Here is a 57,671-nt window from a genome sequence, read left to right on the forward strand (position 1 = left end):
CAATAGAACTATCTAAGGACATGTGGGAAGAAGTATACCATTTAGCAAGTGTAAAATATGCCAGTGAATCATGGAATAATAATACATCGAAGGAGCGAGTAATCAATGGCAAAACAAGCAGAGTACATACGTAAACCTGAATGGCTTAAGACAAAAATCAACACCAATGAATCATACAGAAAGCTTAAACACTTAATGCGCGATAAAAAATTAAATACAGTTTGTGAAGAAGCACGCTGCCCAAATATCCATGAATGCTGGAGCGAACGAAAAACTGCTACATTTATGATTTTGGGAGATACGTGTACTCGGGGTTGCCGGTTTTGTGCGGTGAAAACCGGTCTGCCTAATGAACTGGACTGGGGAGAGCCAAAACGGGTTGCTGAGTCTGTTGCAGTAATGGGATTAAAGCATACTGTCGTTACAGCCGTCGCTCGTGATGATTTAAAAGATGGCGGCGCAGCAGTATTTGCGGAAACAGTTCGTGAAATCCGCAAACAAAACCCTGGTGGTACGATTGAAATTCTTCCTTCCGATATGAAGGGGGATTATGAAAGCCTTCACACACTAATGGATAGTGAACCGGACATATTCAATCATAATATTGAGACCGTACGCAGATTGACGAAAAAAGTAAGAGCTATTGCAATGTATGACAGGTCACTGCAACTCTTGCAGCGGGTAAAAGAAATTGCTCCTAACACGCCAACAAAATCCAGCATTATGGTTGGTCTAGGAGAAGAAAAAGAAGAAATCATTCAGGCTATGGATGACCTATTAGCGCATGATGTAGACATCCTTACAATTGGACAATACCTGCAACCGACGAAAAAGCATTTGATGGTCGAGCGTTACTATCACCCGGATGAATTTGAGGAGTTAAAAGAAATCGCTCTAAAAAAAGGCTTCCGCCATTGTGAAGCAGGACCGCTCGTAAGATCCTCCTACCATGCAGATGAGCAGGTCAGTCAAACTTCTGCACAACGCAGAATTGATTATATGAAAGGCGTGGAAAAACAGACGGACAAAGAGGTTGACTTTAATTTTTAATATAAAACAATTTTTATCAATAACAGACATTTAAAAAGCTCCAGTCACTTTAGACTAGTGACTGGAGCTTTACTCTCTCAGCTATAAATAAAAAGATTATTGTACAACAGAGCGAATGAATTCATAATTCTTCGCTGTTTTTTCTCTTTGTAATTGTTCTTCATTCTTTTGAAAATAATGATCTCTAATCCATTATAATCTTTAGAAACATCTTCCCAATATTAATCATCGCCCGCTCGTCAACCTTAAACTTTGGATGATGATGTGGATAGATTGCATTAATCTCCGAGTTGCCTCCACCTACATTAAAGTACACTCCAGGTATTTCCTTTTGATAGAAGGAAAAGTCCTCACTTCCGTTCATTGGACTTTTTCTATCCAGGTTATCTTCTCCAAAGATTGCGGCTGCTTTATCCTGAACGATTTTTGTTTCCTCAGGATCATTCCAAATGGAGGGACAGTCTTTAATATAATCAAAATCAACGTCTGCTCCGGCGGCTTCACAGGTAGACCTTACAATCTGTTCCATCGATTTCTCAATGACTGCCCTGGACTGTTCATCAAAGGTGCGAACCGTTCCCTTAATCGTGGCAGTATCGGGGATAACATTTGTCGCGTCCCCACTGACAAAAGAACCAACTGTCACTGCTGCCGAACTTTGTGGATCCACTCTACGGCTGACAATCTGCTGGAGGTTTACCACTAACTGACTGCCTGTCACTAATGGATCAACCGTAAGATGCGGCTCAGATCCATGGCCACCTTTTCCATGTATTTTAATAAAAAAATCATCCTGTGCAGAAGAAGCATATCCCGCTTTTGCTGTAACTGTCCCGAATTCCTCTGTTGACATTACATGTGCTCCATAGATGACATCGACACCATCCAGGCATCCTTCATCAATCATTGGTTTTGCCCCGCCTGGAGTTGCTTCTTCACCAAATTGATGCACAAACACAACAGTACCCGGGATTTCCTCTCTTACTTCACTCAAAACTTTCGCAACACCCAGAAGTGTTGCGGTATGTACATCATGTCCACATGCATGCATGACATCAGGTACACGAGATTTATAGTCTACATCATTCTCTTCCTGAATTGGAAGGGCGTCAAAGTCAGCTCGCAAAGCTACCGTTCTGCCCGGTTTTCCACCTTTAAGTGTTCCTACTACACCCCTACCGCCTACACCTGTTTTTACTTCGATCCCCAGATCTGTTAAAAATGCAGCTATTTTCTCAGGGGTTTTCACTTCCTGGTGGGAAAGTTCCGGATACATATGAAGATCTCTGCGTAATTCTACTAATTCCGGATAAATTCCCTCAAGTTTATTAAAAAGATTTTCCATCATTCTTGCCTCCCAGTTGTTACCAAATAAACATATGTGCAATCGTTACAAAGATTGCTCCAAGTGCATACCAGATTAAAATCAATGGCCAAACCCATTTAATCCACTTAAGCCATGATATTTTAGCAAGAGCCAAACATGCCATTAGTACACTGCCAGTCGGGGTTAGAATATTTGATATACCATCACCGAATTGGAAGGCTAAAACAGCCGTCTGTCTCTCGACCCCTACCAAATCACCAAGCGGAGCCATAATTGGCATGCTTAAAGCAGCCTGTCCACTTCCGGATGGCACTACAAAATTTAATAGGCCTTGGGTTCCATACATGCCCATAGCTGTCAAACTTGCTGGTAACCCGGAAACCACAGTAGTAATTCCATATAAAATAGTATCAATGGTATTTGTTTCTTCCAGCACGAAAACAATTCCGTAGGCAAAACCAACGACAAGCGCTCCAAGTACAAGCTCCTCACATCCCTTAAGGAAAGACGAGGCTATTTCATTCACGCTCATTTTAGCAATAAAACCGACCACAATCCCCATCAATAAGAAGAGACCAGCGATTTCTCTCATATACCAACCTTCAATGGTTACACCTAAAGCAAGACCAATTACCGTTAAAATTAATACACCGATAATAATGACCTGCCTTTTTGTCATAGCTGGCTGGTCAGATAAGTTATGCTTAGCATCCCTCTTTTGATCATCGAAATAAACTATACTTTTTTCAGGATCTTTTTTTATTCGTCTTGCATAAAGCATCACATACACAATACTTACAGCCAGAAAAATAGCAAAAAACACAACCCTCGCTCCCATTCCTGAGAACGTTGGCACTCCAGCAATTCCCTGCGCTACCCCTACAGTAAATGGATTCATAAAAGCAGCTGTGAAACCTGCATAAACTCCGACAAGCACCATTGCCGTCCCTACGATGGAGTCAAAACCAAGCATCATCGCGATAGGTATTAATATTAATACGAATGGAATGGTTTCCTCTGCCATACCGAAAGTTGCCCCACCTAAAGCAAAAGCGGTCATCGTTATCGGAATTAAAAGCAATTCTTTACCAGCCAATTTCTTTGATAAGGTTCCAAACGCACTTGTCAGAGCACCCGTTGCATTTAAAATTCCGAAAGCACCACCAACAATAAAGATGAAGAATATGATACCCGCACCTTCAACCATTCCAGCATGAACGGACTGAAATATATCAAAAAATCCAAGTGGCGTTTTCTCTACAGCAGTATACGTTCCTTCGACTACCGTTTCTGTACCACCTTCATTTACTTCTCTATCATACTCCCCTGCAGGAATAAAATATGTAGCAATTGCTGCGACTATAATAATGCCAAACAATATAACAAATACATGCGGAAATTCGAATTTCTTCTTTTTACCTAAATTTTCAGTATTCATAATTGCAGTTAATCCTCCTAAATATACATAAAGATTATTATATCTAAAATATAGGAAGAGCGCAATTTACTAATTATTAGTCATTTTTATGAAATTAACATGCTTATTTTGTATGATTTACTATATACAGTCAAAAATTAACGCGAACAAATGCTCGGGGCGCCTTGATCACCCTAAGGCAAGAGGAAGCTCGACTAAAAGCGCCACATCCGTGGCAGCGTCGAACTGACCCACGTCCTGTGGGCCGAAAGCAAGAACTCGGGCATGCGCGTTCTAGCTCATGCGGGAGTTCGCAGCTTTTGACCTCAGGCGGGGTAGGAGTTGGAGCTGGCCGAGGCGATTACTGACAAGGAATTGATATGCTACCAAAATTTATATTTTTGTATGAAAACAACTGTTATTAGAACGGGAAAAGCTATTCAATATAACCACTATGAAACAAGATTATGCCTTTTTCCGCTTGGCTCTTTTCGTAAATTTTGTTGCCCTTTAACGTCGCATTTGATATATAAGACGACGTAACTGCTATGTCGATTTCCGCTGCGGACCGTTGCGCACCTTAGGGCAACGCTTCAGCTTCCTCGGAAGCAAAAACCACTTCCTGCGGGATCTTCAGCTGTTGCTTTTCCCGTAGGAGTCAACGGTCCTCCGCTCCAATCAACTATTTTAAAAGTGCATTACTATGTTTATTATATAATTAAGCAATTTTAAGTGTTTAGATGAAGTTGCCATGCACATATCAGCGAAGGAAATACACGGAGCCTCCTGCGGGAACAGTGGCCAGAGTGAGACCCCGCAGAACGGAGTTCGAGGAGGCTCACGGGTCACCCGCGGAAAGCGTAGTGTATTTCCGTAGCGAGTAATCGCACCAACCATAATTTCAAGTTACTTCGTCTTTTATATCTTTTGTGTCAAAGTAACGAGTCTTTTGATGGGACGAGTAATCGGTCCCAAGCTTTTAGAGGACAGCCTTCTGGTTAAATTAGCTGTTTTCATAAGATGATGGTGGCATGTTCTTAGCCGCCATGTTGATTTCTTATCTTTTAAAAAATCCTATGCAGCCATTTGCTTGCATAGGATTTTCTTTATTTGAGTGGATTCTTATTCCTCGTTATTTGTTTTATGCTTCCGTTCACTTTCTGAGGAATTCTTTGATTTAAATTTTTTCTTTTCATCTTTCATCTCTATTTTCAAGTCCTCCATCGGAATATCATCAACCATTTTCTGTTCCTCAAACTTATCCAGACTACTTCTTTTTTCAAGATTTTCATTGTTTTTATTCGGTGACTTCTTTTCATCTTTACTCATATCATTCACCTCAATTTCCCTGTTTTACGTACTTTTACCTCTTTTGTCTTTCTGTAAACATATATCAAATCCTGTGTAACTGTTATAATAGAAACAAAGCCATTCGGATGGGAGGATAAACATGAGAGATTTTGAAGAACTGACCAATATCGAATTGACAGATCAATTTATACAAGAGCATCCTTTATCATTTCTATATATTTCCCGTCCAAATTGCAGTGTCTGTCATGGACTGAAGCCGCAAATTCAGGAATTAATGGAAAATTACCCTAAAATAAAACTCGGTTCTGTAGATGCATCCGAAGTAGAAGAAATTGCCGGTCGTTTTTCTATTTTTACCGTGCCTGTTTTATTGCTTTTTGTGGATGGAAAAGAATATGTCCGTGAAGCGCGAATCGTCCATATGGAGCTTTTGGATGAAAAAATTAATAAAATATATGAAAATGTGGTCGGATCATAATTGATTCAACCACATTTTCATAAATAAACTACAAGAAATTCTTTATAAGCGACTAATATATCCTTACTGAATTCACCTGCTCTCGGCAACCGGCTCATTCCCAAGGTCATACAAAAGATATAAGGGAGAAGTCGCTGTCTTTTCATCTTTTCACCAGATTTTACAAAATCCCCCCATTTCCCCTGCTTTCTCTGAATTTGATTCAAACGGCCATGCGGTGCAGGTTTTACCCAGTCTTAGCTTTCATTTAATGTAGCTAAGTAATTTCACTACATTGTTGCTGCTGAATTTTCCTTCATACGAATCCTCCGCTTTAAACTTCACGCCTCATTGCTTTTAATACATCGATTTGCGTTGCGCGCTTGGCTGGGCGAATACCGGATAGAATGGTAACAGCTAAACAAATCCCAACAGCAATCAATATTAATGTTCCTGGAATAGCTGAGAATTGTAATCCTTCAGGCAATTCTTCTCCAAAGGCGGTTTCAATAATGAAAGGAAGTCCTAAATTCACGAAAAAACTGACGATATAAGCAACTGCTGTTCCGATAACTGCACCAATGATTCCAATAAAACTGCTTTCCAATAGAAAAATCTTTTGGATTGTTTTTGGATTTGCTCCAATGGCTTTCATGATCCCTATATCTGGGGCGCGCTCCGTCACAGCCATCGTCATTGTATTATATATGCCGATTGATGCGATGATGATAGCGATTGTTCCAACCAAAATCAAGCCCGCCTTTGCAATGGTGAACAGCATGTTAATCTGATTCATCTCACTGACAACCGAGTAAGTGGAATAGTTCGCTTGATCTAACTGCTCGGAAATTCCTTCTACAGCCTCTAAATTGGTTGCAAAAACAGTTACTTCGTCAATCATTTTGGAAGTTTCAGCTGTTTCCGCTTCTTCCATGGTCTCCGGCATTCCTTTTGGAGTGTCTGTAAATGCCTCAATTTCAGTAAGCAATGTCTCTGAAATATAAACATTAGAATCCTGCATCCACTCTCTTTTTGGTTCTTTCAGAATACCGACTACTTTTACCGGAATGGTCTCTGTCATTTCCTCTCCTTCTTCATGTTTACGGACCGTCATATCCAGTGTTTTTCCAATTAGGTCTTCCTCGTAAAGATATTCTTCCTTTATCCTGCCTTCCTTATCGTATGCATCTTCCCCGGCTGCATCTGAAATGAGAACTTTTGAAAAATGGTAGCCTAGTACGATTTCTTTCGGCTCTTGTGGAAATCTTCCATCTTCCAATTCAAGACCAGATTGTATTTCGGCTGGAAAATAGGTAGCCGTCGTTCCTGCATCAGCCTGATAATTATCGATGGAGTATGTTGGAGTTTGCCGGAGTTGATTTCTTCTAGTTACAGCTTGTACCTCCTCTATTTCCTCTATATACGTAATATCCTCCATCGTTAATGGACTATAATTGCCGTTCTCTTCTTCGATGCCGTGAACATCAATTTCGGTAACAATCTGTTGTTCCAAGGTATCCTCAACAACAGTCTGTTGAAGGCCGAAACCTATAGATGCCAAAACAATAAGAAACGCACATCCCATTGCTGTTGCCAAAATGGTCATAAATGTTCTAACCTTATTTTTTTAATGTTCTGCCTTACAAATCGGAATTGATCTCTGCGTTTCATACGATAGCACCATCTTCTATTAAACTGCCATCACTTATTGTAATGACCCGGTTGCCGATCCCAGCAACTTCCTCATCATGTGTAATCATTAAGAATGTAACACCCATCTCCCTATTCAGCTGCTGAATAAGTTTAAGCAGGTCCGCTTCTGTTTCGCTGTCCAAACTTCCGGTGGGTTCATCAGCCATAATTAGCGGTGAATTTAGTACCAGTGCCCTTGCAATACTCACCCGCTGCTGCTGACCACCAGATAATTCACTAGGGTAATGATCCTTGTAATCTTTCAAGCCTACTTTTTCAAGCATTTCCCATGTTAATTGTTTTCTATCTGAAATATCCTCCCCACTCAAGGTTAATGGGAGTTCTATATTCTGAAAAGCCGTCATACTGGGGATCAATTGAAAGTTTTGAAAGATAAATCCCATTTGTTTTAACCGGAAGTCCGCAAATTCCGCTTCGGTAAATTCTGTCACTTTCTGATCGTCTATCCAAATCTCTCCATCAGTCGGATGAATAAAACCGCTAATCAGATTTAATAACGTAGACTTCCCGGAGCCACTCTTTCCAACAACTGCAACTATCTCCCCTTTCTTCACTTCAAAGGAAATATCTTTTAAGACAGATAAGCGTGATTGCTGTTTTTTCTTCCCTAAGATAAAATCATGGCTAACCTCTTTAACAGTTATCAACTTTTCTCACCCTCTATAATTAACTCATTAATGGATAAATGATAATTATCCTGATTTTCCTCTGGATGCTTCATTTCAAACGAGCCTTCATAGAGGGTCTCTCCAGTTTCTACATCAACTACTAGAATGTTCGCTTGTTTATCGTGATCTTTGTATCGATCGGCCAGATACATTTTGCCATCTTTAATTCCCAAATGTAATCCTCCCATACTGTTACTTAGAGAATCTGTATCGATGGCTTTCTCTACCTTTTCCGGCAGTTCAAGTTTTTCTTGTTCATTCGTTTTTAGATTATATGCAATCAGTTCCGTCCCCGTTTTTTCTTGATAATACTCCCCATTTTTTTGCTGAAGTTCCTCTCTATCCACTTTGAATACAGCATATTCCGTTGACCCTAAATTCGCATCACTTATATATTCACTGTAAAACCTGACTGACTCGGATGACTCATTGTCTAACCGGATAGTCTCATCATAGACTACTTCCTGGACGCCTACATCGATTTGGTATACATGTAGTTCCTCTGATGTACCAAAACCTGTTTGACGCATTTGGAGAAAGTTACGGGTAATAACATTTATTTCCCCATTGACCATCTGAACATCCTCTACATTCAGGAAATTATCGTCGGTTGTATCTGGAACCTTAATTGTCATCGTTTTGGTATCGTTCGAACTTTTATCTAAAATTTCCAAACGCAGGGAGATGCCATCGCTTGAATAGAGGGAGTCAGTATTTTCTTCGACATACAGGAGCATGCGCTCATCCTCATAAAATTTTGAAGGATCAGCTGGTTTACCACGCATGAAATTTCTGTATTCTTCCTGAAGATGTACAATCTGTGGATCTGTATGCCTTCCCCCTAGACGGTCGATATAGGATAACTCCTGGGAGTACATTGTACCTTCCGCGGAAATCCATAGGCTATCCCTCTTCCTATTTTCATGGTAGGACGCATTAAAAATAAGGTCTTTTACTTCAGCTTCATTTCCAGCTGTTGTGCTCATCACAAACTCCGGATTTTTATTTTCAGCAATAGCTGATTGAATATAATATGTCCCAATGGTAAGTACGACGATTGCGGTAATAAAAATTCCTTTCCAATAACGTTTCACTTATCTTCCCTCCTACACAGTTATTTTCTTATTCAATAGAAAACGACTCATCCAAATAGATGCTAACGCAACTAGAATCCCCAGGATACCTTGAATCACAAGCATTTCAAAAGGGTACAAGTAATCAAACCCGAAGAACACCTCCAGCAGAATAGGCAATAGAAAAATACTTAATGCTATGACGCTATATACTGCCCCTAGCAAAATACCTTTCCAGCGAAAACTCCTTTCAAAAAGAATAGCCGTAAATAAGATAAATACCGCCATAAAACCAATTCCATAATTAATCATAAATTGGATGAAGCTTTGCGGAAGAAGGACTTGCAAAATACCATTAACAGAGTTATTAACCATCTCCCCTACCACCATATCTGTTCTGAAATCCAATGGCACCATCCATTTAAGAATGGTACTCTCCACAGGGAGAAGTAAAAGCTGCAATGCAACCAAACCTAGCACCAGTAGAAAGATTGCCGTCGCCTTTGCCAGAAAAACATTCAGGCGCGCTGTCGGAAGCATCAGCAAACGGTAGATAAATGTGTTTTTTCCAAACCAGTCACGGTACCAGATAAAAAAGCAATAAAAAATCAATGCGGCAATACATAGAGCAATCGGTCCCATAAACCACATACTTTGTATGACCTGTAACATGCTCATGGTTCCTGTCCTTTCCAAAAATTGCTCTATTGGTATTAAATTTTCGTAAACCGCTTTATTGGCCTCACTTACATAATTATTTGACGTGACAATAACACCTGCAATTTGCGAAACGATAGTGATCCCAATCAGTACGAGATAGATCTTCATAAAACGGCCCAATTCGAAATTAACCAGTTTCAAATAACGATTCATCCCTGATACACCTCTCTCATCACATCCACAACGGATTTCCCTTCTGTTTCACGAACTTCCTCTGAATTAAATTCCTTTAAGACTTTCCCGTTATCAAGCAACACCACTTTATCAATTAAATGTTCTATATCACTGATTTCATGAGTTGTGATAATCACACCACGATCTTCCACCAAGTGGCTGGTAAATACATCAGCAATTTGTTCCCTGCTGAAAATATCAATTCCGGAAAATGGCTCATCCATTAATAAGTAGTCCACATCTAACCCCAATCCAAGAAGCAAATTTACTTTTGCGGTATTCCCTTTGGATAGTTCGGAAATTCGTTCATCCTCTTTCAGTCTGAAAAATCCAAGCAGCTCTGCAGCTCGTTTCTGATTCCAATTATCATAGAAATCCTGCATGAATTGCATCACATCAGCAATTTTCATCTGTGGCAGCATGGTGATGGCATCCGGAATAAACGTGATTTTTTCATAGCTTTCTTTCTTAATTTTTTCACCATCCATTAAAATTTGACCACTGTTCATTGGTGTCAGATTCATAATCGCATTCAGAACAGTCGTTTTACCGACGCCATTTATTCCAATCAGACATGTAATTTCACCTTTTTCTGCATTGAAGGTAACTCCATCCAACACTTTCTTACGTCCATATTTTTTCTTTATATCGTTAACCTCAATCATGCTTCTCCCTCCCTATTTCATTTGCTTCACCTTCGTATTTTTTCCTTAGCAAATCTATTACTTCGTCAAGTGGAACATTAATCGGATGAATAGAGGCTATGAAAGAATTCACCGCTTCTAAAATAAGCTCTTCCCTGACAGACCCGAGAACTTTTTCATCTGTAGTGATTTTACTTGGCAAATTTCGTTCTGTATAAATCAAGCCTGCTTCCTCCATTTCCTTATATGCCCGTTGTGCTGTGTTTGGGTTGATTTTTAAACGATTGGCCAATTCCCGTCGTGAAGGAATCTCCTCTCCCGGTTCCAGCATGCCTGTTGCAATTTGTTCTTTAAAATGCCGAACAACCTGTACATACACAGGATCACGATTATTAAATTTCACATTCATAGCAACAGCTCCTAAATTTTTCTCAGATGTATATGGTTTAATGTACTAACCCATTAATACACTACACTCAAAAAAACGTGTATTAATCACTTAATACGTCTTCTTGGTGTATTATACGGTTAATACAGACTGCATGTCAATACCATTTCTTAAAAAATGACGCGACATAAAACGGGGTTCCCTGTTACTAAGTATGCTAAAATGGAAAAACAATTGATCACAAATAGAAGGAGTACGTTTGTAGTTATGAAACTGGTATCTTGGAATGTAAATGGAATACGGGCTTGTGTTCGTAAAGGATTTCTGGATTATTTTAAAGAAGTGGATGCAGATATCTTCTGCTTGCAGGAAACAAAACTCCAGGAGGGACAAATTGAGCTGGATCTCGAAGGTTATTATCAATACTGGAATTACGCAATAAGAAAAGGGTATTCCGGTACAGCAGTCTTTACAAAGAAAAAACCACTAAGTGTTAGCTATGGTGTTGGAAAAGAGGATACAGAAGAAGAGGGCCGTATCTTAACGTTGGAATTTGAAGATTTCTATTTAGTTAATGTCTATACACCAAATTCCAAAAGAGATCTGACAAGACTTGAATATCGGCTGGAGTGGGAAGATGAATTATACAACTATTTGAAAATACTCGATGCAAAGAAACCGGTCATCTATTGCGGTGATTTAAATGTGGCCCACAATGAGATTGATTTACGTAATGATAAGACCAATCATGGTAATTCAGGTTTTACCAAAGAAGAACGTGGCAAAATGACCCGCATATTGAGTTCCGGATTCGTCGACAGCTTACGTTATTTCTATCCTGACACAGACGGACTCTACACATGGTGGTCTTACATGAAAACAATTCGGGAAAGGAATGTCGGATGGAGAATTGATTATTTCATCGTTTCAGAAAGATTGACAGATTCCCTTATTGACTCACAGATCCATTCACAGGTCATGGGAAGTGACCATTGCCCGGTGATGCTGGAGTTGAAGCCGCTTCGTTAAATTGTAATCCGTTATTCATATTCTGTTCATATTGCTAATCTATACTACTGATGATGGAAGGAGAGATTCGAGTTGAATAAATATAGTAAAACATTGCTTCGATTTTCAGCAATTTTCGCTGCAATAGGAGCATTCATCGGCTCACATATGGCAGGTGCAGGCGGACTGGAATTCAAAACGGTTCATGCACATATTCTTGTTGTCGGCTGGTTGTCATTATTTGCCTGGGCTGTCTTCTACAAGGTTTTCACCCCTGCAAATAAAATCCTTGCAGCTTTACATGTATGGTCCGCAATCATTGGAACCATTGGATTAACGAGTGGCATGTGGTTGTACTACGTTCGCCCGTTTGATCTTAATGATACATTTACTACAGTATTCTTTATTGTTGGAGGAACCATATTATTATTAAGCTTCGTGTTTTTCCTAATCTTAACGTTTATGAAGACAGAAGAGGATCAATAATAAATTAGAATTATTTTATATGATATCTAAAGTCAGGCAGTGTGCCTGGCTTTTTGATTATCAATTGACAAGGCATGTAGCAAATTTCAAGATTGTGGATATAATAATGATATTAGGAAGTTCAACTCGCCAGGCAATTGCCCTTGCCTAAGCTGACTTATACTGCCGAAATGGTTTTATATTTGCCTATCTGCTAAAATGAAGATAAATAAATCCCGAGGGTGGTGTGATTTATGCGTTTCATTAAAATGACGCAAATTGATGAGAACATCAATTCAAGACGCCAAGAAGTGAATGCAAATCTACAATGTAACCGTAAAGGGAGTCCCCGTGTCAGACGAAAACGGTCAAGGTCATTGGATGAACGAATTGCATTAACACAGATCACCAAGGAAAGTGTAGAGCGTGCAAAAAGGGAAGGTAAAATGAAAATGATAGGAAAGCGAAAGATGTATTATGATCCAGCTGAATGAATTGAAGAACGAGTTTAAAAACCTATTACAATTTTCCAAACATGAAAGAATGCTGCAGGCTTCTGCATTACTTACGGCTTATTTTGAATTAGAAAATATAAAACCTATTATTGTTGGCGGGCTCTCGGTAGAAATATACACCCGAAATAATTACACGACTTATGATATTGATCTAATTACAGATGGACGGGATAAATTCGATGTATTGTTAACGAAGGAACTGGATTTTGTAAAAGAGGGCCGAAGCTGGTATCACAAGGAACTGGAAATATCCATTGAAATACCAGATAACTTTTTAGAAGGAAGCTTAGAGAAGGTTTTTAAAATGGAATTAGAGAATGGCCGGTATATCTTTGTAGTGGGAGTAGAAGATATCATCATCCATCGTTTAGAATCTGCTGTTGTTTCACACCCGGACAACCCCGAATGGACAGATGATTATGAATGGGCGGAGCGAATGTTTCAGATTCATAGATCTGATGAGGAGATTATGGACCTGGATTATTTAAGACAGACAGCTAAAGAAGCTGAAGTTGGCAGCATTGTTGAGCAATGGCTGAAAAAATAAGCATCCGAAAAAAGACGGATGCTTTTTTTCATTTATTGCTTCAATGTTTGAAAATAATCAATGATTCCCAGTGCACAGACTTGCATGTCCAGATTTATGATGATATAGATTTCATGATCATCCTGCACACCTGATTGCCGGAGATGGGATTGAATCCTCCCTAGTAATCGCTTTGCAAGTTCATCATAGCCCTGCCCTTCAGCAATAACCTGTTCGCCCTCTTCCATGTACACATCAAGCCAGTCAGATACTCCCTGTAATGCTGAATCTGTATTTTCTGTCATTCCAAAATGTCCATAATAGATCCGGTCAACATTCATTCCAGCAATTCGGTCGATTGAGGATTGCATGGTATTTGGATCAAAATGGTTTGGAGATGTAGAAGGTAAAAATAAATCAACACCCTCATGAATCAGCTGATCATAGCGGACACCAACTGTATCTCCAGTAAATATGCCATTGCTTACTGGATCATAAATACTAAAATGATGCTTGGCATGCCCAGGAGTGTCCAGAAATTCCAAGGTACATTCAGGCCCTATTTTAAGTGTGTCCCCTTCTCCTTTAACAATCAATCGATCTTCAGGTACAGGCACGATTGGTTCAAACAATTCCTGAAAACTTTCACCGTATACTGCTCTCGCACCAGCTGCCAGTTTTTTTGGGTTTATCAAATGCCTTTCTCCTCTTGGATGAACAACTACGGAAGCATTCGGGCAATCCCTCAGTAAAAGCCCCGCACCCCCGGCATGGTCAAGATGGACATGTGTTACGATAATATACTTGACCTGGTCCAGGGAAAATCCTAAAAAATCAAGACCTTTTTTGACATGTTTAACCGATGGACTTGGCCCGGTTTCCACGATGGTTAATTCATCTTCATTAATAACATAAGCTCCCGTTCTTTGTGAGACACTCAAATCAAACCCGTCAATAAGATGAATTCGATGATCTAATTGAATTGGCTCTTTATCCTGCATGATTCAACCTCCTACATTAGCACTTGGCTTTTCGTCAAATCCGCCCATTAAGGACAATTGCATTTCTTTCATTTATAATAGCATATTTTCTTCTTCACAACTCATAATTTAAGCGTATTTTTACAATAATCATAACTCTTTATTATTATCCTCATCTCAAACATTTAATTAGCTATTTAAAAATTCGACCAGTGCATCTATCAGACCGTCCGCCAACGGAAGGTCCGGATCATTATAGGTTTGTAAATTACCTTCTTCATCTCCCGGCGCTTCCTTTAAAACATGGTTCATCTTATCGATAAGCACCAATACTGCATCCTCTTTTGCCTCCTGAAGCATTTCTGCTTCGTCTGGTGAAACCTGCAGGTCGTTTTTCCCATTTATAACAAGGGTTGGAATATCCAATTTTGCTATTTCTTCTGTGGGCTCATATTGCATCCACGAAGAGATAAAGGGTTGAACCGATGGCCGAAAAGCACTTTGTAGTTCCTCGCTGACATTCTCGACCACTTTTCCTTCTTTAAGCTGCTGCAGGATCTCTTCAGATTCCTTCATGAGATCTCCCGGCAGCTGTTCACGTAATTGATCATGTAAAACTTCATCAATAGAACGCCCGGCACCAGCCAGTGATATAAATGTGTCTACCTCTGTATCACGCGCCGCCAGCATACCAACTAAAGAACCTTGACTATGACCAATTATCCCTACCTCTGTAAAATTCTCCTCTTCTTTTAACAGTTCCACCCACGTAACAGCATCATCAATGAATTGTTCAAATTGTAATTCTTCTTCGGCAATAATCGCCTTTCTATTTTCACCCGCTCCTCGCTTATCATAACGGAGACTGGCCACCCCATTTGCGGCAAGTTCTTCAGCAACAAATTTCAAACTGTCATTTCGTGCTCCAGGTGAATTACCATTACGATCTGTTGGACCAGATCCCGGGATAATAAGCATTACCGGAAAAGGCCCATTTCCATCAGGCATCTCCACTTCACCATAGAGTGTTCCAATTTCTGTTTCTACTTCAAGAAACTCACCATCTTCTTCCGGTTCAGAAGTAGCAGCTCCTTTTGTTAGTTCGAAGGGGAAGGTTTGCCCGTTCTGTTTAAAGTCTCCTGTAATCGTTTCTTCGTCCACTTTTCCATCAAATGAGATTGACTGTCCCTGTATTTCCATCGTGAAAAAAATACTTTCCTCCTCTACATTGATGATGGAAAGGGGGTAGTTCTGTAGGCCTTGAACAGGAATACTGATTGTGCCTGTTAACTCCTCATCATTTGCGAATTCCACGACAATATTAAGCGGCTGACCCGGAACTTCAATCGAACCAGACCATGAATCAGCCAATGTTTCCATAACCGGATTACCTCCTTCTCGTGCGTTAGGTTGTTCACTCCCCTTATTGCACCCAATTACAAAAATAAGTATAAATAATATTGCAATCATGCATTTTTTCATCTTTTTTCCTCCACATACTGCGATAATATTAGACCCCTTTTCGTAAGCTCTGTTGATTTTAATCCACGCAGTTGATATAAAAGACGAAGTAACTGCTATGTCGATTTCCGCTACGGACCGTTGCTTTCCGCGGGCACGGCTTCAGCCTCGGGCCAACACGATGTTGGTCACATAGGCGTTGCCCTAGGACGGGGCGTTCTTAGCCTATGTTCTTTAATTCACCGCTGCGGGGTCTTCAGACACGTGCTGTTCCCGCTGGAGTCAACGGTCCTCCGCTCCAATCAACGATCACATAAGTACTTAATGAAGTTGTAATGCACATATCAGCGAAGGAAATATACGGAGACTCCTGTGGGAACAGTGGCCAGAGTGAGACCCCGCAGAACGGAGTTCGAGGAGGCTCACGGGTCACCCGCGGAAAGCGTAGTATATTTCCGCAGCGGTTAAAAGCACCAACCATAATTTCAAGTTACTTCGTCTTTTATAAATTTTTTGTCATAATTATTGTACGATTATTATACGAATAGGTTTCAAAAAAAACAGGCATTGGCACTTACATGCCCATGCCTGATATCAAAGCTTTCCTGTAGCATATGTTTAGTTATAACACCAACTGAGTCACAATCCACGGTGCCGCGTACAACACCATAAATTGCACACCATAATTGACACCCCAGCGGTGCAGGAGTCCTGCTACCAGCCCAATTAGCAATACACCACCAATATTGATTAAGCCTGCATCCATATAAGCAAGCATCAATACAAGACCGAAAAACACTCCCAGCAATGCTTCATGCGGTATGTATCTGAATACAAATGTACAAATCTGCTGGGAATATTTGATGGTAACAAAATAGGTCAAACTAATTGCAATAATGGCTCCAATTAATGTTGCCACAATAAAGTCACCTGTAGAAAGAAGATGATGCAAATTACGGTCCTCCGTAAAAACAGGTGGTGCGTTAAATAATGCTATCCCCGGCCCAAGAGCTGTTGGTGATACCGGCACACCAATCGCGATTAAAGGAATTAACGTTCCGGCAATATATGCAGCATTTGTCACTCCATCCATACTTGAAATGGCACGGGATGCTTTTTTAATTGGGTCTTTTATTCGGCTTGATAATGTTTCCCCCAAAAATATGGTCATCCCTGCTGGACTCATAAAGAAAGTTAGCACCCCTAAAACAGAACCAAAGGTGGAAGAACCAATTTCTTTCTTATCCAAAATCTTAAAGGGATTTGGGAAACCTTTTACAGGCTTTTGCCGTTTCAATTTAATATCATTCATATGACGGCGTGGCAGGCTATTAAGGATATCCTTATTCAGCAATTCAAATAATCGTAAAATTATCGGCCCGATTGTAATTCCAAGAAAAAAGGAAGTGAATACCGTAACATCTTCCGGCACAGCACCTACTCCCCAATATAAATGTCTCAGCCCTTGAATGAGCAAGGCAAAAGGGACAATAGAAAGTAAAGCCAGCCATCTGTTTTTCGTCATTAATGCTAAAAACACGGCACCAAAAAAGAATATTTGGCTGGAATATTCAGCAATAACATCCCCTAAAGGAATGAGCAGGTTTGCCAGGAATAAACTTAATGGCACAGAATTGATTGTACCAATCACAGAACCTGAAGCCATTTTACGAATACTGACATCCGGAAGGCCATGTTGTTTCAGCACCATCGCATGATCCACCATCGGGGCTGATAATACGCCTCCAGGAATTCCCGCTATCGCAACAGGAATGGAATCCGCTAATTTTTTTGCAACTATAGCAGCGATAAAAAAGGCTAAAATAACAATCGGTTCCATACCGGTCAGAACAAGCACCATCGTTATCGGAGCTAATACTGCAGTCTCATCTGTCCCCGGGGCAATTCCAATTACTGTATATAATACCGCTCCAAATACAGAAGCAGCAATCATTTCAAAAATTATTGTAACATCCATCTCCTAGTTCTCCTCATCCTCAAATCGAAGTGTACGTTTCGGTTTAATGATCAGACTGCTGGCGATAAACCCGATGACCACTCCGACCAAACCATAGATTAGCGGCTGTGGCGGTTCATTTGGAGCAATGAGATAACCACCAAGGGCGCAAGCACTGCAAATGATCATACTTAAAAGCAAATCCTTGATATTTACTACGTCTTCCCAAACTTCTATATTTTTTCCTTCTTCGTTTATAGTTTCTCTGTTATCAGGTGATTGTTCAGACATGCACTCTCTCCTTTGTCCATTTTTAAAATTAAATTATACAACTAAATATCCAGTGTTGTAAGTATAACTTATTCATTTCTGCTTAAAATAATCAAGACTACTTGAAGGAGGTTATTTCATTGCAAAACCAACAGCAGAAAAACATGCAGGATTCCTCACAAATGGCGGATCAGCAAAGTCATGGCGGTCACGAGATGTTCGATGCACATGAAGCAATATCCGGACTTGTCGGAGGAATGGAACACGGATTATTATACGAACAACATATTCAAGATCCGGAATTAAAGACGATGCTTCAACAGCATAAAGCATTTTTGACTCAATTGTATAATACGCTGGTAGAAACATTACAAACTGGTCAGAAGCCAGCCATAGAAACGCAAACCTACAACATGGCACAAGGAAATAATGTGGTTTACGGGATGCAGCCTTCTCCGCCGAAAACACCTGCCCAGTCTGTAAATGAATTGAATGATCAATGTATTTCCAGCTTTATGATGGCACAATTAAAGGCATCAGCAACTGCATTTACAACCGCTTCATTGGAAACAACAAATCCTGTTTTACGCAGAGTATTTGCTGATAGTATACCAAATTTAATCGAAATGGCATATGAAGTATTTTTATATCAGAATAAAAATCAATATTATCAGGTTCCACAGCTGAAGCAAGCAGATATGCAGGCATATATGAATAGTTTCGCACCAGCACAAGGAAACATGCCACATTAAATGACAAAGGGTGACCGCCTAAGGTGGTGCACCCTTTGTTTTATGTTATCATTCTCATTTGGCCTTATCGTTTATCCTAAAGTTAATCCAGCAAGCGATTATTCTCATCTACTGACATGATTCTCACGCCTTTTGAAGCATCTGTTTGATTGTATAATCCATCACCATGACAAACGCTGCATTTATATTGCCAGCCTTCATCATCAGAAAGCATTCCGGTTCCTTCACAAGCTTTACAGGTTTCATCTCTGTTTACCATGTAATATCCTCCTTTTTTCATCCTTCTTCTATTTTTAGTATGTGAAAAATATAGTATATTATCAAAATGAATCTTATTTGAAAATGAAACGTATTTATAACCATTAAATTAAAGGGGATGGAAAAATGAATAACCATGAAATTGATTACGTGCTTCATGGCGATGATATGCAATTTGTTGAAGTTGAACTTGATCCGCAAGAAACCGTAATTGCCGAGGCAGGAAGTCTGATGATGATGGATGAGCATATCCGGATGGAGACAATTTTTGGAGACGGATCAGAGAACCAGCAGGGCTTTGTAGGTAAACTCCTTGGGGCAGGAAAACGTGTAATAACTGGTGAAAGTCTATTCATGACTACATTCACAAATGAAGGCAATGGGAAAAAACAGGTCGCTTTTGCCTCACCATATCCCGGGAAAATAATTCCCATGGATTTAAGTGAGATCAATGGAAAACTAATCTGTCAAAAAGATGCATTTTTGGCTGCAGCAAAAGGCGTATCTGTTGGCATTGAATTCCAGCGCAAAGTAGGAACAGGATTTTTCGGTGGAGAAGGTTTCATCATGCAAAAGCTGGAGGGCGACGGAATGGCTTTTGTACATGCAGGTGGTACGATTCAGAAAAAGGTGCTGAACGCAGGTGAAACACTAAAAGTTGATACAGGCTGTCTTGTTGCAATGACTGGTGATGTGGATTATAACATTGAATACATTGGTGGCATTAAAACAGCTTTATTCGGTGGGGAAGGTTTATTTTTTGCAACATTGCGTGGACCCGGTGTTGTCTGGATCCAATCTCTTCCATTCAGCAGACTTGCAAGCAGAATCTTTGCCGCAGCGCCTGAAAGAGGTGGTTCAAAAGGGGAAGGAAGCCTTGCGGGAGGACTATTTGATATATTAGGCGGAGACAGAAAATAATCTTCAAGTTAAATAAGATTCAACGCTTGCGCACATACTACCTGTGAATACAATACTTCAAAAGAGGTGAAAACATGGGTAGAGATGAACACAATAAATCAAAAAACAGTTTTTTGGCACAAACACCAAAGAATCAGCTGACAGACGGTAAAGACGTGGAGTTTGCTGAAGAATTCGCTGACCATGATGATAAAGAAGCCCAGTCAAGAAGCCGGGCAGCAGAAAAACGCGCGAAGAGGAAATAATTCGGCCGGGCTCAGACTGTTCCTTTATTTAGGGTCAAGTCTTTACAACTAAGGATTACTGCTAAAATCTTGTCGGAAAGTCAGGTCTTCTAAATTGCCTCTCCTCTTATAACTTTGTACAATTAATGAAAGGCAATATAAAGTGAGGCGAGGGATAACGATGAGCAATAAATCCGTTGACGATTATATAACAGAAGGAATATATGGTAAAAGATTGCCAAAGGATGCTGAACGAAAGCAGTTTTTGGGGACACTGAGGGAGCGTATTGTAATTGCGCTGACGAAAGGACAGGTCATGTCTGATTCCGGTCTTGCAAAATTAGATGAAGCAATGCAAGAACATAAAGATGCTAAATTATTAATCAATGGTGACGTATCTTATCGATTTTTAAAGGAAGAAAAGGCTTTGGCCAATAAATATAATATACCGTACACTACCATTACAAATGAGGAGAACGATACCGAAATTGGTGCTGTTCTAACCTATGATCATGCGATTGATAAAGAAGACATTTTTATTAAGGATGAAACGGAAAAAGATAAGGAAGAACCAGCTAAAGATTCTGGATCCTTTCTTTCAAAATTAAAACAATGGTTTGGATAAAAAAACCGGTCACGTTTATAGAACCTGACCGGTTTTTCCCTTTACTGTTTTCTTGGCCAGTGTTCTCACCTGGCAATTTTGAAAAGGAACCTCCTGAGGCACATAAACCACCTGTTATACAGGAATAATACTTTAAGGAGGTGTTATTGTGAGTCAACCATACAGATGTCCTAATTGTAAGACGAACCGCTCCCGATTTAATATTATTGAACAAGTAGCAAATCCGGTGAAAATGGACCCACAAACAGGGGAAGTTATTCAGGATTACACAAATGAAAGTGTGGAAGTTTTCCATACTATTTATAATGGACCTCAATACAGAATCCAATGCGGTTCATGCGGGCTTATTGAAGATGAAAAAACATTTGTGAAATATGGTGAAAGTTATCAAAACTAATCTGAAATATTTTATAAAACTTTTTGCAAACGAAGCTGTTCCGAGAGGGCTGCTTCGTATTTTATTTGCTCTGTTATAGATATACACAATTACGGTGTGTTCAAACATAAATCACTTCATGTTATTCCATTTGTTAACAACTTAAAATTCCATCCTGCCATACTTAAAGAAATAAGAAAGGATGGTGAAAGAGATGCTAACAATGAAGCAGATCAATAAGCACTATGGCAAAAATACTGCATTGAAAAATGTCAACCTTTCCGTTGCTAATGGGAGCTGCTATGGTCTTGTTGGCCCAAATGGAGCTGGAAAATCAACATTGCTCAAAATTCTCGCTTCCGTCATTGAGGATTATCAAGGTGACATTTATTTTGGCCATAATACTATCAATAAGCATTATAAAAAGCAGATTGGCTACATCCCCCAGGAAATCTGTCTGGAACAAACACTAACCGCACTCGATAATCTATATTTTTTCGGAAGACTTTACGGTCTGAAAGGAAAACAACTAACGAATCGCGCAAATGAGGTCTTGACAGAGGTCGGACTGATAGAAAAAGGAAAAGCCAGGGTAACCACTTTTTCAGGAGGTATGAAGCGGCGTCTGAATATTGGCTGTGCTATCATGCATCATCCAAATGTAATTATTATGGATGAACCTACAGTGGGGATTGATCCACAATCACGCCGCTATATCTTTCAATTGATTGAAGCGTTTAAAGATAGAGGTTGCACCATTATTTACGCGAGCCATTATATGGAAGAAGTGGAACAACTCTGTGAAGATGTGGCATTTATTGACAGGGGGAATATTGTTGAAGATGGACATATTGAAAGCCTGCTAGAGAGGTATGCTGAGCCTTCTATTTTTATCAAAGGTGAACATGGTTTGCCGAAAAACATCAAACCGTTTGGTTCACTAACAAAAAAAGGAAGCGGATATGTATTATCAACCAGCAATCCGCTTCAGGAAATGGAAGCAGTATCACGTCATTGCCGAATAAATAGTGTGAATATAGAACGCTTAGAGCTGATGCAACCACGCTTGGAGGATATCTTCTTTTCTTTAACCGGCAGCCAATTAAGAGACTGAATTATGGTAAAATAATGAAAGTGAGGTTTAATTATGAATGCAATCATTTCAATGGAAATGAAAAAGTATTTGCAGGACAGAGGTCTATTATTCTGGATGTTGATTTTGCCGATTATTTTCACAGTTTTATTTATAGCTGTGCTCACCTCCGGAACGGAATCAGCCATACGTGACCAAATAATTCTGTCCATTGTTCCAGGCTACACCGTAATGTTTGTCTTTTTCATTATGATTAATATGGTTGAAACGGTACTAAAGGACAGGGAGCTTGGTATGACAGCTAGAATTGCAAGCACACCACTTTCATCTTATTTCTATTTGCTCGGAAAATGGATACCGAATATGTTTATTGTACTTATACAGATTGTCATTCTCTTTCTGTTTGGCATGCTTGTGTACAATATCCCATTGGAACAGCCGCTCCATTTACTGGTGCTGGCTGTATTTCTAACATTTACTGTTACCGGAATTGGATTGGCGCTCGCCCTGCTAGTAAAAACAAATAATATGGGGATTGCCCTTACGCAAGTCATTGCACTTGGCGGGGCTTTGCTTGGCGGACAAATGATGCCAGTAGATATGATGCCGGATATCATGCAGACAATCAGCAAGTTTCTGCCACAATCCTGGGCACATCAGGCTTTTCAAGATGCGATGGAAGGAACATTGCTATTTGGCGACCTCATACAAACGTCCCTGATTCTTTTCGGATTTGGGTTAGCAGGATTTATTATCGCATGGATTCGCTATCCTACCTTTTTAAAACAAGCCAGAGGATAGGTAAATTGGAGGAATGATCAATGAAAGTGAACATTGATATTGACGACAGCCATGAAGAAACACAGATAACGATTCAGGCGAAGGAATGGTCTAAAGAGTTGGAGGAAATTGTCAGGACCCTGAAAAAAGGAAAACAGAGACGCTTATTTGGAGTCGATGAGGAACAAACCATACTTCTTGACCCAAAAAATATTGACTTTGTTTATGCTGAAAACAGAAAAATATTCGCAGCTGTAAAAAAACGAAAAATCGAAATAAGAATGAAATTGTATGAAGTAGAAGAAATTTTAGCTCCCTATAACTTTATGCGCTTTTCAAAATCCGTTATCGGCAACCTTAACCAGATTGAGCGGTTTGAACTAGCGTTTAATGGAAACCTGTGTGTTTATTTTCATTCTGGAAATAAAGAATATATTACCAGAAAGTATGTAAGACCAATCAAGGAGCAATTAATGCAGGGAGGCCAGACATATGATAATTGAGATACTCAGACGAATTACCACAGGCATTGCTTTTGGAGGTATATTTACATTTATTGCCCTTTCCATTATGAAATTCAATAACTTGGAGGCTTCCGTTTCAGAAGTTTGGCAGCATATGCTGGCAAGTTTAGTGGTGGGTATCTACTTTGGATTATCTTCTTTTATTTTTGAGATGAACGAATCAAGTTATTTAAAGAAAACGATCATTCATTTTAGCATTTCCATTATCTTTTACTTTATTGTTGCCTTAACAGTTGGCTGGATACCTGTCACACCATGGGCTTTCATTGGAAGTATCCTTGTATTTATGCTAATTTATTCTTTGTTTGGGACCGGATATTACCTTTATTACAAAAAAGTGGAGGCTGCATTAAATAATGAATTACAGAAAAAGAAATAGTGAAGTAGCTTTTAGCGACATGTATCTGCATTAGCATGAAAATCGAAATCACATCCACTCTCTGTTACAATTGAAGTATCAAAACTTGGAGGGATTACATGCGACTGAATGATAAAAAAGTTATCGCACTCGTAGAACATGATTTTGAAGATCTGGAACTTTGGTATCCGGTTTTACGCCTTCAGGAAGAAGGTGCCCAAGTAGATTTAATCGGAAAAGAAGCCAAGACAAAATATATTGGGAAATACGGCGTTCCTGCAGAATCTGATTATGCATTCACTGATATTAAATCAGCCGATTACGATGCTATCCTTGTGCCTGGTGGATGGGCGCCGGACAAACTGAGACGTTATCCTGAGGTGTTGCAATTTGTTAAGGAAATGAATGAGGAAAAGAAACTGATCGGGCAAATTTGCCACGCCGGCTGGGTACTTATTTCAGCAGACATCCTAAAAGACAAAAAAGTGACCAGCACACCAGGAATAAAAGATGATATGGCTAATGCGGGAGCGACATGGAGCGACGAGGAAGTAGTCGTTGACGGTCATCTTGTATCAAGTCGCCGTCCACCTGACCTGCCGCCATATGTGAAAGTATTCGCAGATAAACTGGCAGAACAATAATACCGAATCTCTCGCATCAGGAGCGAGAGATTTTTTGCTTACATACTGTTTTCCAAAAGATCGGGACTTCGGTTACGCTTACCAGGACGGGACTACGCCTATGTGACCAACATCGTGTTGGACCGAGGCTAAAGGGTTCCTCGTGGAAAGCAAGTATTTTTTAGCAGCGCTGGGCTAGCACCTAGTTTGTAAAAGATGAGAGAAAATCACTGTTAGATTACGTCGCATTTATAACAACTGTGAGAGATAAAGACAACAAAACTTCCGAAAAGAATCTAATTAAAAACACAGAAGCAGAGTATAGCTTTACATATAGAAAACGTTTTCATATAATAATAGTAATCAATGTAAGTTCCAGGAGGGGTTGGATGAGTAAAATAAAAGAAGGAACCTTATTATGGGAGCCTGATGAAAAACGGAAGCAGCACTCAAACATTTATAATTATATGAAATGGTTAAAGGAACATAAAAAATTAAACTTTGAAGATTATCACTCCCTCTGGAAATGGTCGGTTAATGAAGTGGAACAGTTTTGGGAATCACAGTGGGAATACTTTGATATACAAGCGAAGCACCCATACAAAACTATCTTATCCTCACATGAAATGCCTGGGGCCAAATGGTTTCCGGAGGCTACCATCAATTACACCGAGCATATTTTCAGAAATAGAGAAGAAGATAAAGCTGCTATTATTCATGCCTCAGAATTACGAGAGCGAGCTGAAATTAGCTGGAAGCAGCTCTATCAGGATACAGCAGCACTTCAGCAGACACTAAAAAGTCTGGGGGTTACAAAAGGGGACCGTATTGTTGCCTATGTACCGAATATCTATGAATCTATTGTAGCCTTTCTGGCTTCAGCAAGCATTGGTGCCATCTGGTCAAGTGCATCTCCGGATTTCGGGACACAAAGTGTAATTGACCGTTTCAAACAAATCGAACCAAAAGTGATGATTACCGTTGACGGCTACCGCTACAGCGGAAAGGATTTCAATCGCATGGAAGTGGTTGAAAATATTCAATCCGAGCTGTCCACGTTGGAGGCAACGATTGGAATTCCTTACCTGAAAGAATCTGCTGATTTCAGCAAGCTCCAAAATGCACAGACTTGGGAAGATGCCACTGCATCTGAAGCACAAATCGATCTTACGTACGAACATGTTCCCTTTAATGATCCATTATGGGTGTTGTATTCTTCAGGTACAACCGGAAAACCCAAACCAATTGTTCAAAGCCAGGGCGGGATTTTACTTGAACACCTGAAAGTATTGACCCTTCATGAAGACTTGGGGAAAGATGACCGTTTCTTCTGGTTCACAACAACCGGCTGGATGATGTGGAACTTCCTTGTCAGCGGACTGCTGACTGGCAGTACCGTTATCCTTTATGACGGAAACCCTGCCTATCCAGATAAGAAAATGCTTTGGAAATTTGCGGAAGAAACGAGGATGACTGTCTTCGGAACAAGCGCAAGTTATATCACTGCATGCATGAAAGAGGAACTCAATCCCGGAAAGGAATTTGACTTAACCCATTTGAAAAATATCAGTTCCACTGGATCACCATTACCACCGGAAGGATTTCAATGGTGTTATGAAAATGTGAAAAATGATTTATGGATTGCCTCAGCAAGCGGGGGGACAGATGTCTGTACAGCATTTATCTTAGGAGCTCCGGTTTTACCTGTATATGCGGGTGAATTGCAATGCCGGGGCCTTGGAGCGAAAATAGAAAGCTATAATGAACAAGGTAAGCCTGAGATAGAAGAAGTCGGGGAATTAGTACTAACAGAACCTTTCCCTTCCATGCCGATTTACTTTTGGAATGACGAAAATGGCACTCGTCTCCATGAAAGTTATTTTGATGTATTCCCGGGCATATGGTGTCATGGTGATTACTTAAAAATTACAGACCGACAAACAGCGGTGATTTATGGACGTTCTGATGCGACAATCAACCGGGGCGGCATTCGCATTGGCTCAAGTGAAATATACCGCGCAGTCGATCAGGTGAAAGAAGTTTCCGATAGTTTAATTGTGGATATTCCCGATGATAACGGGAGTTCGACCACCCCGTTGTTCGTCATCATGAAGGAAGGCTATGAATTAACAGAAGAAATTCAGCAAACAATTAAAAAACAAATTCAGACACATTGCTCGCCACGCCATGTGCCAACAGGAATATATGAAGTGAAAGATTTTCCGAAAACATTAAACGGGAAAAAATTAGAAATCCCAGTTAAAAAAATACTAATGGGCAAACCAGTTGAAAAGGTAGTTAATAAAGGTTCCTTAAGCAATGAAGACTCCCTGGACTATTTTGTGCAATTTGCACAAGCACAAAGCCAAATACATTCAAAATAAAAGAAAGAAGAACGAGCCGGCATCAAATCCAGCTCGTTCTTCTTCTAGTAATTGATTTTAACTCCACCCATAAACAAACAGCTTCCACTATACTTTATCCGCAATCATTCTATTCTGTGTCATTAAGCTAACTACAACATAGACAACGAACGAAAAAATCACCGGCAGCACAACCGAATGTAAACCAAGCGGCTGTGGGAAAAATGTATCGGATAGAACATACAGCCCCACCCCAGCGATCATCGAGGAAAGCGCGCCATATTTATTTCCCTTGCTCCAATAAAGACCAAGCACAATTGGCCAGATAAATGCAGCTTCCAATCCGCCGAATGCAAAGAGATTCAGCCATATAATCAAATTAGGGGGGTTCAACGACATTAAGAAGACAATAATTCCCAAAGCCGCTGTTACACCAATACTTAAGCGCATCACCTTTTTATGTGATGCTTTCGGCTCCACATAATTTAAGTAAACATCTTTCACTACGGTTGAACTGACCAATAATAATAAAGAATCCACCGTCGACATAATTGCTGCCATTGGCGCCGCCAGTACAAGGCCCGCAAGCCATGCAGGCAGTACCTCAAGTGCAATAAGAGGCATGACCCGATCACCAACTTCAATCCCCGGTAAGATTGGGCGGGCAAATACACCAATCAAATGCATATTAAGCATAATAAAGCCGACGACAATCGTGCCAATTATCAATGCCCGGTGCATGGACCTGGAGTTATTATAGGACATTGCCCGTACTGTCACCTGTGGCAAAGCAACCACACCAACCCCAACAAGAATCCAAAAAGAGGACACATAGGTAGGTGTCAAGGTCCCTTCTGCACCAAAGGGAGTGATCAGGTTAGGATTTTCCGCAGCAAGATCAGATATAATCGCCGAGATTCCTCCACCTGCGATGATTGTTGCAATTAATAGAATCAGTGTCCCTATAAACATGACACTACCTTGAACCGCATCTGTCAAAGCCACTGCCCTGAAACCTCCGATTGTCACATAAACCAATACAGATGCAGCGAAAATAAACAATGCCGTCGTATATGTAAGGCCAGTCAATGATTCGATTAGCCTCGCACCACCAATCCACTGTGCTGCCATCGCGGAGAACAAAAAGATAATAATACTAACAGCTGAAAACAATACCACCCATTTGGACTGATACCGTTCCTTTAAAAAATCCACCATTGTAACTGCTTTATATTTTCTTGTTACAATCGCAAATTTTTTACCTAATACCATCAAAATAAAATAACCGGTAGCAACCTGTGACATTGCCAGCAATACCCAACCGAGTCCTTCAGTATATGCAGTACCTGGCCCACCAATGAAACTGCTTGCACTGCCGTATGTAGCCGTCATTGTCATCGCTAGAACAAATCCGCCCAAACTTCTTTCACCTAAAAAATACTCCTCAAGGAACGAGCTGGTAGACCGGACTCGCCTGCTTGCCAGTATACCAATAGCAAACATAAGGACTAAGAACCCAATTAACGGAATAATCGCCTGCCAGTTCATTTATTTTCACCTTCATCAAAGGGTACTTCCACAAAGAATTTTTTTACAACAATTGTAACAAGCACAGCCATTACCACAAATCCAATCACACAACTATAAAAAAACCATGCTGGTAAACCAAAAATATATGCATATTCCCTAGGGTCCTTGCTTCCTAATCCATAGGCAAATCCATACCACCATATAAAATTGAAAATGACTAGCCCAACACCAATCAATGCTTCCCGGTTGGCTATTTTATATCGATAATCATTATTATTTTGCAGGTCATTCTTCAACTTTCTTCCCCCTTAAACGTCAAAAACTGCAATAGCTTATTTCTATTAATATAACGTAAGGAAAGGTCACTTGTAAATATTTGAATATTATAAAATATAAATCCGCGTGATTTAGATTAGAAAGTTTTGCAGAAGAAAAAGGATTCAGAGCATCTTTCCATCCCTGAATCCTTTCCTTTCCATTAAATTCCTTAATTTTTCAAGTCTACCTTCAACACTTTGTCCTTAACATCTACCATCTCAAAAGTCTTAGATGCTTCCCCATTTGTTACAACAAGCGTAACCTCTTTTTCTTTTAAAATATCAACCTGTTTTTTATTCAGCAATAATTTCCGCTGTTTCTTCTCATTGTAAATATCGATTACAACTTGAACTCCATGATCAAGTACTTCTAAATCCTTTGTATGAACCGTAGCTGTTCCGTTATTTTTCTTCGGCTCAACTTCTTTCACCGGTTGTTCTTCTCCCGGATTGCCAGGTTCTTCATTTGTTTCCGTGATTCTACCTTCTGATCCATAGTCGATTGGATTGTCCTCGGAAGTTTGAAGGTTTTCAACAAAATCTACTGTGGCATCAATATCTGCAGCTCCCATGAACGATTTTTTCCCTAAATCTTTAATCGGACCTTCGGATGTACCCATGTAATTATTTACTGTCAATGTATACACTTCTTCTTCTTCAATTGATGTACCATCCGGAAATGTAATATCTACAACTTCATTCAATTCTGGATTCCATGTGTAATGCAATCCGGCAACACTGTAGTCAGGGCCATAGATTGGTGACAGCTGATCATTGATAATCGGGTAGAGATCTGCCCCTGTTATTTCAAATGTCATCAAGGTATTTCCAAATGGCTGAATATTGTACAGGTCACCCCAGGTAACCTCACCCGCCAGCAGGTCATCTCTGATCCCGCCACCATTCATCATCGCGAAGTCACTATCCATTGACCAATTCATACCATCTGCAATCAGATTCCCCAGTCCATGATCACCTTCATTCGTATAATCGCCTGTAAGATCTGCTGCATTATAACCAATAACCTGGTTCATGATCGGGGCAATTAAATCTGAATAGTGATCCAAGATCACAGTAATATTCTCGTTTGGCGTATAATCGTTCTGGTTCACGAACACTACCTCTGCTTCTTTTTCAACAATATCGCCTGTCCGACGATCAATTTCCAGATCTATATCCGCAAATGCTTTTCCATACTCAGAAGCTTGAACAATCAGTTTATTGTCCACCACCGCATCAACCACCTGATGATTATGCGCTGCAAAAATCACATCCACTGCATCATTCACTTCGTTTGCCATATCCGCTGCAGCACCTGTTGCACGCTTACCTGACTGATCTGCTGGCATATGTGCCAACACAATAATCGCTTCAATCCCCCGTGCAGTTAATTCTTCCACCGCATCATTCACTGCTTCTGTTTCATCCGTAAATGCAATATCCTGAATTCCTTCAGGCATAACCATGTTGGCAGATTCTTGTGTATTAACACCGATAAATCCAATCTCAGCTCCATCAACTTCTTGTACATGGTATGGAGGCAAAATTGTTTCCCCACTGTCTTGATAAACACAGTTCGCACATAATAAAGGAAAGTTCATGCCGTCATAATCATCTGTACCCAAGCCTTCTGGGTGCTCACCACCATCTGTCATACGAAGCAGCTCATCTGTACCTTCATCGAATTCATGATTACCAACCGTACCAACATCAAATCCCATCTCTTCCATAATTTCTACTGTCGGCTCATCCTGTAAGAGACCGGATACTGGGGAACTGCCGCCAATCATATCCCCGGCATGAACCAGCAAGGTGTTTTGATTTTCCTGCTCACGTTCTTTCATTGCTGCAGCTGTATAATCCATACGGCCAAACATATCTTCTGTGCCATTCCCATCCGGATCAAGCATATATTCCTGATCAATTTTCCCATGCAGATCATTCAGGCTCAATAATTGGACTTCAAGAATATTCTCACCCGGATCTTCCTCATCACTGGCAGGAGTATAACCATAAGATTCGGCTTCTTCGCTGCTCGAGAAAAATATCCTTTTTTCTACGGGAACATCTCCCCACGCATTCGGATTAACATATTCCATTGTGTCAGAATTCCCAACATATCTTAAAAATCCTTTTTGGTCATCATTTGCACGAAAAGCAAAAGGAAGTTCCAATAGCGGGTTTTCCTGATCCCATATCCCTAATTCTAAATCCTTTGCTTCTTTCACTGCATTTTGATATTCAGGGTACGCATCTTCATCTATTGGCGCGAGAAAGTATGTTGATGCATAACCTTCTTCTACCATTGCCAGATTAATATTTAACCCGTCTTCTTTGCGAATGACTTCTGCTAAAATTCTCCCATAGTCATCGGTCGGCTCTTCACCTATTTTCAGGTAGATTTCATCACCAGGCTGAATTAATTCACTGATATAACCTGTTGCCAGATCACCATAATATTTCTGATTCTCATTGATTTCAGCCCGGTCGGGGTCATCATTATGGGCTGCATATGTCTCAGCTGTATCCATATTCAGAAAACGTACACGGGTTTCACCAAATACTGGTGTTTCTACACGGATCGTGTCTCCGTCCGTAATTCTTTCCACCGTTGTTTCATATAGTCCTGCTGCAGATGGCGGTTCCGGCTGCTCTTTTGCTACTTGGAGGTCAGCTTGTTCTGTAGGGATAAGCTGATAGCTGTCGTATTGGCTTACAATAGCTGTCACGTCATACCACATCTCTGATTCTACCTGCTCCATTTCAAGCGCATTCTCCATGACACGCAAGGTAGCTCCATTAAAATCAGCATCTACGACAGAAACATTGTACCCACCGCCTGCTGGACTTTCCGGGATATTATTAATAAAACCATTCACCTGTACCCGTTCACCTTCATAAGCTTCCGCAACTTCCGGGTCCTGAAGATCTTCTAATGTAATCTCCGGAGCTTCCGGCAAAGTTTGCCCGTTTTCTACTATTTCCACCGTTGATGGAATAACTTCTTTCAATCCGTTGTAGGTATCCAGTTCCCCAGTAACCTGAACCCTGTCACCTTTTGTGAGCTCAGGTAAATCTCCTTGTTCATATGCAAAAAGATTGATACCACCAGTTTCATCCTGTATGTATGTCGTAAACTGTGATCCGTTACTAATGGCCTCACTATCAGCGGTTACAATCCCTTCCACCGATACAGCGGTACCATCACTTAATTCACGGGCATCAACAATTGTATATGCTTCCCCCGGCTCGCCCGGTTCCTCTGGAGGATCTGTTGGATTAACACCATCCATTATATGGCTACCTAAATATGCAAAAGTATTACTGGTATACTCAACCCACTGTGTTTCATTGTAGCTTTGGGCAGGTGCAGTCACAGAAGAGTCCCTTACCAACGTTACATCTTTCGCATAATCTTGACCTTCACCAATCAACCCTAATACATCGATAAGTTCCTCATTCTTTTTTAAAGAAAATGCATCGTCTCCATTAAAATTAATAACTGCTGAATTCTCCGCGTCTACCTGATTTAAGATTTCTTCGTCAGCATTGCTGTGTGCAAGGACAAAAACGTCACCATGTGCGAGCATCCCAGACATTTCAAGAGTTTGACTGGCTTCACTCGCTCCATTGCTATATAATTCTACCTGATAATCAGATAAATCTACTGAATCTCCTGTCCCGTTATAAATCTCAATCGCTTTATTAAAGGAACTTCCTTCAATATACTCGGAAATAAATAAATCCTTTGCCACTACATCCTTGCTTTCTGCAGATACTGCCACAGAAAAAACAGTAGAAAAGTTCATAAAAACAAGTGTAAAAACCAACAACACATTAAGCATCTTCATCTTCGTTGACTTTTTCATTTGTACCCTCCCCATATTTTCATAAATTCTGTGTCCCTATCAAAACAGGACACACTATTAATATGGCACATTATAAGGAGACAAACAATTAAGTTTTTGTAAAGATTAGTAGATTCCTAAAATTAATTATAAAAACAGTTATTTGGACCTATACATCTCTTTTATATTCACGGGAAATGAATAAAAGCGAACCGAAAATGGTTCGCTTAACTTATGAATCGAATGATCAATGGAAATCTGTATCTCTCTCCCTGATATGATCTTACTGCAGCCATGATCGTAAAAATCAAACCCATGATGCCTAATACAATAAGTACAACAATACCAATTAGCAGAAGTATTAATACCGTGCCAATAATACCGTAAATCGTATAGGATAGAAAGAAATTAAAATATTCCTTACCATGATAATCAACAAATTCAGATTGATCACGTTTCAATAACCAAACAAGCAAAGGGCCTAAAATCGGCAGAGGAAAACTAAGCACATAAATCAACATGGAAAATAGACGTTCATCATCCGTCGGCACACAAATCCCTCCCTTCTATATTTACTTATATTATTTATAACCGATATATATGTGAATTGGTAGTAAAATTAAATAATATTCTGGTTTCACAGGGAAGAAGGAGACATAGAAAAGAGACAGTATGTATACAGAAATACACACAGCCTCTACATCCATACAGCACAAGCATATCACGCAAAGACAAGGATACCCTCATTTTATTCGTTTTCTGTGTTCTTCTCTATAAATCCACGTAGAAAGTTATGGATTTCGTTAAGTGTCGGCCGCTGACCAGCTTCTTGCTGAAGACAGCGGTCAATGGTCTCTGCAAAAAATTCATCCACATCCCGGTGTACCTGTACAGATTTCGCCGGTCGCTCAAGCTGTTCATACCTTCCATCTTCAAAAGATTGGAACGGGCGCTTGCCTGTAGCTGCAAAAAAGAGTACTGCACCAATTCCCCAAACATCCGTTGCTGTTGTTAGAATATCACCACATGCCTGCTCTGGAGCCATATACTGTTTTGTTCCAACTCCTTTTTGAACCTCCCCCACAGAAGTAGCAAGATTAAGGTCGATTACCTTTGCCAGTGGAGGTTGGGAAATGATATTGGATGGCTTCAAGTCAAGATGTAAAAGATTGTTCAAGTGAAGATAATGGATAACCGAGCACAACTGCATGCCAAGGTGTGCCAATTGTTGGAGCGGAAGAACTTTGCTTTGATTCGTAAGATTTCTAATTAAATAAGATAATGTTTCACCTGTCAGCGTCTCCTGAATTAATACAGGGGTTGAACTGGTGAACATCTCATATCCCCGTACCAAATTCGGGTGGGAAAGTTTAATTAAATAGTCTCCCTCTCTGATGATCCTCCTCCTTGCGACTTCATTTTCCAACAACTCGGGTTGAAGGGTTTTTGCAATACACCCACAGAGCCGCTCCTCATCCCAGACATAATAAACATCACAGTCCTTCCCACGCCGCATATGATGGATGACTGTATAACCAGGGATGAGAGATTCTCCTTTTTGAATAGGCTCTGTATTTGCTAAACCTTCAGCAATCTTTGTCCGATCAACTATCATGGCATTATCAACTCCTATTTTGTTAATAAACATTCATCGCTATTTTCATCTACACCCGGGGCGTCTCTAAAGGTGGGGACCATGGCTAGAGGTTTCTTTTCCCCTTGCTGTGCTTCATAGAGTTTTGCATATTCTCCACCCTGCGTGATTAACTCTTCATGTGTACCGCTTTCTATCACCTCTCCACCTTCAAGGTACAAGATTCGATCCGCAGCAGCAGCACTTCTTAAGTTGTGCGTAATTATAAGCGTAGCCCTATCCTTCATTAGCCGTTTCATTGGATCCATAACACGTCTCTCAGAGCTGCTATCGAGCCCTTCTGTCGGTTCATCAAGAACCAGGACTGGCGCATTTCGTATCAGGGCTCTCGCAATGGCCACCCGCTGCTGCTGACCGCCGGATAGATTTCTCCCCTTTTGACCGACTGGTGTGTTGTAGCCATCTTGCATGGCCTGAATAAATTCATGGGCGTCGGCAGATTTGGCTGCATCAACAATCTCCTCATGAGTTGCCCCCGGCTTTCCATATGCGATATTCTCCTTTACCGTCCCATCAAAAATGAGCGATTCCTGAAAAAGCACAGCCACATTCTCTCTTAGTGAATCAAGTTTTAAACCTTTTAGCACATTTCCATCCAGAAGAATTTTGCCGCTTGTCGGGTCATAGAAGCGCATGAGCAATTTTACAATGGTGGACTTTCCTACTCCGCTCGCACCCACAAGTGCGACTGATTCACCGGGATCTATAGTCAGGGAAACATTGGAAAGAATTTTTTTCGATTTGCCGGGATAAAAAAAGGAAACGTTATCGAATGTAACGCGACCTACAGTATTGTCCAGTGCATAGGGAGATTCTTTTACCACTGGTTTTTCTTCCATAAATTCGATCACTCTTTCTGCACTTGCTGAGGCGGAATAGATTGTATTTAACAATCTGCTTAATTTGCGTACAGGGCTGTATAACTTGCTTAGAAGTGTTATAAAGGCGATAAGTGCACCCAGTGTGATTTCATTATTGAGGAGAAGCCAGGCGCCAACAACCATTACAACAAGCGTTCCCACCATTTCGATGAGACTTATTACCGGCGTAAATGCTGCTTTCAAACGTACTTTCAACATTTTGGCCTTAAAGCTACGCTGATTCTGCAAATCAAACCGCTCACCCTCTGTCCCCTGTCGGTTATATGCCTGTATTAATGCCATATTAGAAAAGCTTTCCTCAGATACGGCATTAATCGCTCCCTCTCTACGTGTACGTTCACGAGATGCCAACTTAATTCGTTGCGAGAAAAACCTGGTTACCACGTAGAACAGTGGAACAACAATTAAAGAAACCAAAGCTAATTTCCACTGCATGAAAAAAAGCATTCCAACAAAAACAATGAGTTGGCATATATAAGAAAGGGCTGAGGTAGCACCACTGATAACCAGGCGTTCAATAGAAGCAATATCACCGGAAATTCTTGAGATAATATCCCCTAGTTTACGTCCCTCGAAAAAACTTAGCGATAATCCCTGTAAATGTTCAAATAGACTTTTTCTTAAAGAGAGAACAAAATTTTCTCCTACCCAGTTGGATAGATAGGTTCCACTAAAAAAGAGCATGCCGCGGAGGAATGTTATTCCCAGATATGCGCAGACAATCCAATAAAGAGGACGAAGATCTTCACTTACCAGCACATGGTCGATAAATACTTGCAACAGCCAGACTGTTGCTGACTGAGCTATTGGTTGAAGGGCAATTAACAACAGACTTAACAAAATCCAAAAACGAAAGGAGCGGGCATATGGCCAAAACCTGAGGAATATCTCTTTCACCGGAACCGGGGGAGACTCAGCAATAAGATTATCATCAGCATTTTCTATCCTCCATAGGCTTTTAAAGCCTTGAAGAAATGGATGCTGCTTTTCCTTTTTCATTCGCCGTTTTCTGTTTTCCATCCATCTCACTCCTGAATAAAGCTGCGGCTCCCATTCGAAAGGAGCCGCTCGTCATTCCTGATTTGTACTTGTAAAGATTAAGAGTTACTGTTGCTGTAGCTGTTGCTATAGCTATAACTATTGCTTTCGCTCTCTTGGCTATAGCTCATGCTTGAAACATCTGTAGAAGCAGCCGGTGTTGCCACATCGAAATAAGTCATTTTTTATACCTCCTTTCAACTTACTTACAGTATCCACCATGCAGGTTAAAAACCAATTAACAGAACATTAGAAAACTATTAGAATAGCGTTAAGATTAAATAAGATTTATGTCAATTCGATGACTACTGAAATGAGAGTGCAAGTTTTACACTGTATTTAATTATCTTTGAAAGCGAAAATGTTTAAACAAACAGTATAAATTGATTCATTTCAACAAAATAATTGAAAAAATTGTAGTAAACGTATATAATATAATTTGTGCTTAAATAATAAGCCTTCGGGGCATTAGCTCAGCTGGGAGAGCGCTTCGCTGGCAGCGAAGAGGTCATCGGTTCGAGCCCGATATGCTCCATCTACTTAAAAACGCTTGCCCCTCAAGGGGATGGGCGTTTTTTGTTTATTAGAAAACTTGACTTTTATCGCGATAAATTCTTACTCAACTATATCCATGAAGATAGTTGCTATCTTGACTGCCAAAAAGTAAAAGAACTTCGTCCAGTGACGAAGTTCTTTTACTAACACCATTATTATTGCTTAACTTTCCGGTTCTCTCTAATAACTGGCATCGTTCCTGTTTCAATACCAAGTTCATGCAACCACCTGCGGTAAGCTATTGTTAATGCATCGCTCTTCAGATGCATTTCCATCTGTAAATCTAAAGGAAGCAGTTCAGGCTTTTGGCTTTCAACAATATCCAGATCCTGACTGAAAATCAAATCCTGGAATTCAACAAAAGAGTCATCCGATTTATCGAGGTCATAGTTTCTTGTAAGCAGCATAAATGCTTTCGATTTCTCTCCCTCTTCTTGAAGTACAGCTGTAAGTATTGTGAATTCCTCATCCGATCCTTCTGTCGTTTTTGTAAAACGGGCAGTGGTCGGGTTTAAAATTTGATACACATAATCAGCATAGCCACCTTTTGACCGGCCATCCGGATTTGGCTGGTAAACGGGTATTTTGCTTGTTATGTAACGATTATCAATAAAATTCACATCATAATCGACAACTTCAGCATGATCCTCATCACCTAACATCCCTTCATGCACAAACATCAAATGGGATACATCAAGAAAGTTTTCTATAATCCTTGGGGCATTCGCTTTTACATCGTATGGACCACAGATTACCGTCCGATAGCCTTCTTTTTCATTTTCCGGGTATTGGATTAGAGGCGCAGGCGCTTCACTCAAATTAACCCAGATTAATCCCAAATACTCTTCACAATGATAAACAGTTGCTCTGGCTTTTCTCGGAATTGGTCTATCACATGGAAGTGCAGGTATGTTGACACAGATACCTTCTGAATCATATTCCCATGCATGGTAGGCACAAACTAAATTCCCGTTCTTCACCTTCCCTAAAGAAAGAGCAGCTCCACGGTGAACACACAAGTCTTTAAACGCGTGTACTCCTTTATCATTTCGGAAAATAACCACTCGTTCGCCTAATACCTGTACTTGCTCTGGATCATCCTTGAGTTCATCGGCTTTAAAAACCGGGTGCCATTCATTATATAATCGATCTTGTTGCATGATTAAATCTCCCTTTACCAATAAATTTAATGTTCAAATCTGTGCACTAATGGTTTTGTTTTATTTAATTACTCTGGCAGCAGCATATTAAGAATTACTGCAGCTAAAGCTCCAACCGCTAATCCTGAAGAAAAAATATAATTTAATATATTTGGCATTTCATTTAATACTTCAGCTGGCAAAAACACAGTAAATAGTGTCAGCATAATCGGCAAGCCAACCAGAAGCATATTCCGTTCTGTAAACTGTATATCTTTTACTACTCGAAAACCGTTCATCATAATGACGACACATACAATCGCAAATACACTGCTGATGACTGCTGCAGGAATACTGGCAATGATATTCATTAATTTTGGCATCATGCCAAGGGCAATTAAAATTATCCCGCCGGCAATCACCGGGTTACGGCTTTTCACACCAGTTATTGCTACAACTCCAGCATTTGATGAATAGCCTGTAACCGGGGTTCCACCAAAGAGGGATCCAGCAAAACATCCTAAACCTTCCCCTGCAGCCCCACCATTTAACCGGTTTGTATCAAGCTTTTCATCTGTTACATTACTAACTGTAAACCAGGTGCCTGTTGTTTCAATCATAATAATAAAATAAATTATAACCATTGTAATGATTGCCTCTAGTTCAAAGACAGGTGTCCCAAATGCAAAAATACTCGGTAAAGCAAACCACCCAGCTTCAGCTACTGCAGAAAAATCAACCATCCCGAAAAAAGATGCCATAACTGTGCCAATCACTAAAGATAGAATGACAGAAGTCAGTTTAATAAATTTGAGATTGGTAAATTTTTCACCGAAATACATACATAGCACTAGTACAGACGCGGTTACAGACGCTACAGCAATATTACTGCCAAAACTTCCCGGTGCAGTATAAATAGAACTGATTGCACTCGGCATCAGTGCAACACCTACAACGATGATGACTGTACCCGCAACAAGTTTTGGAATAAATTTACCTACAACTTTACTGAATAACTTCAATGGATAACCTAATACAGCAATCAGCAAAGCACCCGGCATCAGGCTGCCAACCATAGCTCCAAGCCCTGACGTTGTACCAATTGCCGCTAAAGCACTAAGCGGAACAAAGGATGGACCCTGCATCACTGGCAACTTCATAGCAAAGCCTGCCTGAATAACAGTTGCTACCCCACAAGCCAGAAAGGTCATTTGAATCAAGAGAGCGGTGTCGGCCACCGAAAATGACAGGAGACCTGCGAGTATTATTGGAGGGATAAAAATATCCATTGCTAATACATGCTGCAGCCCAATGACAAACGACTTGCCCACCGAAATCGTTTCTCTTTTCGTATGTACTTGTTCTTCTACTGGTTGAAATTCTAATTCCCGTGCTGTGCTATCCATTTCTGTTTCGTCCCTTCTTCTGACAATTGCTTATGTTTAATCATTGTTTCTGCTGCTAGTAAAAAAAAGCCCGAAACACATGCCTTCTTTATAAGAAAAGCAATGTATTTCGAGCTTTAAATCGTTCGAAATCACCAGAATAGACCCCGACAAAAGTGGGTGTCACCTGATGTATGCTTCTCATAGTCGGTTTATTTACGGTAAGCCGGTAGAAACTTGCAGGCCATATCCCTGCTATTATACGAAAAACAATATTCAATTTGGAATGTATTTAGCATAGCACGCGATTTTTGAAATGCAACCCCAACTAAAAATAAAATAATTTTCAAATTAATTATACTACCTGAAGGCCTCTCTTTCTCTCTTCACGTAACAATTTAGGGTGGGGAAAATTTACCCTTCCTTCCACCATCCCAGCTTTCTATTTTGAAGTTCTCCCTTTACCACCAATTAAAAAAATTTACTTAGTACAGCAACTACCATGCCAGCGAACAGGACGATATCCAGTATTTTTTTATTTTATCCGTTCTCCCACCTCATCTAATTATTCATCCAGCTCTCGTTTTCTATATACTGCAACTGTTAAAATTAATGTTCCGATAAACCAGGAAGTAATAATTAAAAGTGGTGTCCAATGATCGTTTATCCCAGATCCTTCCTGTGCTCCTGCAGCAATATATCCCAATTGAATACTCGGCAGATATTCGATAAATGATAGCACAGGGTATTTCTCTGTAACTGACAATAGAATAGATCCAAACCCAAAAATAAATAGTATGGGCATAATCACAACAGAGGCCTCTACTACTGTCTTTGTGACCAGCCCTAAAAGTGTCCCCAGCGTAAGATAAAATAATATCGAAATACCAATGGCAACAGAAATAAGTGGTATATTTCCCGATTCATACCCAGTAAGCACCATACAAAGGATAAGCGTTAGTACTGTCAAGAGGAAGGTTGCCAGGCTCTTCCCTGTCAATATTTCTATAACTGTTGCAGGTGAGAGCATTAGTCCTCTCAGCGTGTTTTTCTCCTTTTCCTCTGCGATAATCGCACATTGAATAAAGGAAGTGACCACCGCCAATGTTAAATTGATGACCAGCATATGGACTTCAATTGACGTTGTCTCGTCTCTTCCATATATAACAGCAAAGAAAATCGGCAAAAGAAGTGTGGTAGATATATACAAGTTTTTCGATAAGTCCTTTAAGTCCTTTTGAAAAATGGCATAAATTCGTTTCATTGATGATGTCATATTAACTCCCTCCCGGTTACTTTCACAAAAATATCTCCTAACGTTGGCTCATTCGAATGAATGGAGACAATTTCGTCTCTGGACATATACTGATATAATTCGTCTGCGCCTTTATCCCCGCCTGGAATAACCAGTCTCCGTCCATCTTTTAATTCTATTGTGATGTTTGAGTCAGCAAACTGTCTGCGAAGCTTTTTCGGTTCATCCATCAGCCTGATTTTTCCTTTATTAAGGAAGGCAACCCTGTCACATAGATCCTCTGCCTCACTCATGTCATGTGTCGTTAAAAATATTGTTGTTCCCTTTTCATTTAACCTCCGCAGACCTTCATGGATGTGCCTGGAATTGGCAGGATCCAATGCTGAGGTTGGTTCATCCAGAAAGAGAAGCTCCGGTTCATGCAGGAAAGCCCTTGCCAAGAGGACACGCTGCAGCATACCTTTAGATAATTTTGTCACCTGCTTTTTAGAATCAGCGGTTAGATTAACCATTTCCAGCACCTCACTGATTCTACCTGCCGACACATTGTATAAATCGCTATAAAGCTTTAAATTATCAAAGATAGTTAACCGATTATAAAGTCCACTATTATCCGTAATTACGCCAAATTTTTTTCGATATTTCGGTTTATTTAACGATGTAGTCGCCAAATGAAACACAGATGCTCTCCCGGATGACGGAGCGAGTTGACCAGTCAGAATTTTGATGGTTGTGGTTTTTCCTGAACCACTTGGACCAAGAAACCCAAAAGTTTCCCCTTTCCCCACATGAAAATTAACATCTTCCAATGCCGCTTGATTCCTAAACTTTTTTTCCAGACCTTTTACTTCAATCACATTTTCCAAACTTATTCCTCCCTACTGATCACTTTTACTTGTGACTTTAGAATAGGAGAAATAGGAGAGAATAACATCATATTTTCCGTGAAAAGAGCAAATCAGGGGTTGAATGGAGCTTATTTCAAGCCCAGCATATCCTTTAATTTCGCCATCTTTGTTTTCGATAATGGGATGGTCGATTTTTCTTTGTCCTCAAGAATCAAACTGTAGCTGTTTCGTGTCCATGTGATTACTTCCCGCACTTTTTGCAGGTTTACAATGTAGGAGCGATGGCACCTGAAGAAACCATAATGTTGTAATCGTTTTTCCAAATCATTTAGTGTGAATAAACTGGGAAAGGGTTCCCCTTTTATGTAAATATTTGATTGTCCTTCACTACTCTCAATATAATCAATTTCCGGTGGATCAAATAAGATAATCTTCTCGTTTACTTTTGTTGGGATTTTATTAAATTGAATCGGCTCAGTTTCCGGTTCTTTCTCATCATTTTCAAGTTCAGGCTCAACTTCTTCATTTGAATTGCCCTCTTCCTCCCCACCAAGTTCAATCTGACGTAACCCATCTTCATCCAACCGGTAAACCGAATCGGCAAAAGTAATTGCACTTTCCATATTTCCAGTCAACACAAGGATAGCCTTCCCTTCCTGCTGCAGTTTCTTAAGGATATTTATTAATACATGCTTTGTTTCTATATCTGTATTTAGGTCAGGTTCCTCTAGCAGAAACAAAGCTGGATCTTGAAACAACAAACGTGAAAAATGAACCCGCCGTTTTTCAGAAACAGATAGACTGTTTACTTTTGAATTTTTTATGGCCCCCAACTGTGTCAATTCCAGAATTTGATCAATCGTTTGATCAGCATCGTATAATTCCTTATAAAATTTGAAATGATCCTTTACGGTTAGCCGGCCATATAGCCCATCTTCAAAAAAGCAAAAACCGATTTGCTTAAAAAATGTCTCTTTATTTTTTGTAATGTTTTCATCCTTCACCAAAACTTCTCCTCCTAAGTTGGAGGATTTACCTGTAAACATATTCAAAAGTGTATGACGTACATTCAACGTTGAGTAAATCGCCGTTATTTCCGATTTATTAACCTTTAGATGAAAGGAAGGAAATAAAAGCGTATCCTTATCATGCTTTTCTATTATTTCCATCGATAAGACTGTCACGAAATCATCCTTTCCTTAGACCGCTTCTTTACTTATACCATTTTCTCATACGAGATTACTATACTACTATTTGTTTCATTATACTAAACGAAGGAGAAACTTCTTATAAATACTTACTTAAGGATATGAAAAAATGCAAGCAGTAACATTTCAAAGTAAAGTGGGAAGTAATTTTCAAGCCTTAATATGACAAATGGATATTTGTTTGTTATGATTAAAAAAGGATAATTAAATAAAAACAACTACTAGGGGTGCCCGAATGCATGGGCTGAGAGGAAAGCCGACGATACTTTCCGACTCTTATGGACCTGATCTGGATTATACCAGCGGAGGGAAGTAGTCAGACATTTATAGTCTAATCTATTTTCAGCTTATCAAAGCCAGGTCCATCATGGATCTGGCTTTTTTCGTTGTGCGCCTATAGAGAGAGGAGAAACAATGAATCGAACTCGTTTAATGACAACAATGGCTGTTTTTGTAGCTATCGGAACAATCACAGCACAATTAGTATGGTTTCCTGCAGGTGTGGCAAGAGCATATCCTGTTCAACATGCGGTCAATGTTATGGCTGCAGTCATGCTGGGTCCTGGGCCTGCTGTAATTATTGCATTTATGATCGGTTTGCTTCGTAACATGCTGGGACTTGGAACATTAATGGCATTTCCTGGAGGCATGGTCGGAGCGTTTTTAGCTGGATATCTCTATAAAAAGTTCGGTAAAAAAGGCTGGGCAGCTGTGGGAGAAGCTTTTGGCAGTGGAATTGTTGGGGCATTATTTGCCGTCCCCTTTGCAGCTATTCTAATGGGGAGTTCTCTTGGTGCATTTGCCTTTATCCCGCCATTTCTTGTGAGCAGCGTTACAGGCGCACTCATTGGCTGGTTTTTAATTTCAAAAATAAATAACAAAAATCTTTTACGCTATTAAAGGAGGATGTATTAAATGAAAAATGTCGCTTGTGCACTTACAATAGCCGGCACTGATCCCAGTGGCGGAGCAGGAATCCACGCAGATTTAAAAACTTTCCAGGAATTACAGAGCTATGGGATGTCCGTAATCACTTCTGTTGTTGCACAGAATACAACAGGTGTGCAGCATGTCCACCATCTGCCAATTGAGATGATTGAACAACAGATCGACTCCGTTATTTCCGATTTGCCTGTTCATGCATTAAAAACAGGAATGATTGCGAATATTGATATGATGGAAATCATCGCAGAAAAAGTTGTTCGTATCCAGGCACCTTATGTCATGGACCCTGTCATGGTTGCCACAAGTGGAGATGCGTTAATTGAACAAAAAGCCCAGCAATATTTATGTCAGCATCTTTTGCCATTAACAACACTGGTGACACCTAATATCCCGGAAGCAGAATTTATCACTGGTGAAACGATTGAAACGACAGATGATATGAAACAGGCAGCAGAACAAATTGTAGAAAAGTTCGGTGCTGATGCTGCTTTAGTTAAAGGCGGACACATGCAAGGAAAAGCTGTCGATTTTTTATATGATGGCTCAAACATCCATACCTTTTCAGCTGAACGAATCAACACTAAAAACACACATGGGACCGGTTGCACGTATTCAGCTGCCATTACTGCCTATTTAAGTCAGGGAGTATCTTTAAAAGAAGCCGTAAAACAAAGCAAGCATTTCGTAACAGAAGCTATCCGGCATGCATTCCCCCTTGGAGCCGGGAGCGGTCCTACTAATCATTGGGCTATAAGGAAAGCAGGTGTAAAAGAATGAATGCAAATATCATTAACAAAGTAAGAGAAAATAATCCGCTTATCCATCATTTGACCAACCAGGTCGTCATAAACTTCAGTGCAAACGGGCTGCTCTCATTTGGAGCTGCTCCGGTAATGGCAAAAGCCGAAGAAGAAGCTGGAGAGATGGCGTCCATTGCAGATGGCCTGCTTCTTAATATCGGTACCCTGACGGCAGGCGAACTCCAGTCCATGATTCTTGCCGGGAAAGCTGCAAATAAGAAAGGTATTCCAGTAGTTCTTGATCCAGTTGGCGTGGCAGCAACGTCATTTAGGTCGTCAGCTGTAAAACAAATCCTGGAGGAAGTGAAACCAACCGTCATTAAAGGAAATGCCGGCGAACTGGCACATCTGGTGCAGATACCCGTGGAGACAAAAGGAGTAGAATCGACAGGTGATGGAGATCATGTAGAAATTGCTGGAAAAGTAGCAGAAATCTATAAAACTACTGCAATTGTGACAGGAAAAACAGATGTTATATGTACGAACGAAAACGTATTCCAAAATGAGACGGGTCACCCGCTATTATCAAAAGTAACGGGTGCTGGCTGTTTATTGGGATCGATTGTAACAGCATGTCTGACCACAGAGAACAGCATTGAGGAGCAGGTATTAACCGCAATCGAATTTTATGGTCTAGCGGCAGAATACGCAGCTTCCCACAAAGAGGTCACAGGATCGGGGACATTTTTGCCTCAATTCATTGATGCTCTTTCATTTCAAGCTGACACATTATTAGAAAGGGGTTAATTAATTGTCTTATCCTATACAACAAATCCTACGCAAATATTTTATCATGGGCAGTCAAAATTGTGACCGTAACCCTGTAGATATATTGGAGCAGGCTGCCCAATCCGGAATAACCGCTTTCCAATTTCGCGAAAAAGGAGAGGGATCATTTACTGGTGATGCGAAACTGGAATTGGGCAAGCAGCTACGGAACATCTGTCGCCAATATAATATTCCATTCATTGTAAATGATGATATCGATTTAGTGGAAGCTTTAGATGCTGACGGGGTCCATGTGGGACAAGATGATTCATCTGTAAAGTTAGTCCGGGAATGCTTCGGCGATAAAATTATCGGCCTTTCCGTATCGACTCAGGATGAGGTTGCTGCAAGTCCTCTCTCTTTGGTTGATTATGTAGGAGCTGGCCCTATTTTTTCAACGAGTTCCAAAGCGGATGCAAAAGCTGTAGTCGGGCTAGAGTGGATTCAAACAGTACGATCACAATTTCCAAACCTTCCTATTGTGGGGATTGGAGGGATCAACACAGAGAATGCTCCTTCAGTAATAAAAGCAGGTGCGGATGGAGTATCTGTTATATCTGCAATCACACAGGCTTCTGATGTTATCGAAGCCGTTAAACAGTTATAATTCCAGGAATTCAGGTCTCCCTGATTTCCTGCAATTTTGCCTCATAATCTGACTGATTGCCTTTGCCATTTCCAGTTCCATTTTTATCAGCTTCTGCCCATTTTCCCGTAATCGTTCCCCAACTAGACCAATCTCCCATATAGTAAAAAGAAAGCTTTTATAAGGGAGGAAAAATACAATGTATCAAAACCGACCGCCATTTGATTATCAGCAGAGGCAATTTAATCTTCCAGGATTCATATGGGGGCAATTATTTGGCCCATGGGGACAGCAGTCTCCTGGGGGTGGATTCCCAGGGCAACCGGGTGGCCCATTTCCTGGTGGAGGCCAGACCGGGGGGCCACCTAACACCCCGCCACCACCTTTCACGCCAGAGCAGGCACAATTTCAAACCTTTGCAGTAGATCCAGGTGGCATTCGCGGCTGTATGTATCGTTTTACTTATGTATGGCTAAGAAGAGATTCCTTCTGGTTCTACCCAACCTTTGTAGGTAGGGACTCCATCGCAGGCTACCGCTGGCAGGCTAATAGATGGGTCTATTTCGGCATCGACCTGGGGAGAATTGAATCCTTCCAGTGTTTTTAGGGTGGAAAAACACTGGTACGCTCATTATGAAAGATTATACAGCCCTAACTTTCCCTGATATAAAGACCGCGTTTTAAGCGGTCTTTTATACTACTGGTACCCTATCTTTAACCTGCAAAGCGGCTTGAAGATCACCAATTTCTTTTTGAATAAGTGGATACCCCTTTATTTCCGGAACATATCTCGTTGTTGGTGATTGTTTTAGCTTTGCTGCTTTCGCCATCATTTCAAAGACAAGCAATAATTGCGATAAATCCTCATCATTAAGAATTGGCCGCTCTTCCCGCTTCGAGTTATTAGTGAGCAAATATCCCAGCTGTTCAACAGAAAAGATAACAGGCCAGAGATGGTCTAATTCTTTTTTATCTCGTGGAATCTCCCCTAATGCGGTAGAATAAACGATTTTTAAGTTATTTAAGTTTGTTTGCATCTTACGAAACTCACTGCTCTCTGCTGCAGGTAAACCGGATTGTTGTTCAGAAAATAATCGCACTATTAATTGCATTTGACTGCGGATCGTCTTTGATATCAAATGTGGAAGGCGACTGGATGCCGAGCGTTTTCCAATAATTAATGTCCCTATTAAACCGATCAGACAACCAATTAAAATATCGGTTATCCGAGCTGTAGCAAAATATCTTATATCGAATATTTGTGTTGCATTTTCTGCCATAAATATCGCTGTTGACGTAAAAAAGAATGCAGCAAATGCATAATTACGCGGAATAAAAAGCTCCGTTAAAAAAGTTAAAATCAGAATATAAATGGCAATGAGAAAACCATCCGGCTGTGTTGATAAAAGCACACTGGCTATAAGAATCCCTACGACTGTCCCAAATGAACGCTGGATAGCCCGATGAAATGTCGTAATAACTGTAGAACCTAACATGACAGCAGCACAGGACAATGGAATCCAATATGAACGATCAAAATTAAATGAAAAAGCAATCGCTGCAGCAATCATCAGAATAAACCCATATCTGATTGCAGAAACAAAAATAATGGAGTTTTTATGAAATGCGCCACCAAATACTGTTTTCATAGGTTGCTTTCTAACATGAATTCCTTTCCCTTCGTTTCTTTGGGGATCATTTATTATTGCCTGAACTTCTTTTATTTTGCTGACTAGACGATGAAGCACCGGATCCGTATTTTCTACTTCTTGCATAGTGACCTTATTTGTTTTTTTGCCAATTGTATTCGCAAAAGCCTTTATCGATTTCCCCAGTTCTGGAGGAAGTTTCGTATGCCTGTACGTATGAAACTCAATTACTTCGGAAAATATCATATTGGCTTGTTCATATAGCAAATATAATTGCTTATAATCCGGAGATTTATCCCACGAAATATACCCTGACAACAGCGTCTCTTCAGCTATCTTAATCTGTTGCAGTGTACGCTCTCTAGCTGCACTGAATTTCTCTGTACCTACAGTATCCAACAGTATAGCCAACTGTCCATAGACTTGTTTAATCGCATTCGTTTCAGGTCCACGACGGTTAAAAAACCAACCGGACATTGCAACAAACCATGACAACATCCCGCCAAGAAAAACAAATCCCGCACGAACTCCAGCAGCAGATGGGTCTATTTCCATAGCTGACGTTATCGTAAAAGCCAACACGAAGAAAATTGCAGCAGGGCCAGGAATTTTTAAAGTTCCAAAGATAAATGTAACCAATGCACCAAGTAACCCAACCGCTACGGCAATTGCATAAGGGTAAGGAGCCAGTAATGTTCCTAATCCTACAGCTGCAGAGAGGCCAGCTGCGGTAAAGAAAAGTTTTTTCGCGCGTAGTGCATAAGGTTCGTTAAACATATAAAGAAAGGTGAAGCTCCCAATACTGCCATATAACCCATATTGGAAATTCCCCAATAACAACCCAAGAAAAATCGGAATTGCTGCACATAACCCAGCACTGAATGCCTTAATCCAAGGTAAAGGATTCTTCTTTACTTCGAATGCCTGTTTGATCGTTATCCAAAGGAGACTTGTTTCTTTTACAGAGCTAGCTGCACCTGTGTATTTTCCCATAATTATAACAATACCTCTTTCCTAATAAATACCTCTATTTACTATGTACCAATTACATGGATTAGAAACCTTGCTTTTCACCAGATTTTTAAGACGAAAAAATCTTAGCCTGAACGTATGCAATACTTTTTAACTGCAAACAAAGAAGGACTGATCAGCAGAATCAGTCCCCTCTATATTTTACTCCTGTTCCTAAAAAGACACAAATTTTCCTGTATGGTATGAACTTCCGAAAGAAATACCAATTTAAAATTTTTGGCGTAAATGTTAATAGCTCTCACCTGTGCAGATAGATGAGAGCCATTGATTAATTATGCTTATTTACTTTTTTGCGCATTTCCCGTTGCCAGATAAGGCCTTGTTCCAATGCCATCTTTTTCGCTATTCTCGGCGCATTCCACAGCGGTGGCAGTAATAATAGCGATACGGGGACGGCAGTTATAACAATGGAATTCTGAATGGAAGAAACGCTATCTTCACCAATTGTTAAAATCACCACCGTTGTAAGCCCAAATATAATGGCCCAAAACACGCGCAGCCAGCGTTTGGGATGATCATTTCCGGTTAAGGTAGCTGCAACGGTGTAAGACATAGTATCCGTTGTAGTCGCAACAAAGATAATCGATACAAGTAAAAACCCTAATCCCATGATTACCCCAATTGGCAGCTGGTCTGTAATCGCCATCACAGCTGCAGGCATTCCACCTTCATTCAGGGCAGCCGAGACAGAACCTGGATTTTCCCTTTCATAAAACACACCCGTTCCACCTACAACAGAAAACCAGAAGTTATTTACTAATGGTGCAACAATCGAAACAGCAATAATTAATTCTCTGATCGTTCTTCCCCTGGAAATTCGGCTGATAAATACAATCAGCATTGGAGCATAGCCGATGAACCAGCCCCAGAAAAAGATTGTCCAGCCAGAAAGCCATCCTTCATCACCGCGATACATACTCATCGTGAAAAAGTTTTGCAGATGAAAACCTGTTCCGCCTACAAACGCATCAATGATAAACATCGTAGGTCCAATAATCAGTACAACAAATGCCAAGAAAATGGTGAATTTGACATTGTAATTACTAAGATGGTAAATCCCGCGGTCTACCCCGGTTGCAGCTGAAATCGCAGCAATAGCCACCAATGTCAATACAACAATGATACTAACTGTCAATGTATTCGGTACATCAAATAAATGATTTAGACCATACGATATCTGCAATCCCAGAAAACCTAAAGGTCCCAGTGTTCCAGCAACCGTTGCAATAATTGAAAAAATATCAGCCGACGAACCAATTACACTTTTATGATAAATTTTTTCGCCAAAAATCGGATAAAGCAATCCCCTCGGTTTTAAAGGAAAACCTTTACTATAATGTACATACATCATAACAATTACAGCAAGCGTCCCTAATATTGCCCAAGCGGTAAATCCCCAATGCATAAATGCCTGCGCAAATGCCGCATTCATATTATTGAACTCACCGCCGCCAAATAATGGCGGAGTACCCATGTAATGATACATCGGTTCAGCAGCAGCCCAGAATACACCACCACTCGCCAGTAATGTAACCAGAATCATCGACACCCAGCCAAAATAACTGTACTTCGGTTTGTCCTGTTTACCTAATTTAACTTTTCCATACTTTGAGATAGCCAGACCCAATCCAATGAAAAAGTTCCCGAGTAACAACAACTGCCAGTATGCTCCAAATAAATCTGAGGAATATGCAAATAGTGTATTAACTGCACTCCCCACTGCTTCATTATTAATGAACGATAGTACGATAAATGCAATTAAAAATCCACCACTTATCAGAAATACTGGCCAATCTAACCTCTTCTTCTTATTCGATTCCACGCTTTTCCTCCTAATTATTAGGAGCAAGTGTCTAAAATATAATATTCCATTTTGTCATTAAAGACCGTTGGATGGATATGATCACTTTTAATATTTAATAACCATTGACAAAAAACCATCAGCTTGCCCAAATTATCTATTCGCATAGTCTTTTATTATAGGAATAATTCACTGCCCCGTCAAATTACTAAAATAAAGAGATAGTTATTTTTGAACAACAATATGCATATGTCTGTTTAAAGCCTGCTGCAGTGAACTGTAGGTTTTTATTTTTTCAAAATCGATACCTAAGCTTACCATTGTTTGGGAGACCTCAGGACGGATTCCTGCTAACACAGTCTCTACTCCTACCAGTTCCAATGATTGTACAATTTTAAAAATGTTGTATGCCACCATTGTATCAATTAGTTTGACACCGGACAGATCGATAAACAGATGACTTAAATCTTTCTTTCCAGTTTCATATAATGCAGTTTTCATTAAAAGCTCTGCACGTTTCTCGTCGATCCCGCCAATAATCGGCAGAACTGCAACCTCGTCAAAAATTGTTATAACCGGTGCAGAAAGTTGAAGAAATTCATCCTCAGCCCTTTGTATATTTTCCTCATATGATTTAATATATGTATTACTAAAAGAGGAAATTACTAAATCAAACAATGGATCAAACTTATTTGTCACCTCTAAAAGTGCTACATTTGACACTTCTAATTCCAGCATGATTTCTTTAACCAGATTCCATGTTTCTCTTCTGGCACCAGAAAGCTCCTGGATTGATTTAACTAGTGTTTTATTATTCTGTAGCGCAATCTCCCCAGTTCGTGCCCCATAATCAACGATACGCTCATTCAGCATTTCTCCTCGTGAGTTTAATGTATCGTCAAGAATTTGTTTAAGTTCTATAATATTTTCCTTTGCAATTTCATGTTCAAAAAATCCCGTAGATAGTCTTTCGGTAAAATCAGAACCTGCTTCTTCAAACTTTTTTCCAATTGCCTTTATTTCCTCTTCTACCAACTTTTTTCCTGGGCTCATTCAAAACCCCTCCAAATTATAAATAATCATTTTTTATAGTATAGCGTATTTTTGAAGAATATAAAGCGAAATTTTTAGTCACTGACAATACTTTCCCTTCCACAGGATAAATAAACAAAAGCGCAGGAAGCCTTGAACACTCTAAGGCATAACTTTAAGTCCCAGATCTTTTGGTGGGGCGAGTAACCGCAGTCCCAGCTCTTTTGATGGGACGAGTAACCGCAGTCCAATATTTTAGGGAAAAGCCTTCTGGTTAAATTAGTTGTTTTCATTATAGATGGTGGCGGCATGCTTGTTTCTTAACTGCAAAAAATAAACACGATCAATGCTTGACCGTGTTTATTTATTCATTCAAAATGTCATCTACGGTTTGTTCTACTTCGTTTCGGGACATTTTTTCTTTACCGCTTTGCATTGCATTTAATGTTTTCTTAGCAAGAGCCAGTGGAACTTTACAAAATAAAATAATGTTGCGGTTTTTGATGTCTTCTATGTATTGGTCTGCTTGCTTCAGATTATCTGAGGCATAAGTAAACAGATCCTCCCTCTCCCAATTATCCGGAACAAATCGAACGCCGCGCTGAGCATCTTCTTCCTGGTTACGTAAAATATTAACCAGCTGTAAACCTCTTCCGTATGCGATTGCCTGGTCTCTGTCAGTTTGTGTCCCATCATGCCATTCCCAAATATCAGACAGCATGACACCGACCAGACCTGCAACATAATAGGTGTAATCATCCAAATCTGCTTTCGTCTTTATACGCCATTCCTTTTCTACCCAATCTGCCATTCCTTGCGCCATTATACTTGTTGACTCTTTCACTTTTTCAACAATTCTCACAGGGCAAAAATCAATCCAGTCTCCCAGACGCATTGTAACCTCTGGCAAGCATGCTTCATATGGTTTAATCAACTGGTAATATGCTTTGCGGTCAAATTGCGTTTTTAATGATTCACTGGTTGAGCGGAGCAAATGCTGCTTCGTTTCATTATCCAATTGTTCATGATCTTCTATTTCATCAATTGCCCGCATGCATAAATAAGCAGAAGCCACTGTTTTTCTCAATGTTGGTCTTAGTAACTTGATAGGTATGTAAAATGTTCTGCTTGTAGCTTTCAGGACATGCATCGCTTCTTTTTGTAATTGAGCTTCATTCATTCTGTGCTCCTCCTCCCAATCATCCATTATCTCTATTATACCAAATATAGCAAAATATATCTTGTCATTCAGCCAATCCGAACAGCGCCTGCTTCAACCTAGGTTTGTTAACAAAAGTGAAAGCGCCTTGATCACCCTAAGGCATAGCTTTAAGCAAGAACTCAGTGACGTTCTTGACCATTATATACTTTTGTGTGAAAACAACTGTTATTAGAATGGGAAAAATTAATCCACCATGAACCAAGAATGCTCCTTTTTCAGATTGGCCCATTTGGTAAATTTCGTTGCTCCTTAACGTCGCATTTGATATAAAAGACGAAGTAACCTAACAGTGACTTCCTCTCATCCTAATCCTTTACAAAATGAGTGCTAGTCCAACGCTGCTTAAAAAACACTCGCTTTCCACGGGGAACGCTTCAGCCTCCTCACTCGCAAAGACCTCGCCTTAGGGGTCTTCAGACTGTTCCTTTTCCCGTAGGAGTCTCGCATTTTTTAAGCAGCTTAGAACAGCTTTCTATTTGAGTGAGAAAGCCTCCATGAAACATAGATTCCATGAGCTTTATCCTTTTTATAATCAAAACGCCACTCTTAGCGTAGGCAGAATACGTAGACTCCTGCGGGAACAGCACGAGTCTGAAGACCCCGCAGCGGTGACCTTCCGCGAGGAGACTGAAGCCGTGCCCGCGGAAAGCGAAGTATTCTGCCGAAGCGATTGTGATAGCACTCGGATTCAAAAGGAATGGGAGAAAGCAAAACCATGATAAAGTTACGTCGTCTTTTATATCTTTGTGGCAACAACAAATCACTTCGGTGGAGCGAGTAATCGCAGTCCCAATCTTTTAGAAAACAGCCTTCTGGTTAAATTAGCTGTTTTCATTATAGATGGTGGCGGCATGATCTTGGCCACCATGTTTGTTCCTTAACTGTCAAAAAGTATTCCTTGTATTTCGTAGTAAATAGGATTAACATTAGATAGGTTATTTTAGAAAGAAGGGTGTCAAATCATCTTATGGATAAACGTGTTTATTTACTAACGATTGTCTCTTTTGTTGTAGGGATGGTCGAATTAATTATAGGCGGAATACTTGATTTAGTAGCGGAAGATTTAGGGGTCAGCCTTGGACAGGCAGGACTGCTGATCACTATTTTTTCTTTGATCTTTGCCATTTCAGCTCCAATTCTCTTAATGTTGACAGCTAAAATAGAAAGAAAACGATTAACATTAATTTCTCTATTTATATTCTTACTGGGTAATGTTGTGGCTGTTCTCAGTCCCTCTTACAGTATCCTTTTTATCGGGAGGATTATATCTGCAGGAAGCGGCGCATTACTCATTATTTTATGTTTAACAATGGCAGCCAATATTGTTGATTCGAAGTATCGCGCCCGTGCGATAGGCATTGTTACCATGGGGGTAAGTGGTTCCATTGTACTGGGGCTCCCAATCGGGTTAATGTTAGGTAATGCATTCAGCTGGCGTGCACCTTTTGTGTTCATCACCATTTTAACATTATTTTCTATAATTGGTGTATATTTCCTGATGGGAAAGGTTGCACCAAAGCCAGCCATCCCGCTCGGCAAACAACTGGCAACCTTAAAGGATAGGAAGATATTATTTGCACACTTAACAACATTTCTATTTCTAAGTGGGCATACAACATTATATGCCTACTTAACACCATTTTCCAAGACAACAATGGGATTGGAAGGAACCTGGGTGAGTATCATCTACCTGATTTTTGGTATCGCTGCAGTAAGTGGTGGCGGTGTCGGAGGAACTTTATCCGATCAATTCGGATCAAAACGTACCATCCTTACATCGATTGTTATTTTTGGAATAGCTATTTTTATGATTCCACATACAACGTTTGCCTTGCCAATCTTCTTAATTGTAATGGCAATCTGGGGGATGATGAGCTGGGCAATCACGCCGGCGATGCAGAGTTACCTCATCGAAACATCACCAGAAACATCTGATATCCAGCAAAGCCTTAATAATTCCGCCCTTCATTTCGGAATCGCATTTGGTTCGCTAATTGGCGGCATCGTAATCGAACAGGCCTCCGTGGAGGAAAATGCTACAGTTGGCGGTCTGTTTGTTATACTGGCACTTGGATCCATTTGGATATCACTAGCAAAATCCAGAAGAAAAGCATATATTTAATTTTTCGGTTGGCTCAGGAGTTGTTTGAATATACGTTCAGACATTACCTTTCGCCAACCGTTTTTTTAACATATTCTTCCTTTCATACTGGAAACCTTTTAACTGTTGAAATAAGTCTGCAGTACCAAATACCACAAGCTTCAATCTCATTCCTTATTCACAGCCCGATCCACAACCTCTTCCAGTTTATTTAGAGTCTTTTTTCTTTACGAAATAACGCAAGGATAACTAACCCCATACCAAGACCAATTGCACCACCTGTTTCCGCATTCCCGAATAGAAAGCCAAATCCTGTTCCAATTCCCAGGCAAAAAACAAATGAAAAACCGGCTCCAGCAGCATTCATTTTCACCACTCCCGTATTCAGTATGATTGCAATTAGTTTATTACGTTCCATTGATTTTGGTTCATTATTCCATGGAAGCGTTTCATTGCAAATAATTTAAAAATTCGCTATTGCTATACTTTGATTTTCGTGTTTAAATGTATTAAATATACAAATTTATGCCTTTTTCAGGAAGGTACTATGAGGTGATAATGTGGGAAGCAGTGTATCAGTCGGTCTTCTCGGTTTGGGAGTAGTCGGCTCCGGAGTAATCAAGCTCATCGAAGAGCATCAGGACAAGCTTGTTCATCAGCTTGGCTGTAGTGTAAATGTAAAAAGTGTATTGGTTCGTAATCCAGAAAAAGCACGTGATGTTGATATAAATAAAACATTTCTTACTACGAATCCGGACGATGTTTTAAATGATCCGGAAATCGATGTCATCGTTGAAGTGATGGGTGGCATAGATAAGGCACGAGAACATATTTTACATGCTTTTTCTGCTAAAAAACATGTCATCACAGCAAATAAAGATCTGGTTGCTTTACATGGTCAGGAACTTCAAGAAGCAGCAAACCGCAATAAATGCGATTTCTATTATGAAGCAAGTGTTGCTGGCGGAATCCCGATTTTAAGAGGGATTGCAGATGGACTCTCATCTGATCATATTAGACAAGTTATGGGGATCGTAAATGGGACAACAAATTACATATTAACGAAAATGAATAACGAAGGCATGGGCTATGAAGAGGCCCTTCAGGAAGCAAAAGACCTCGGCTTTGCGGAAGCTGATCCTACCGCCGATGTGGAAGGATTGGATGCTGCCAGAAAGATGGCTATCTTAGGTCGTCTCGCCTTTTCCACAGAGATTGATTTAAAAGATGTGGAAGTACAGGGAATTAAAAATATTGAACTGGAAGATCTGCAAAATGGGGACAGGCTTGGTTATACAATGAAGCTCATCGGTTATGCAAATTTCTATAATCATCAGCTGGAAGTAAATGTACAGCCAACACTTTTATCGAAAGAACATCCATTAGCAGATGTTAAAAATGAATACAATGCCGTTTATGTATACGGAGATGCTGTAGGAGAAACGATGTTTTATGGTCCGGGAGCGGGAAGCCTGCCTACTGCAACCGCTGTCGTATCAGATGTTGTCGCAGCAATCAGAAATTTGCGATTGGGTGTAAACGGAAATCAATTGGTCGACCCTTACTATAAAAAAGAATTAAAATCACCCGACAAGCGTTTTGGGCAATATTATGTGCGTCTTCATGTAAAAGATGAAGCCGGTGTATTTTCGACCATTTCTTCTCTTTTCCATGAGCTGGATATTAGTTTTAAACGGATTTTACAAACACCACTGGGAGAAGAGCAGGAATTAGCAGAAGTTGTTTTCATAACCTATGAGACATCTTTAGAGAATTTTCAAAAAGCATTAGATGAATTAAAATCATTAAGTAATGTAGTAGAGATAAAAAGTTATTATAAAGCAGAAGGAGATGGCGACAATGAAATGGCCAGGGCTACTGAAACATTATAAATCTAATTTACCAGTAACAACTGAGACCCCAGAGCTCACGCTTCATGAGGGAAACACTCCACTCATCCATTTCCCTGCATTATCAGAAGCATTAGGGATTGAACTATACGGCAAAGTAGAAGGAATAAATCCGACAGGCTCTTTTAAAGACAGAGGAATGGTCATGGCTGTTGCAAAAGCTGTGGAAGAAGGAAGTAAATCCGTCATTTGCGCATCAACTGGGAATACATCCGCTTCTGCTGCCGCATATGCTGCAAAGGCAGGTCTTAAAGCAATCATCATTATTCCAAAGGGAAAAATTGCGCTCGGCAAGCTGGCACAAGCCATGATGTATGGCGCGGAAATCGTCGAAATTGACGGGAACTTTGATGATGCATTAAAGATTGTAAGAAAACTTAGTGAAGAATCAGCCATTACCCTGGTTAACTCAGTAAATCCTTACCGGTTGGAAGGGCAAAAAACAGCTGCATTCGAAGTTTGTGAACAACTTGGTGAAGCCCCTGATGTACTGGCCATCCCTGTAGGCAATGCAGGCAATATCAGTGCCTATTGGAAAGGTTTCAAGGAATATAATGAAACAAAACAGACAGGACTTCCTCAAATGTTTGGCTTTGAAGCAAAAGGTGCTGCAGCGATCGTGAACAATGAAGTGGTAACTGAACCGGAAACCGTCGCTACAGCTATCCGGATTGGTAACCCTGCAAGCTGGAAACTTGCTGTTAATGCGAGAGATGAATCAGGAGGCCAGATCCATTCCGTTTCTGACGAGGAAATACTGCATGCTCAGCAGCTTCTGGCAAGAAAAGAAGGTATTTTCGCCGAGCCTGGTTCCTGTGCATCTATTGCAGGCCTTATCAAGCAATGTGGAGACGGCTCAATTAAGAAAGGGAGTAAAGTTGTTGCTGTTCTTACAGGAAATGGATTGAAAGATCCTCAAACAGCAATCGACCAGGTAGAGGTAAACCCGGTATCCTTACCAAATGATGAAAAAGCTGTGATGGATTATTTAACAGACAAGGTGAAAGCATGAAACAATTCAGCATTTCTGTTCCGGCAAGTTCTGCAAATCTTGGCCCGGCCTTTGATTCAGCAGGCATCGCATTAAATCTTTATTTAACATTGCACGTTACGGAATCTGAAAAGTGGGAGTTTGAAACCCGCTCA

59 protein-coding genes, 1 tRNA gene and 2 riboswitches (2 of these 62 cut by a window edge) are annotated in these 57,671 nt (G+C 40.2%); of the genes, 28 read left to right on the forward strand and 32 right to left on the reverse strand.

Translation table 11 applies throughout. From position 1 onward, the window contains the following. Positions 1-134 carry the final stretch of a lipoate--protein ligase family protein gene (locus ACZ427_RS15345; protein ID WP_461176957.1) on the forward strand. It extends 730 nt beyond the left edge of the window, so the window shows 134 of its 864 coding nt (coding positions 731-864); the start codon falls outside the window, past its left edge; its stop codon occupies positions 132-134. Then, the gene (lipA, locus tag ACZ427_RS15350) at positions 106-1,050 is read left to right on the forward strand and encodes a lipoyl synthase (RefSeq protein ID WP_461176958.1); all 945 of its coding nucleotides are present in this window, start codon (positions 106-108) and stop codon (positions 1,048-1,050) included. The genes ACZ427_RS15345 and lipA overlap by 29 nt, the downstream gene beginning before the upstream one ends. A 184-nt stretch (positions 1,051-1,234) precedes the next feature. Here lipA and ACZ427_RS15355 read toward each other — a convergent pair whose 3' ends face one another. From ACZ427_RS15355 to ACZ427_RS15365, 3 genes are all read right to left on the reverse strand, one after another. Continuing rightward, positions 1,235-2,398, reverse strand: coding sequence for a M20 metallopeptidase family protein (locus tag ACZ427_RS15355; RefSeq protein ID WP_461176959.1), 1,164 nt, complete (start codon positions 2,396-2,398; stop codon positions 1,235-1,237). A 16-nt stretch (positions 2,399-2,414) separates the two neighbouring features. Further along, positions 2,415-3,815 carry a YfcC family protein gene (locus ACZ427_RS15360; RefSeq protein WP_461176960.1) on the reverse strand — a complete coding sequence of 467 codons (1,401 nt, stop codon included), beginning with the start codon at positions 3,813-3,815 and terminating at the stop codon, positions 2,415-2,417. 1,101 nt (positions 3,816-4,916) lie between these two features. After that, positions 4,917-5,123, reverse strand: a complete 207-nt coding sequence (locus ACZ427_RS15365) for a hypothetical protein (protein ID WP_461176961.1) — start codon at positions 5,121-5,123, stop codon at positions 4,917-4,919. Positions 5,124-5,244: 121 nt separating this feature from the next. Here ACZ427_RS15365 and ACZ427_RS15370 point away from each other — a divergent pair, with 121 nt between their 5' ends. Next, positions 5,245-5,583, forward strand: a complete 339-nt coding sequence (locus tag ACZ427_RS15370) for a thioredoxin family protein (RefSeq protein ID WP_461176962.1) — start codon at positions 5,245-5,247, stop codon at positions 5,581-5,583. A gap of 313 nt (positions 5,584-5,896) precedes the next feature. Here the strand turns inward: ACZ427_RS15370 and ACZ427_RS15375 are convergent, their stop codons facing one another. The 6 genes from ACZ427_RS15375 to ACZ427_RS15400 form a co-directional block, all read right to left on the reverse strand. Beyond that, on the reverse strand, positions 5,897-7,168 hold the full coding sequence (locus tag ACZ427_RS15375; protein ID WP_461176963.1) for an ABC transporter permease: 1,272 nt from the start codon (positions 7,166-7,168) through the stop codon (positions 5,897-5,899). A 61-nt stretch (positions 7,169-7,229) separates the two neighbouring features. After that, on the reverse strand, positions 7,230-7,922 hold the full coding sequence (locus ACZ427_RS15380) for an ABC transporter ATP-binding protein (RefSeq protein ID WP_461176964.1): 693 nt from the start codon (positions 7,920-7,922) through the stop codon (positions 7,230-7,232). After that, complete coding sequence (locus ACZ427_RS15385) at positions 7,919-9,037, reverse strand: hypothetical protein (protein ID WP_461176965.1); 1,119 nt, start codon at positions 9,035-9,037, stop codon at positions 7,919-7,921. Before ACZ427_RS15385 ends, ACZ427_RS15380 begins: the two co-directional genes overlap by 4 nt. Before the next feature lie 12 nt (positions 9,038-9,049). Next, a complete protein-coding gene (locus tag ACZ427_RS15390; RefSeq protein ID WP_461176966.1) occupies positions 9,050-9,889 on the reverse strand; it encodes a hypothetical protein in 840 nt (279 codons plus the stop codon). Next, a complete protein-coding gene (locus tag ACZ427_RS15395; RefSeq protein ID WP_461176967.1) occupies positions 9,886-10,575 on the reverse strand; it encodes an ATP-binding cassette domain-containing protein in 690 nt (229 codons plus the stop codon). The genes ACZ427_RS15390 and ACZ427_RS15395 overlap by 4 nt, the downstream gene beginning before the upstream one ends. Beyond that, complete coding sequence (locus ACZ427_RS15400) at positions 10,568-10,963, reverse strand: GntR family transcriptional regulator (RefSeq protein ID WP_461176968.1); 396 nt, start codon at positions 10,961-10,963, stop codon at positions 10,568-10,570. Before ACZ427_RS15400 ends, ACZ427_RS15395 begins: the two co-directional genes overlap by 8 nt. Positions 10,964-11,209: 246 nt before the next feature. Between ACZ427_RS15400 and ACZ427_RS15405 the strand changes: the two genes are divergently transcribed. The 4 genes from ACZ427_RS15405 (at position 11,210) to ACZ427_RS15420 (ending at position 13,477) form a co-directional block, all read left to right on the forward strand. Then, positions 11,210-11,971, forward strand: a complete 762-nt coding sequence (locus ACZ427_RS15405; protein ID WP_461177067.1) for an exodeoxyribonuclease III — start codon at positions 11,210-11,212, stop codon at positions 11,969-11,971. Positions 11,972-12,043: 72 nt separating this feature from the next. Then, positions 12,044-12,436: a hypothetical protein gene (locus ACZ427_RS15410; RefSeq protein WP_461176969.1), complete on the forward strand. Its 393-nt coding sequence runs from the start codon at positions 12,044-12,046 to the stop codon at positions 12,434-12,436. A 233-nt stretch (positions 12,437-12,669) separates the two neighbouring features. Continuing rightward, on the forward strand, positions 12,670-12,909 hold the full coding sequence (locus tag ACZ427_RS15415; RefSeq protein ID WP_461176970.1) for a hypothetical protein: 240 nt from the start codon (positions 12,670-12,672) through the stop codon (positions 12,907-12,909). Between the two features lies 1 nt (position 12,910). Beyond that, the gene (locus tag ACZ427_RS15420) at positions 12,911-13,477 is read left to right on the forward strand and encodes a hypothetical protein (protein WP_464883455.1); all 567 of its coding nucleotides are present in this window, start codon (positions 12,911-12,913) and stop codon (positions 13,475-13,477) included. A 32-nt stretch (positions 13,478-13,509) separates the two neighbouring features. Here the strand turns inward: ACZ427_RS15420 and ACZ427_RS15425 are convergent, their stop codons facing one another. From ACZ427_RS15425 to ACZ427_RS15440, 4 genes are all read right to left on the reverse strand, one after another. After that, positions 13,510-14,457 carry an MBL fold metallo-hydrolase gene (locus ACZ427_RS15425; RefSeq protein WP_461176972.1) on the reverse strand — a complete coding sequence of 316 codons (948 nt, stop codon included), beginning with the start codon at positions 14,455-14,457 and terminating at the stop codon, positions 13,510-13,512. Between the two features lie 168 nt (positions 14,458-14,625). Then, on the reverse strand, positions 14,626-15,918 hold the full coding sequence (locus tag ACZ427_RS15430) for an alpha/beta hydrolase family protein (protein ID WP_461176973.1): 1,293 nt from the start codon (positions 15,916-15,918) through the stop codon (positions 14,626-14,628). A 601-nt stretch (positions 15,919-16,519) separates the two neighbouring features. After that, positions 16,520-17,875: a tripartite tricarboxylate transporter permease gene (locus tag ACZ427_RS15435; RefSeq protein ID WP_461176974.1), complete on the reverse strand. Its 1,356-nt coding sequence runs from the start codon at positions 17,873-17,875 to the stop codon at positions 16,520-16,522. A gap of 3 nt (positions 17,876-17,878) precedes the next feature. Then, the gene (locus tag ACZ427_RS15440) at positions 17,879-18,145 is read right to left on the reverse strand and encodes a hypothetical protein (RefSeq protein WP_461176975.1); all 267 of its coding nucleotides are present in this window, start codon (positions 18,143-18,145) and stop codon (positions 17,879-17,881) included. A gap of 119 nt (positions 18,146-18,264) precedes the next feature. On the opposite strand from ACZ427_RS15440, the gene ACZ427_RS15445 reads away from it, so the two are divergent. After that, the gene (locus tag ACZ427_RS15445) at positions 18,265-18,876 is read left to right on the forward strand and encodes a spore coat protein (protein ID WP_461176976.1); all 612 of its coding nucleotides are present in this window, start codon (positions 18,265-18,267) and stop codon (positions 18,874-18,876) included. A gap of 82 nt (positions 18,877-18,958) precedes the next feature. Here ACZ427_RS15445 and ACZ427_RS15450 read toward each other — a convergent pair whose 3' ends face one another. Next, complete coding sequence (locus tag ACZ427_RS15450; RefSeq protein WP_461176977.1) at positions 18,959-19,135, reverse strand: hypothetical protein; 177 nt, start codon at positions 19,133-19,135, stop codon at positions 18,959-18,961. A gap of 125 nt (positions 19,136-19,260) precedes the next feature. Here ACZ427_RS15450 and ACZ427_RS15455 point away from each other — a divergent pair, with 125 nt between their 5' ends. The 10 genes from ACZ427_RS15455 to ACZ427_RS15500 all read left to right on the forward strand — a co-directional run bounded on the left by ACZ427_RS15455 (position 19,261) and on the right by ACZ427_RS15500 (position 27,042). After that, positions 19,261-20,055, forward strand: a complete 795-nt coding sequence (locus ACZ427_RS15455) for a TIGR00266 family protein (RefSeq protein ID WP_461176978.1) — start codon at positions 19,261-19,263, stop codon at positions 20,053-20,055. A 74-nt stretch (positions 20,056-20,129) separates the two neighbouring features. After that, positions 20,130-20,300, forward strand: a complete 171-nt coding sequence (locus ACZ427_RS15460) for a YfhD family protein (protein ID WP_461176979.1) — start codon at positions 20,130-20,132, stop codon at positions 20,298-20,300. A 160-nt stretch (positions 20,301-20,460) separates the two neighbouring features. Beyond that, entirely contained in the window at positions 20,461-20,904 is a 444-nt protein-coding gene (locus ACZ427_RS15465; protein WP_461176980.1) for a YueI family protein, read from the forward strand. A gap of 148 nt (positions 20,905-21,052) precedes the next feature. Next, positions 21,053-21,301, forward strand: a complete 249-nt coding sequence (locus ACZ427_RS15470) for a DNA alkylation repair protein (RefSeq protein ID WP_461176981.1) — start codon at positions 21,053-21,055, stop codon at positions 21,299-21,301. Between the two features lie 202 nt (positions 21,302-21,503). Continuing rightward, positions 21,504-22,394 carry an ABC transporter ATP-binding protein gene (locus ACZ427_RS15475; RefSeq protein WP_461176982.1) on the forward strand — a complete coding sequence of 297 codons (891 nt, stop codon included), beginning with the start codon at positions 21,504-21,506 and terminating at the stop codon, positions 22,392-22,394. A gap of 33 nt (positions 22,395-22,427) precedes the next feature. Next, positions 22,428-23,174 (forward strand): ABC transporter permease, encoded by a 747-nt coding sequence (locus tag ACZ427_RS15480; protein ID WP_461176983.1) that lies wholly within the window; start codon positions 22,428-22,430, stop codon positions 23,172-23,174. A 20-nt stretch (positions 23,175-23,194) separates the two neighbouring features. Next, positions 23,195-23,656 (forward strand): LytTR family DNA-binding domain-containing protein, encoded by a 462-nt coding sequence (locus tag ACZ427_RS15485; RefSeq protein WP_461176984.1) that lies wholly within the window; start codon positions 23,195-23,197, stop codon positions 23,654-23,656. After that, positions 23,646-24,056, forward strand: a complete 411-nt coding sequence (locus ACZ427_RS15490; RefSeq protein WP_461176985.1) for a DUF3021 domain-containing protein — start codon at positions 23,646-23,648, stop codon at positions 24,054-24,056. Before ACZ427_RS15485 ends, ACZ427_RS15490 begins: the two co-directional genes overlap by 11 nt. 98 nt (positions 24,057-24,154) lie before the next feature. Next, positions 24,155-24,679, forward strand: a complete 525-nt coding sequence (locus tag ACZ427_RS15495; RefSeq protein WP_461176986.1) for a type 1 glutamine amidotransferase domain-containing protein — start codon at positions 24,155-24,157, stop codon at positions 24,677-24,679. A 368-nt stretch (positions 24,680-25,047) separates the two neighbouring features. Next, positions 25,048-27,042, forward strand: coding sequence for an acetoacetate--CoA ligase (locus ACZ427_RS15500; RefSeq protein ID WP_461176987.1), 1,995 nt, complete (start codon positions 25,048-25,050; stop codon positions 27,040-27,042). Positions 27,043-27,129: 87 nt separating this feature from the next. Here the strand turns inward: ACZ427_RS15500 and panF are convergent, their stop codons facing one another. From panF to ACZ427_RS15535, 7 genes are all read right to left on the reverse strand, one after another. After that, positions 27,130-28,569, reverse strand: coding sequence for a sodium/pantothenate symporter (gene panF / locus ACZ427_RS15505; RefSeq protein WP_461176988.1), 1,440 nt, complete (start codon positions 28,567-28,569; stop codon positions 27,130-27,132). Beyond that, positions 28,566-28,847: a YhdT family protein gene (locus tag ACZ427_RS15510; RefSeq protein WP_461176989.1), complete on the reverse strand. Its 282-nt coding sequence runs from the start codon at positions 28,845-28,847 to the stop codon at positions 28,566-28,568. The genes panF and ACZ427_RS15510 overlap by 4 nt, the downstream gene beginning before the upstream one ends. Before the next feature lie 191 nt (positions 28,848-29,038). After that, entirely contained in the window at positions 29,039-32,737 is a 3,699-nt protein-coding gene (locus tag ACZ427_RS15515; RefSeq protein WP_461176990.1) for a 5'-nucleotidase C-terminal domain-containing protein, read from the reverse strand. 206 nt (positions 32,738-32,943) lie between these two features. Then, complete coding sequence (locus tag ACZ427_RS15520; RefSeq protein WP_461176991.1) at positions 32,944-33,267, reverse strand: DUF4870 domain-containing protein; 324 nt, start codon at positions 33,265-33,267, stop codon at positions 32,944-32,946. A 197-nt stretch (positions 33,268-33,464) separates the two neighbouring features. After that, positions 33,465-34,331 (reverse strand): serine/threonine-protein kinase, encoded by an 867-nt coding sequence (locus ACZ427_RS15525; protein WP_461176992.1) that lies wholly within the window; start codon positions 34,329-34,331, stop codon positions 33,465-33,467. Positions 34,332-34,345: 14 nt separating this feature from the next. Next, positions 34,346-36,271, reverse strand: coding sequence for an ABC transporter ATP-binding protein (locus ACZ427_RS15530; RefSeq protein WP_461176993.1), 1,926 nt, complete (start codon positions 36,269-36,271; stop codon positions 34,346-34,348). A 77-nt stretch (positions 36,272-36,348) separates the two neighbouring features. Beyond that, positions 36,349-36,471, reverse strand: a complete 123-nt coding sequence (locus ACZ427_RS15535) for a hypothetical protein (RefSeq protein WP_461176994.1) — start codon at positions 36,469-36,471, stop codon at positions 36,349-36,351. A 280-nt stretch (positions 36,472-36,751) separates the two neighbouring features. Here ACZ427_RS15535 and ACZ427_RS15540 point away from each other — a divergent pair. Continuing rightward, positions 36,752-36,824: transfer RNA gene (locus tag ACZ427_RS15540), tRNA-Ala, on the forward strand. Positions 36,825-36,999: 175 nt separating this feature from the next. On the opposite strand, the gene ACZ427_RS15545 is transcribed toward ACZ427_RS15540, so the two are convergent. The 5 genes from ACZ427_RS15545 to ACZ427_RS15565 all read right to left on the reverse strand — a co-directional run bounded on the left by ACZ427_RS15545 (position 37,000) and on the right by ACZ427_RS15565 (position 42,640). Next, positions 37,000-38,004, reverse strand: a complete 1,005-nt coding sequence (locus ACZ427_RS15545; protein WP_461176995.1) for an aromatic ring-hydroxylating dioxygenase subunit alpha — start codon at positions 38,002-38,004, stop codon at positions 37,000-37,002. A gap of 68 nt (positions 38,005-38,072) precedes the next feature. Further along, the gene (locus ACZ427_RS15550) at positions 38,073-39,389 is read right to left on the reverse strand and encodes a nucleobase:cation symporter-2 family protein (RefSeq protein WP_461176996.1); all 1,317 of its coding nucleotides are present in this window, start codon (positions 39,387-39,389) and stop codon (positions 38,073-38,075) included. 163 nt (positions 39,390-39,552) lie between these two features. Further along, a riboswitch (purine riboswitch) is annotated at positions 39,553-39,654 on the reverse strand. A gap of 279 nt (positions 39,655-39,933) precedes the next feature. Continuing rightward, a complete protein-coding gene (locus ACZ427_RS15555) occupies positions 39,934-40,644 on the reverse strand; it encodes an ABC transporter permease (protein ID WP_461176997.1) in 711 nt (236 codons plus the stop codon). Beyond that, positions 40,641-41,489 carry an ABC transporter ATP-binding protein gene (locus tag ACZ427_RS15560; RefSeq protein ID WP_461176998.1) on the reverse strand — a complete coding sequence of 283 codons (849 nt, stop codon included), beginning with the start codon at positions 41,487-41,489 and terminating at the stop codon, positions 40,641-40,643. The genes ACZ427_RS15555 and ACZ427_RS15560 overlap by 4 nt, the downstream gene beginning before the upstream one ends. A 110-nt stretch (positions 41,490-41,599) precedes the next feature. Then, positions 41,600-42,640, reverse strand: coding sequence for a LytTR family transcriptional regulator DNA-binding domain-containing protein (locus tag ACZ427_RS15565; protein WP_461176999.1), 1,041 nt, complete (start codon positions 42,638-42,640; stop codon positions 41,600-41,602). A gap of 252 nt (positions 42,641-42,892) precedes the next feature. Continuing rightward, positions 42,893-43,007, forward strand: a riboswitch (TPP riboswitch). 86 nt (positions 43,008-43,093) lie between these two features. Between ACZ427_RS15565 and thiW the strand changes: the two genes are divergently transcribed. Genes thiW through thiE form a run of 4 tightly spaced genes read left to right on the forward strand, consistent with a single transcriptional unit; the run spans position 43,094 to position 45,799 of the window. Further along, on the forward strand, positions 43,094-43,579 hold the full coding sequence (thiW, locus tag ACZ427_RS15570) for an energy coupling factor transporter S component ThiW (protein WP_461177000.1): 486 nt from the start codon (positions 43,094-43,096) through the stop codon (positions 43,577-43,579). A gap of 15 nt (positions 43,580-43,594) precedes the next feature. Beyond that, positions 43,595-44,401: a bifunctional hydroxymethylpyrimidine kinase/phosphomethylpyrimidine kinase gene (gene thiD / locus ACZ427_RS15575; protein ID WP_461177001.1), complete on the forward strand. Its 807-nt coding sequence runs from the start codon at positions 43,595-43,597 to the stop codon at positions 44,399-44,401. Then, a complete protein-coding gene (gene thiM / locus ACZ427_RS15580) occupies positions 44,398-45,171 on the forward strand; it encodes a hydroxyethylthiazole kinase (RefSeq protein WP_461177002.1) in 774 nt (257 codons plus the stop codon). Before thiD ends, thiM begins: the two co-directional genes overlap by 4 nt. Positions 45,172-45,217: 46 nt before the next feature. Next, on the forward strand, positions 45,218-45,799 hold the full coding sequence (gene thiE, locus ACZ427_RS15585) for a thiamine phosphate synthase (RefSeq protein WP_461177068.1): 582 nt from the start codon (positions 45,218-45,220) through the stop codon (positions 45,797-45,799). A gap of 10 nt (positions 45,800-45,809) precedes the next feature. Here the strand turns inward: thiE and ACZ427_RS15590 are convergent, their stop codons facing one another. Continuing rightward, positions 45,810-45,938 (reverse strand): hypothetical protein, encoded by a 129-nt coding sequence (locus ACZ427_RS15590; RefSeq protein WP_461177003.1) that lies wholly within the window; start codon positions 45,936-45,938, stop codon positions 45,810-45,812. Between the two features lie 39 nt (positions 45,939-45,977). Here ACZ427_RS15590 and ACZ427_RS15595 point away from each other — a divergent pair, with 39 nt between their 5' ends. Continuing rightward, the gene (locus ACZ427_RS15595; RefSeq protein WP_461177004.1) at positions 45,978-46,385 is read left to right on the forward strand and encodes a hypothetical protein; all 408 of its coding nucleotides are present in this window, start codon (positions 45,978-45,980) and stop codon (positions 46,383-46,385) included. 85 nt (positions 46,386-46,470) lie between these two features. Here ACZ427_RS15595 and ACZ427_RS15600 read toward each other — a convergent pair whose 3' ends face one another. The 4 genes from ACZ427_RS15600 to ACZ427_RS15615 form a co-directional block, all read right to left on the reverse strand. Further along, positions 46,471-48,420 carry an FUSC family protein gene (locus ACZ427_RS15600; protein ID WP_461177005.1) on the reverse strand — a complete coding sequence of 650 codons (1,950 nt, stop codon included), beginning with the start codon at positions 48,418-48,420 and terminating at the stop codon, positions 46,471-46,473. Positions 48,421-48,727: 307 nt separating this feature from the next. Then, positions 48,728-50,281 carry a BCCT family transporter gene (locus ACZ427_RS15605; RefSeq protein ID WP_461177006.1) on the reverse strand — a complete coding sequence of 518 codons (1,554 nt, stop codon included), beginning with the start codon at positions 50,279-50,281 and terminating at the stop codon, positions 48,728-48,730. A 204-nt stretch (positions 50,282-50,485) separates the two neighbouring features. Further along, positions 50,486-51,313, reverse strand: coding sequence for an STAS domain-containing protein (locus ACZ427_RS15610; RefSeq protein ID WP_461177007.1), 828 nt, complete (start codon positions 51,311-51,313; stop codon positions 50,486-50,488). A 343-nt stretch (positions 51,314-51,656) separates the two neighbouring features. Beyond that, positions 51,657-52,472: a squalene/phytoene synthase family protein gene (locus ACZ427_RS15615; RefSeq protein ID WP_461177008.1), complete on the reverse strand. Its 816-nt coding sequence runs from the start codon at positions 52,470-52,472 to the stop codon at positions 51,657-51,659. A 1,009-nt stretch (positions 52,473-53,481) separates the two neighbouring features. Here ACZ427_RS15615 and ACZ427_RS15620 point away from each other — a divergent pair. Next, the gene (locus ACZ427_RS15620; RefSeq protein ID WP_461177009.1) at positions 53,482-54,636 is read left to right on the forward strand and encodes an MFS transporter; all 1,155 of its coding nucleotides are present in this window, start codon (positions 53,482-53,484) and stop codon (positions 54,634-54,636) included. A 190-nt stretch (positions 54,637-54,826) separates the two neighbouring features. Here the strand turns inward: ACZ427_RS15620 and ACZ427_RS15625 are convergent, their stop codons facing one another. Beyond that, on the reverse strand, positions 54,827-55,033 hold the full coding sequence (locus tag ACZ427_RS15625; protein ID WP_461177010.1) for a hypothetical protein: 207 nt from the start codon (positions 55,031-55,033) through the stop codon (positions 54,827-54,829). 142 nt (positions 55,034-55,175) lie between these two features. Here ACZ427_RS15625 and ACZ427_RS15630 point away from each other — a divergent pair, with 142 nt between their 5' ends. The 3 genes in view from ACZ427_RS15630 to thrB are tightly spaced (each overlapping or abutting the next) and all read left to right on the forward strand, a layout consistent with a single transcriptional unit that may run on beyond the window. Further along, positions 55,176-56,507: a homoserine dehydrogenase gene (locus ACZ427_RS15630; protein ID WP_461177011.1), complete on the forward strand. Its 1,332-nt coding sequence runs from the start codon at positions 55,176-55,178 to the stop codon at positions 56,505-56,507. After that, positions 56,476-57,537, forward strand: coding sequence for a threonine synthase (gene thrC, locus ACZ427_RS15635; RefSeq protein ID WP_461177012.1), 1,062 nt, complete (start codon positions 56,476-56,478; stop codon positions 57,535-57,537). Before ACZ427_RS15630 ends, thrC begins: the two co-directional genes overlap by 32 nt. Continuing rightward, positions 57,534-57,671, forward strand: the 5' portion of a protein-coding gene (gene thrB / locus ACZ427_RS15640) for a homoserine kinase (RefSeq protein ID WP_461177013.1). 780 nt of this gene lie beyond the right edge of the window; only the first 138 of its 918 coding nucleotides appear in the window; it begins with the start codon at positions 57,534-57,536; its stop codon lies beyond the right edge, outside the window. The genes thrC and thrB overlap by 4 nt, the downstream gene beginning before the upstream one ends.

The sequence above is a fragment of the Virgibacillus ainsalahensis genome, assembly GCF_055380755.1.

Coding starts and splice junctions, on each gene's coding strand:
- ACZ427_RS15415 (WP_461176970.1), top strand. CDS start 12,670: ATGCGTTTCATTAAAATGACGCAAATTGATGAGAACATCAATTCAAGA.
- ACZ427_RS15550 (WP_461176996.1), bottom strand. CDS start 39,389: ATGGATAGCACAGCACGGGAATTAGAATTTCAACCAGTAGAAGAACAA.
- thiD (WP_461177001.1), top strand. CDS start 43,595: ATGAAAAATGTCGCTTGTGCACTTACAATAGCCGGCACTGATCCCAGT.
- ACZ427_RS15610 (WP_461177007.1), bottom strand. CDS start 51,313: ATGAGCCCAGGAAAAAAGTTGGTAGAAGAGGAAATAAAGGCAATTGGA.
- ACZ427_RS15535 (WP_461176994.1), bottom strand. CDS start 36,471: ATGACTTATTTCGATGTGGCAACACCGGCTGCTTCTACAGATGTTTCA.
- ACZ427_RS15625 (WP_461177010.1), bottom strand. CDS start 55,033: ATGGAACGTAATAAACTAATTGCAATCATACTGAATACGGGAGTGGTG.
- ACZ427_RS15425 (WP_461176972.1), bottom strand. CDS start 14,457: ATGCAGGATAAAGAGCCAATTCAATTAGATCATCGAATTCATCTTATT.
- ACZ427_RS15500 (WP_461176987.1), top strand. CDS start 25,048: ATGAGTAAAATAAAAGAAGGAACCTTATTATGGGAGCCTGATGAAAAA.
- ACZ427_RS15375 (WP_461176963.1), bottom strand. CDS start 7,168: ATGACCATTTTGGCAACAGCAATGGGATGTGCGTTTCTTATTGTTTTG.
- thiE (WP_461177068.1), top strand. CDS start 45,218: ATGGGCAGTCAAAATTGTGACCGTAACCCTGTAGATATATTGGAGCAG.
- ACZ427_RS15400 (WP_461176968.1), bottom strand. CDS start 10,963: ATGAATGTGAAATTTAATAATCGTGATCCTGTGTATGTACAGGTTGTT.
- ACZ427_RS15530 (WP_461176993.1), bottom strand. CDS start 36,271: ATGGAAAACAGAAAACGGCGAATGAAAAAGGAAAAGCAGCATCCATTT.
- ACZ427_RS15395 (WP_461176967.1), bottom strand. CDS start 10,575: ATGATTGAGGTTAACGATATAAAGAAAAAATATGGACGTAAGAAAGTG.
- lipA (WP_461176958.1), top strand. CDS start 106: ATGGCAAAACAAGCAGAGTACATACGTAAACCTGAATGGCTTAAGACA.
- ACZ427_RS15545 (WP_461176995.1), bottom strand. CDS start 38,004: ATGCAACAAGATCGATTATATAATGAATGGCACCCGGTTTTTAAAGCC.
- ACZ427_RS15405 (WP_461177067.1), top strand. CDS start 11,210: ATGAAACTGGTATCTTGGAATGTAAATGGAATACGGGCTTGTGTTCGT.
- thrC (WP_461177012.1), top strand. CDS start 56,476: ATGAAATGGCCAGGGCTACTGAAACATTATAAATCTAATTTACCAGTA.
- ACZ427_RS15365 (WP_461176961.1), bottom strand. CDS start 5,123: ATGAGTAAAGATGAAAAGAAGTCACCGAATAAAAACAATGAAAATCTT.
- thiW (WP_461177000.1), top strand. CDS start 43,094: ATGAATCGAACTCGTTTAATGACAACAATGGCTGTTTTTGTAGCTATC.
- ACZ427_RS15600 (WP_461177005.1), bottom strand. CDS start 48,420: ATGGGAAAATACACAGGTGCAGCTAGCTCTGTAAAAGAAACAAGTCTC.
- ACZ427_RS15430 (WP_461176973.1), bottom strand. CDS start 15,918: ATGAAAAAATGCATGATTGCAATATTATTTATACTTATTTTTGTAATT.
- ACZ427_RS15590 (WP_461177003.1), bottom strand. CDS start 45,938: ATGGGAGATTGGTCTAGTTGGGGAACGATTACGGGAAAATGGGCAGAA.
- ACZ427_RS15460 (WP_461176979.1), top strand. CDS start 20,130: ATGGGTAGAGATGAACACAATAAATCAAAAAACAGTTTTTTGGCACAA.
- ACZ427_RS15465 (WP_461176980.1), top strand. CDS start 20,461: ATGAGCAATAAATCCGTTGACGATTATATAACAGAAGGAATATATGGT.
- ACZ427_RS15595 (WP_461177004.1), top strand. CDS start 45,978: ATGTATCAAAACCGACCGCCATTTGATTATCAGCAGAGGCAATTTAAT.
- ACZ427_RS15450 (WP_461176977.1), bottom strand. CDS start 19,135: ATGGTAAACAGAGATGAAACCTGTAAAGCTTGTGAAGGAACCGGAATG.
- ACZ427_RS15555 (WP_461176997.1), bottom strand. CDS start 40,644: ATGACATCATCAATGAAACGAATTTATGCCATTTTTCAAAAGGACTTA.
- ACZ427_RS15480 (WP_461176983.1), top strand. CDS start 22,428: ATGAATGCAATCATTTCAATGGAAATGAAAAAGTATTTGCAGGACAGA.
- ACZ427_RS15455 (WP_461176978.1), top strand. CDS start 19,261: ATGAATAACCATGAAATTGATTACGTGCTTCATGGCGATGATATGCAA.
- ACZ427_RS15615 (WP_461177008.1), bottom strand. CDS start 52,472: ATGAATGAAGCTCAATTACAAAAAGAAGCGATGCATGTCCTGAAAGCT.
- ACZ427_RS15370 (WP_461176962.1), top strand. CDS start 5,245: ATGAGAGATTTTGAAGAACTGACCAATATCGAATTGACAGATCAATTT.
- ACZ427_RS15485 (WP_461176984.1), top strand. CDS start 23,195: ATGAAAGTGAACATTGATATTGACGACAGCCATGAAGAAACACAGATA.
- ACZ427_RS15525 (WP_461176992.1), bottom strand. CDS start 34,331: ATGATAGTTGATCGGACAAAGATTGCTGAAGGTTTAGCAAATACAGAG.
- panF (WP_461176988.1), bottom strand. CDS start 28,569: ATGAACTGGCAGGCGATTATTCCGTTAATTGGGTTCTTAGTCCTTATG.
- ACZ427_RS15440 (WP_461176975.1), bottom strand. CDS start 18,145: ATGTCTGAACAATCACCTGATAACAGAGAAACTATAAACGAAGAAGGA.
- ACZ427_RS15565 (WP_461176999.1), bottom strand. CDS start 42,640: ATGGAAATAATAGAAAAGCATGATAAGGATACGCTTTTATTTCCTTCC.
- ACZ427_RS15390 (WP_461176966.1), bottom strand. CDS start 9,889: ATGAATCGTTATTTGAAACTGGTTAATTTCGAATTGGGCCGTTTTATG.
- ACZ427_RS15495 (WP_461176986.1), top strand. CDS start 24,155: ATGCGACTGAATGATAAAAAAGTTATCGCACTCGTAGAACATGATTTT.
- ACZ427_RS15435 (WP_461176974.1), bottom strand. CDS start 17,875: ATGGATGTTACAATAATTTTTGAAATGATTGCTGCTTCTGTATTTGGA.
- ACZ427_RS15515 (WP_461176990.1), bottom strand. CDS start 32,737: ATGAAAAAGTCAACGAAGATGAAGATGCTTAATGTGTTGTTGGTTTTT.
- ACZ427_RS15475 (WP_461176982.1), top strand. CDS start 21,504: ATGAAGCAGATCAATAAGCACTATGGCAAAAATACTGCATTGAAAAAT.
- ACZ427_RS15360 (WP_461176960.1), bottom strand. CDS start 3,815: ATGAATACTGAAAATTTAGGTAAAAAGAAGAAATTCGAATTTCCGCAT.
- ACZ427_RS15355 (WP_461176959.1), bottom strand. CDS start 2,398: ATGATGGAAAATCTTTTTAATAAACTTGAGGGAATTTATCCGGAATTA.
- ACZ427_RS15490 (WP_461176985.1), top strand. CDS start 23,646: ATGATAATTGAGATACTCAGACGAATTACCACAGGCATTGCTTTTGGA.
- thiM (WP_461177002.1), top strand. CDS start 44,398: ATGAATGCAAATATCATTAACAAAGTAAGAGAAAATAATCCGCTTATC.
- ACZ427_RS15620 (WP_461177009.1), top strand. CDS start 53,482: ATGGATAAACGTGTTTATTTACTAACGATTGTCTCTTTTGTTGTAGGG.